The 57,671-nt window shown below is 36.1% G+C and carries 55 protein-coding genes, 5 tRNA genes and 1 pseudogene (2 of these 61 running past the window's edge); 20 read left to right on the top strand and 41 right to left on the bottom strand.

Translation table 11 applies throughout. From position 1 onward, the window contains the following. From rplJ to P164_RS18390, 21 genes and pseudogenes are all read right to left on the bottom strand, one after another. On the bottom strand, positions 1-182 hold the 5' end (the start) of the coding sequence (gene rplJ, locus P164_RS18490; RefSeq protein WP_028377796.1) for a 50S ribosomal protein L10. 340 nt of this gene lie to the left of the window's left edge; 182 of the gene's 522 nt are visible here — the first part of the coding sequence; it begins with the start codon at positions 180-182; the stop codon falls past the left edge of the window. Positions 183-192: 10 nt separating this feature from the next. After that, the gene (gene rplA / locus P164_RS18485; protein ID WP_028377795.1) at positions 193-891 is read right to left on the bottom strand and encodes a 50S ribosomal protein L1; all 699 of its coding nucleotides are present in this window, start codon (positions 889-891) and stop codon (positions 193-195) included. Positions 892-912: 21 nt separating this feature from the next. After that, positions 913-1,350, bottom strand: a complete 438-nt coding sequence (gene rplK / locus P164_RS18480; RefSeq protein WP_028377794.1) for a 50S ribosomal protein L11 — start codon at positions 1,348-1,350, stop codon at positions 913-915. Positions 1,351-1,419: 69 nt separating this feature from the next. Further along, positions 1,420-1,980, bottom strand: a complete 561-nt coding sequence (nusG, locus tag P164_RS18475) for a transcription termination/antitermination protein NusG (protein WP_028377793.1) — start codon at positions 1,978-1,980, stop codon at positions 1,420-1,422. 10 nt (positions 1,981-1,990) lie between these two features. Next, positions 1,991-2,188, bottom strand: coding sequence for a preprotein translocase subunit SecE (secE, locus tag P164_RS18470; protein ID WP_028377792.1), 198 nt, complete (start codon positions 2,186-2,188; stop codon positions 1,991-1,993). 109 nt (positions 2,189-2,297) lie between these two features. Then, positions 2,298-2,370: transfer RNA gene (locus P164_RS18465), tRNA-Trp, on the bottom strand. 96 nt (positions 2,371-2,466) lie between these two features. Then, positions 2,467-3,651, bottom strand: a complete 1,185-nt coding sequence (gene tuf / locus P164_RS18460) for an elongation factor Tu (RefSeq protein WP_028377791.1) — start codon at positions 3,649-3,651, stop codon at positions 2,467-2,469. A 138-nt stretch (positions 3,652-3,789) separates the two neighbouring features. After that, positions 3,790-3,861 (bottom strand) — tRNA-Thr (locus P164_RS18455). A gap of 178 nt (positions 3,862-4,039) precedes the next feature. Next, a tRNA-Gly gene (locus tag P164_RS18450) sits at positions 4,040-4,112 on the bottom strand. A 38-nt stretch (positions 4,113-4,150) separates the two neighbouring features. Beyond that, positions 4,151-4,233, bottom strand: a tRNA-Tyr gene (locus P164_RS18445). A 94-nt stretch (positions 4,234-4,327) separates the two neighbouring features. Beyond that, positions 4,328-4,401: transfer RNA gene (locus P164_RS18440), tRNA-Thr, on the bottom strand. A 97-nt stretch (positions 4,402-4,498) separates the two neighbouring features. Beyond that, positions 4,499-4,801: an HPF/RaiA family ribosome-associated protein gene (locus P164_RS18435; protein WP_028377790.1), complete on the bottom strand. Its 303-nt coding sequence runs from the start codon at positions 4,799-4,801 to the stop codon at positions 4,499-4,501. 36 nt (positions 4,802-4,837) lie between these two features. Further along, on the bottom strand, positions 4,838-5,734 hold the full coding sequence (locus P164_RS18430; protein WP_028377789.1) for a tyrosine-type recombinase/integrase: 897 nt from the start codon (positions 5,732-5,734) through the stop codon (positions 4,838-4,840). Positions 5,735-5,874: 140 nt separating this feature from the next. Beyond that, positions 5,875-6,069, bottom strand: a complete 195-nt coding sequence (rpsU, locus tag P164_RS18425; protein WP_028377788.1) for a 30S ribosomal protein S21 — start codon at positions 6,067-6,069, stop codon at positions 5,875-5,877. 103 nt (positions 6,070-6,172) lie between these two features. After that, on the bottom strand, positions 6,173-7,342 hold the full coding sequence (locus tag P164_RS18420) for an acyl-CoA dehydrogenase family protein (protein ID WP_028377787.1): 1,170 nt from the start codon (positions 7,340-7,342) through the stop codon (positions 6,173-6,175). An 84-nt stretch (positions 7,343-7,426) separates the two neighbouring features. Continuing rightward, positions 7,427-8,293: a helix-hairpin-helix domain-containing protein gene (locus P164_RS18415; RefSeq protein ID WP_028377786.1), complete on the bottom strand. Its 867-nt coding sequence runs from the start codon at positions 8,291-8,293 to the stop codon at positions 7,427-7,429. A gap of 17 nt (positions 8,294-8,310) precedes the next feature. Further along, positions 8,311-10,389 carry an amino acid carrier protein gene (locus P164_RS18410; RefSeq protein WP_028377785.1) on the bottom strand — a complete coding sequence of 693 codons (2,079 nt, stop codon included), beginning with the start codon at positions 10,387-10,389 and terminating at the stop codon, positions 8,311-8,313. Between the two features lie 219 nt (positions 10,390-10,608). Then, positions 10,609-12,293 (bottom strand): annotated as a pseudogene (locus P164_RS18405) (alanine/glycine:cation symporter family protein). Between the two features lie 91 nt (positions 12,294-12,384). Then, positions 12,385-13,392 carry a potassium channel family protein gene (locus tag P164_RS18400; protein ID WP_028377784.1) on the bottom strand — a complete coding sequence of 336 codons (1,008 nt, stop codon included), beginning with the start codon at positions 13,390-13,392 and terminating at the stop codon, positions 12,385-12,387. Positions 13,393-13,394: 2 nt separating this feature from the next. Beyond that, the gene (locus P164_RS18395) at positions 13,395-13,622 is read right to left on the bottom strand and encodes a PspC family transcriptional regulator (protein WP_028377783.1); all 228 of its coding nucleotides are present in this window, start codon (positions 13,620-13,622) and stop codon (positions 13,395-13,397) included. A gap of 54 nt (positions 13,623-13,676) precedes the next feature. Further along, positions 13,677-14,969, bottom strand: a complete 1,293-nt coding sequence (locus P164_RS18390) for a DUF2851 family protein (RefSeq protein WP_028377782.1) — start codon at positions 14,967-14,969, stop codon at positions 13,677-13,679. Positions 14,970-15,060: 91 nt separating this feature from the next. Here P164_RS18390 and P164_RS18385 point away from each other — a divergent pair, with 91 nt between their 5' ends. Then, positions 15,061-15,588 (top strand): hypothetical protein, encoded by a 528-nt coding sequence (locus P164_RS18385; protein ID WP_028377781.1) that lies wholly within the window; start codon positions 15,061-15,063, stop codon positions 15,586-15,588. Here P164_RS18385 and P164_RS18380 read toward each other — a convergent pair. From P164_RS18380 to P164_RS18370, 3 genes are all read right to left on the bottom strand, one after another. Then, entirely contained in the window at positions 15,585-16,565 is a 981-nt protein-coding gene (locus tag P164_RS18380) for a PLP-dependent cysteine synthase family protein (RefSeq protein ID WP_028377780.1), read from the bottom strand. The genes P164_RS18385 and P164_RS18380 overlap by 4 nt on opposite strands. Positions 16,566-16,740: 175 nt before the next feature. Continuing rightward, complete coding sequence (locus tag P164_RS18375; protein ID WP_028377779.1) at positions 16,741-17,388, bottom strand: hypothetical protein; 648 nt, start codon at positions 17,386-17,388, stop codon at positions 16,741-16,743. 141 nt (positions 17,389-17,529) lie between these two features. Continuing rightward, positions 17,530-18,759: an ABC transporter permease gene (locus tag P164_RS18370; RefSeq protein WP_028377778.1), complete on the bottom strand. Its 1,230-nt coding sequence runs from the start codon at positions 18,757-18,759 to the stop codon at positions 17,530-17,532. A gap of 4 nt (positions 18,760-18,763) precedes the next feature. Between P164_RS18370 and P164_RS18365 the strand changes: the two genes are divergently transcribed. From P164_RS18365 to P164_RS18350, 4 genes are all read left to right on the top strand, one after another. Further along, the gene (locus tag P164_RS18365) at positions 18,764-20,047 is read left to right on the top strand and encodes an exo-beta-N-acetylmuramidase NamZ domain-containing protein (RefSeq protein WP_028377777.1); all 1,284 of its coding nucleotides are present in this window, start codon (positions 18,764-18,766) and stop codon (positions 20,045-20,047) included. A gap of 152 nt (positions 20,048-20,199) precedes the next feature. Then, positions 20,200-20,574 (top strand): carboxypeptidase-like regulatory domain-containing protein, encoded by a 375-nt coding sequence (locus P164_RS18360; protein WP_028377776.1) that lies wholly within the window; start codon positions 20,200-20,202, stop codon positions 20,572-20,574. 43 nt (positions 20,575-20,617) lie between these two features. Continuing rightward, positions 20,618-21,904, top strand: coding sequence for a serine hydrolase domain-containing protein (locus P164_RS18355; RefSeq protein WP_051621403.1), 1,287 nt, complete (start codon positions 20,618-20,620; stop codon positions 21,902-21,904). A gap of 108 nt (positions 21,905-22,012) precedes the next feature. Beyond that, positions 22,013-23,563, top strand: a complete 1,551-nt coding sequence (locus P164_RS18350) for a M20/M25/M40 family metallo-hydrolase (RefSeq protein ID WP_028377774.1) — start codon at positions 22,013-22,015, stop codon at positions 23,561-23,563. Positions 23,564-23,677: 114 nt separating this feature from the next. On the opposite strand, the gene P164_RS18345 is transcribed toward P164_RS18350, so the two are convergent. Both P164_RS18345 and P164_RS18340 read right to left on the bottom strand, forming a co-directional pair. Then, positions 23,678-24,664: a DUF1028 domain-containing protein gene (locus P164_RS18345; protein WP_028377773.1), complete on the bottom strand. Its 987-nt coding sequence runs from the start codon at positions 24,662-24,664 to the stop codon at positions 23,678-23,680. An 11-nt stretch (positions 24,665-24,675) separates the two neighbouring features. After that, positions 24,676-25,173: a YkgJ family cysteine cluster protein gene (locus tag P164_RS18340; RefSeq protein ID WP_028377772.1), complete on the bottom strand. Its 498-nt coding sequence runs from the start codon at positions 25,171-25,173 to the stop codon at positions 24,676-24,678. A gap of 34 nt (positions 25,174-25,207) precedes the next feature. Here P164_RS18340 and P164_RS18335 point away from each other — a divergent pair, with 34 nt between their 5' ends. Together P164_RS18335 and P164_RS18330 are read left to right on the top strand one after the other, a co-directional pair. Further along, positions 25,208-25,933: a class I SAM-dependent methyltransferase gene (locus P164_RS18335; RefSeq protein WP_028377771.1), complete on the top strand. Its 726-nt coding sequence runs from the start codon at positions 25,208-25,210 to the stop codon at positions 25,931-25,933. Between the two features lie 144 nt (positions 25,934-26,077). Beyond that, complete coding sequence (locus tag P164_RS18330) at positions 26,078-26,869, top strand: hypothetical protein (protein ID WP_028377770.1); 792 nt, start codon at positions 26,078-26,080, stop codon at positions 26,867-26,869. A 78-nt stretch (positions 26,870-26,947) separates the two neighbouring features. Here P164_RS18330 and P164_RS18325 read toward each other — a convergent pair whose 3' ends face one another. Both P164_RS18325 and P164_RS18320 read right to left on the bottom strand, forming a co-directional pair. After that, positions 26,948-27,832 (bottom strand): hypothetical protein, encoded by an 885-nt coding sequence (locus P164_RS18325; RefSeq protein ID WP_028377769.1) that lies wholly within the window; start codon positions 27,830-27,832, stop codon positions 26,948-26,950. Positions 27,833-28,234: 402 nt separating this feature from the next. After that, on the bottom strand, positions 28,235-28,927 hold the full coding sequence (locus P164_RS18320; protein ID WP_028377768.1) for an HAD family hydrolase: 693 nt from the start codon (positions 28,925-28,927) through the stop codon (positions 28,235-28,237). A 174-nt stretch (positions 28,928-29,101) separates the two neighbouring features. Between P164_RS18320 and P164_RS18315 the strand changes: the two genes are divergently transcribed. Continuing rightward, positions 29,102-29,266 carry a Lacal_2735 family protein gene (locus P164_RS18315; protein ID WP_035899996.1) on the top strand — a complete coding sequence of 55 codons (165 nt, stop codon included), beginning with the start codon at positions 29,102-29,104 and terminating at the stop codon, positions 29,264-29,266. A gap of 72 nt (positions 29,267-29,338) precedes the next feature. Here the strand turns inward: P164_RS18315 and P164_RS18310 are convergent, their stop codons facing one another. From P164_RS18310 to ettA, 3 genes are all read right to left on the bottom strand, one after another. Next, positions 29,339-30,775, bottom strand: coding sequence for a peroxidase family protein (locus P164_RS18310; RefSeq protein WP_028377767.1), 1,437 nt, complete (start codon positions 30,773-30,775; stop codon positions 29,339-29,341). 122 nt (positions 30,776-30,897) lie between these two features. After that, positions 30,898-32,022 (bottom strand): PepSY-associated TM helix domain-containing protein, encoded by a 1,125-nt coding sequence (locus tag P164_RS18305; protein WP_028377766.1) that lies wholly within the window; start codon positions 32,020-32,022, stop codon positions 30,898-30,900. A gap of 263 nt (positions 32,023-32,285) precedes the next feature. After that, positions 32,286-33,977, bottom strand: coding sequence for an energy-dependent translational throttle protein EttA (gene ettA, locus P164_RS18300; RefSeq protein ID WP_028377765.1), 1,692 nt, complete (start codon positions 33,975-33,977; stop codon positions 32,286-32,288). Between the two features lie 311 nt (positions 33,978-34,288). On the opposite strand from ettA, the gene P164_RS18295 reads away from it, so the two are divergent. From P164_RS18295 to P164_RS18285, 3 genes are read left to right on the top strand one after another with little or no spacing between them, the layout of a single operon-like run. After that, on the top strand, positions 34,289-35,089 hold the full coding sequence (locus P164_RS18295; RefSeq protein WP_028377764.1) for a 2Fe-2S iron-sulfur cluster-binding protein: 801 nt from the start codon (positions 34,289-34,291) through the stop codon (positions 35,087-35,089). Positions 35,090-35,105: 16 nt separating this feature from the next. Further along, positions 35,106-36,095, top strand: coding sequence for an FAD binding domain-containing protein (locus P164_RS18290; protein WP_028377763.1), 990 nt, complete (start codon positions 35,106-35,108; stop codon positions 36,093-36,095). A 10-nt stretch (positions 36,096-36,105) separates the two neighbouring features. After that, positions 36,106-38,283 carry a xanthine dehydrogenase family protein molybdopterin-binding subunit gene (locus P164_RS18285; protein ID WP_028377762.1) on the top strand — a complete coding sequence of 726 codons (2,178 nt, stop codon included), beginning with the start codon at positions 36,106-36,108 and terminating at the stop codon, positions 38,281-38,283. 4 nt (positions 38,284-38,287) lie between these two features. Here P164_RS18285 and P164_RS18280 read toward each other — a convergent pair whose 3' ends face one another. Together P164_RS18280 and P164_RS18600 are read right to left on the bottom strand one after the other, a co-directional pair. Then, positions 38,288-38,758 carry a DinB family protein gene (locus tag P164_RS18280; protein WP_028377761.1) on the bottom strand — a complete coding sequence of 157 codons (471 nt, stop codon included), beginning with the start codon at positions 38,756-38,758 and terminating at the stop codon, positions 38,288-38,290. Beyond that, on the bottom strand, positions 38,758-38,934 hold the full coding sequence (locus tag P164_RS18600; protein ID WP_234405886.1) for a CAL67264 family membrane protein: 177 nt from the start codon (positions 38,932-38,934) through the stop codon (positions 38,758-38,760). The genes P164_RS18280 and P164_RS18600 overlap by 1 nt, the downstream gene beginning before the upstream one ends. Before the next feature lie 312 nt (positions 38,935-39,246). On the opposite strand from P164_RS18600, the gene P164_RS18275 reads away from it, so the two are divergent. The 6 genes from P164_RS18275 (at position 39,247) to P164_RS18250 (ending at position 46,389) form a co-directional block, all read left to right on the top strand. Further along, positions 39,247-40,875: an acyl-CoA carboxylase subunit beta gene (locus P164_RS18275; RefSeq protein ID WP_028377760.1), complete on the top strand. Its 1,629-nt coding sequence runs from the start codon at positions 39,247-39,249 to the stop codon at positions 40,873-40,875. Between the two features lie 11 nt (positions 40,876-40,886). Then, positions 40,887-41,315 (top strand): hypothetical protein, encoded by a 429-nt coding sequence (locus P164_RS18270; protein WP_028377759.1) that lies wholly within the window; start codon positions 40,887-40,889, stop codon positions 41,313-41,315. A gap of 3 nt (positions 41,316-41,318) precedes the next feature. Then, positions 41,319-42,425 carry a PAS domain-containing sensor histidine kinase gene (locus tag P164_RS18265; protein ID WP_051621402.1) on the top strand — a complete coding sequence of 369 codons (1,107 nt, stop codon included), beginning with the start codon at positions 41,319-41,321 and terminating at the stop codon, positions 42,423-42,425. 162 nt (positions 42,426-42,587) lie between these two features. After that, positions 42,588-43,763: an MFS transporter gene (locus tag P164_RS18260; protein WP_035899993.1), complete on the top strand. Its 1,176-nt coding sequence runs from the start codon at positions 42,588-42,590 to the stop codon at positions 43,761-43,763. A gap of 591 nt (positions 43,764-44,354) precedes the next feature. Further along, positions 44,355-45,695 (top strand): hypothetical protein, encoded by a 1,341-nt coding sequence (locus tag P164_RS18255; protein WP_028377757.1) that lies wholly within the window; start codon positions 44,355-44,357, stop codon positions 45,693-45,695. Further along, on the top strand, positions 45,682-46,389 hold the full coding sequence (locus P164_RS18250; RefSeq protein ID WP_028377756.1) for a hypothetical protein: 708 nt from the start codon (positions 45,682-45,684) through the stop codon (positions 46,387-46,389). Before P164_RS18255 ends, P164_RS18250 begins: the two co-directional genes overlap by 14 nt. Here P164_RS18250 and P164_RS18245 read toward each other — a convergent pair. From P164_RS18245 to menA, 8 genes are all read right to left on the bottom strand, one after another. Further along, positions 46,386-47,705, bottom strand: coding sequence for a M24 family metallopeptidase (locus P164_RS18245; RefSeq protein ID WP_028377755.1), 1,320 nt, complete (start codon positions 47,703-47,705; stop codon positions 46,386-46,388). The genes P164_RS18250 and P164_RS18245 overlap by 4 nt on opposite strands. Before the next feature lie 76 nt (positions 47,706-47,781). Next, positions 47,782-48,249 carry a hypothetical protein gene (locus P164_RS18240; protein ID WP_028377754.1) on the bottom strand — a complete coding sequence of 156 codons (468 nt, stop codon included), beginning with the start codon at positions 48,247-48,249 and terminating at the stop codon, positions 47,782-47,784. A 37-nt stretch (positions 48,250-48,286) separates the two neighbouring features. Continuing rightward, positions 48,287-50,110: a vWA domain-containing protein gene (locus tag P164_RS18235; RefSeq protein WP_028377753.1), complete on the bottom strand. Its 1,824-nt coding sequence runs from the start codon at positions 50,108-50,110 to the stop codon at positions 48,287-48,289. Positions 50,111-50,181: 71 nt separating this feature from the next. After that, positions 50,182-51,258, bottom strand: a complete 1,077-nt coding sequence (locus P164_RS18230) for an AMP-binding protein (protein ID WP_035899992.1) — start codon at positions 51,256-51,258, stop codon at positions 50,182-50,184. An 11-nt stretch (positions 51,259-51,269) separates the two neighbouring features. Next, on the bottom strand, positions 51,270-52,253 hold the full coding sequence (locus P164_RS18225; RefSeq protein WP_028377752.1) for a CPBP family intramembrane glutamic endopeptidase: 984 nt from the start codon (positions 52,251-52,253) through the stop codon (positions 51,270-51,272). 3 nt (positions 52,254-52,256) lie between these two features. Continuing rightward, positions 52,257-53,291: an o-succinylbenzoate synthase gene (locus P164_RS18220; protein ID WP_028377751.1), complete on the bottom strand. Its 1,035-nt coding sequence runs from the start codon at positions 53,289-53,291 to the stop codon at positions 52,257-52,259. Between the two features lie 10 nt (positions 53,292-53,301). After that, on the bottom strand, positions 53,302-53,982 hold the full coding sequence (locus P164_RS18215) for a metal-dependent hydrolase (protein WP_028377750.1): 681 nt from the start codon (positions 53,980-53,982) through the stop codon (positions 53,302-53,304). Positions 53,983-54,064: 82 nt separating this feature from the next. Next, positions 54,065-54,967, bottom strand: coding sequence for a 1,4-dihydroxy-2-naphthoate octaprenyltransferase (gene menA / locus P164_RS18210; RefSeq protein WP_028377749.1), 903 nt, complete (start codon positions 54,965-54,967; stop codon positions 54,065-54,067). Between the two features lie 159 nt (positions 54,968-55,126). On the opposite strand from menA, the gene P164_RS18205 reads away from it, so the two are divergent. The 3 genes from P164_RS18205 to P164_RS18195 all read left to right on the top strand — a co-directional run. After that, positions 55,127-56,797 carry an alpha-amylase family glycosyl hydrolase gene (locus P164_RS18205; protein ID WP_028377748.1) on the top strand — a complete coding sequence of 557 codons (1,671 nt, stop codon included), beginning with the start codon at positions 55,127-55,129 and terminating at the stop codon, positions 56,795-56,797. Between the two features lie 174 nt (positions 56,798-56,971). Then, positions 56,972-57,463 (top strand): CIA30 family protein, encoded by a 492-nt coding sequence (locus tag P164_RS18200; protein ID WP_035899990.1) that lies wholly within the window; start codon positions 56,972-56,974, stop codon positions 57,461-57,463. A 121-nt stretch (positions 57,464-57,584) separates the two neighbouring features. Further along, positions 57,585-57,671 carry the 5' portion of a type 1 glutamine amidotransferase domain-containing protein gene (locus P164_RS18195; RefSeq protein WP_028377746.1) on the top strand. 594 nt of this gene lie beyond the right edge of the window, so only the first 87 of its 681 coding nucleotides appear in the window; its start codon is at positions 57,585-57,587; its stop codon lies off the right edge, out of view.

Below are 57,671 nucleotides of genomic sequence, written 5' to 3'. Positions count from 1 at the left end.
GCCTTTGCAAGCAATGTATTTTTAACCACGGCTAGCTTAACGTTTGCTTTAAAGCAAGCTCTTCTTAATCTAGAAGTACTTTCTGCATTTAAGCCAGAAATATCTGCTAAATATATATGAGCACTATCAGCTAACTGCGCAGTCAAATCTTCTATTACTTGTGATTTTTCTTCTCTTGTCATAATTTAACTTTTACTGCTCAGCAAAACGTTTTGAATCTACTTGAACGCTAGGACTCATAGTACTAGACATAAAGATGCTTTTTATATAAACACCTTTTGCTGCAGTAGGTTTCAATTTTACTAATGTGGTTATCAATTCTCTTGCATTATCAGCTATTTTTTCAGCATCAAAAGATGCCTTACCTATAGCAGCATGTACAATACCAGTCTTATCAACCTTAAAATCTATTTTACCAGCTTTCACATCAGATACAGCTTTTGCTACATCCATAGTTACAGTACCAGTTTTTGGGTTAGGCATTAAACCACGAGGACCTAATACACGTCCTAATGGACCTAATTTACCCATAACACTTGGCATAGTGATGATAACATCAACATCTGTCCAACCGTTTTTAATTTTCTCAAGATATTCATCAAGACCTACAAAGTCAGCTCCAGCTTCTTTAGCTTCTGCTTCTTTATCTGGAGTTACCAGAGCAAGAACCTTAACATCTTTACCAGTTCCATGAGGAAGCGTTACCACACCACGAACCATTTGGTTCGCTTTACGTGGATCTACGTTAAGACGTACAGCCAAATCAACAGAAGGATCAAAATTAACTTTGCTTACTTCTTTTATTAAAGCAGATGCTTCGGCTAATGTATAAGTAGAACTACTGTCTACTTTAGCGCGAGCCTCTTTTTGCTTTTTTGTTACTTTTGCCATTTTAAATTGCTTTTTTGGATGTTAAAAAGGAGCTTGTCCTTTTACAGTTATTCCCATAGACCTTGCAGTACCTGCAACCATCTTCATTGCGCTTTCAATTGTAAAAGCGTTTAAGTCTGGCATCTTGTCTTCTGAGATAGCTTTAATTTGATCCCATGTTACGCTAGCAACTTTTTTACGGTTAGGCTCACCAGAACCTCCTTTGATCTTAGCTGCTTCCATTAATTGGATGGCAGCTGGTGGTGTTTTTACCACAAAGTCAAAAGACTTATCACCGTAAACAGTGATAGCTACAGGCAATATTTTACCGGCCTTATCTTGTGTTCTAGCATTAAACTGCTTACAGAACTCCATGATGTTAACTCCGGCAGCACCTAAAGCTGGTCCAACAGGTGGGGAAGGGTTTGCAGCACCTCCCTTAACTTGCAACTTAACAACCTTACTTATTTCTTTTGCCATTTTTAAAAATTTAGTTTGATACGTTCTTTAGTGGAAGCAGTAGAACAATATCTAATATATGTGTAACACTTATACTTTCTCAACTTGCATGTAACTCAATTCTAATGGTGTTTTTCTTCCGAAAATCTTAACCATAACTTCAAGCTTACGTTTTTCTTCATTCACTTTCTCAACAGTACCATTGAAGCCATTAAAAGGACCATCAATTACTTTTACCGTTTCTCCTATTACAAAAGGAATAGCTACACTGTCAGATTTAACAGATAACTCATCTACTTTACCTAGCATTCTATTAACCTCAGAAATTCTAAGTGGCACAGGATCTCCTCCTTTAGTCTCACCCAGAAAGCCGATAACTCCATTTATAGATTTTATCATGTGAGTCACCTCACCACCAAGATTTGCGTGAATCATTATGTAACCAGGAAAATAAACACGCTCCTTATTAATTTTCTTTCCGTTACGAATTTGAATTACTTTCTCTGTAGGAACGAGTACTTGCTCAATGTAATCTTCAAGGTTGAATCTAGAAATTTCCTGTTCTATATAACCCTTTACTTTATTTTCTTGACCACTTACGGCCCTTACCACGTACCAGTCTTTATCTTTGGTATTGTTTGCTATAGCCATTGTGATTGTTTTAAGCTCCTACCAGATTAAAATATGCCTTGATAGCTCTACTAAAAACAGTATCAACACCCCAAATCGCTAACGAAAAAACTATTGTAAAAACAGCAACCACAACAGTTAAACGTTGTGCCTCAGAAAGTGGAGTCCAGGTTACGTGATTTTTCAATTCGTTATAAGACTCTTGAATGTAATTAATTAATCCAGCCATATTATTATTTGTGATTTATAAGGCTTTATACCTTTTAAACTAACTACCGCTATTATATTACGATAGCTTAAATTTCATTAAAAAATGCTCTAAATTTCTAATGATTTTGCACGGGCTGAGAGGCTCGAACTCCCGACACCTGGTTTTGGAGACCAGTGCTCTACCAACTGAGCTAAGCCCGTATTTAAAAGAATAAAATCAACTCCTATCCTCTTAATAAAAATCAAGGCATCCGTAGAAACGGACGCCTTAATCTTATAAATTATAATCCGTAATTACTATAATATTTCAGTTACCTGACCAGCACCTACAGTTCTACCACCTTCACGGATAGCGAAACGTAGACCTACACTCATAGCGATTGGCTGAATTAACTCTACAGTAATTGTTAAGTTATCTCCTGGCATTACCATCTCTACTCCTTCTGGAAGAGCAATGTTACCAGTTACATCAGTAGTACGAACGTAGAACTGTGGACGGTAGTTATTATGGAATGGAGTGTGACGACCACCTTCTTCTTTTTTCAAGATATAAACCTCTGCCTTAAACTTAGCGTGTGGCTTAACAGAACCTGGCTTCACAATAACCATACCTCTAGTTATTTGTGATTTTTCAATACCTCTTAAAAGGATACCTACGTTATCACCAGCTTCACCTCTATCTAATATTTTACGGAACATTTCAACCCCAGTAATAGTAGAAGTAAGTTTTTCAGCACCCATACCAATAATCTCAACAGGATCTCCAGTATTAGCTACACCTGTTTCAATACGACCAGTTGCAACAGTACCACGACCAGTAATAGAGAATACATCTTCGATAGGCATTAAGAAAGGCTTATCAACATCACGAGCAGGAAGTTCGATCCAGCTATCTACAGCTTCCATAAGCTCCATAACTTTATCAACCCATACTTGCTCACCATTTAAAGCACCTAAAGCAGAACCTTGTACAACAGGACCATTATCACCATCATAGTCATAGAAACTAAGAAGATCTCTTACTTCCATTTCTACTAATTCAAGTAATTCTTCATCATCAACCATATCCACTTTATTCATGAATACAACGATACGAGGAATACCTACCTGACGACCTAAAAGGATGTGCTCACGAGTTTGTGGCATAGGACCATCTGTTGCAGCAACAACAAGAATAGCACCATCCATTTGAGCAGCACCAGTTACCATGTTCTTAACATAATCCGCGTGACCTGGACAGTCAACGTGAGCATAGTGACGGTTAGCTGTAGAATATTCTACGTGTGAAGTGTTAATAGTAATACCTCTTTCTTTTTCCTCAGGAGCGTTGTCAATAGAGTCAAAACTTCTCATTTCAGAAAGACCTGCGTTAGCAAGTACAGTAGTAATAGCAGCAGTTAAGGTAGTTTTACCGTGGTCAACGTGCCCTATAGTACCAATATTTAAGTGAGGTTTGGAACGATCAAATGTTGCCTTTGCCATGATTTAAATAATTTTAATCTTAGTTATTATTAGTGTTTAATTTTTAAACTTACCTGACACGCTGATTATAGATTCTTTACTAAACGCAAAAAACCGAGCGTAAAAATACACTCGTTTAATTAGCAGCGACTGCTATTGAGCCAACGACGGGATTTGAACCCGTGGCCTCTTCCTTACCAAGGAAACGCTCTACCCCTGAGCTACGTCGGCTTAGAATATACCCTATAAACAAGACCGAAGTCTGAATTACCCAGGGCTGACCTTCTCAGCTAAAGGGCTCATAAAAGCCATAAATGACTACAACCAAAGCCTATCAGATTTGGTTTAATAAAAATTGAAAAATATTCTTCAATTTTAATTGTGATTAATTTAATCAATCACAACTTAGAGCGGGAGACCGGGTTCGAACCGGCGACATTCAGCTTGGAAGGCTGACGCTCTACCAACTGAGCTACTCCCGCATAAACTTTTAAATAAATTAAAAGTTTTGCATTAAATGTGGGGAGAGCAGGATTCGAACCTGCGAAGTCGTAAAACAACAGAGTTACAGTCTGTCCTCGTTGGCCGCTTGAGTATCTCCCCAATATTGGTAAATCAATATTTCAAAAAACGCTTTTACCGCGCTTAGCGCAAGTTTAATAAATCCTAAGAGAATTAAAAAACTTAGTTTTAAAAGAGCCGATGGAGGGACTCGAACCCACGACCTGCTGATTACAAATCAGCTGCTCTAGCCAGCTGAGCTACATCGGCTTTTATTACTTTTTCAAGTGTAAAAAACTCCGCTATTTCTAACGGAGTGCAAATGTAAAACAAATTTTAGATTGACAAAACCTTTTTTCATTTTTTTTTACGCAACTGCTCTATTTTTTTCCTTATTTCTAATTAATAAACGCTCTAAAGAGCTCGCACAATTATAAGCACCTTCCTCGAAAGACTTAGCTTGTTTTTTAACAATCAACTCGTTACCGGGAATACTCAGTAAAATTTCTACAATTTTGTTATCCCTACCACTAGTTTTCTGAACTTTTAAAAAAATATCAGCATAAATTATCTGATCGTGAAATTGTTCGAGCTTATCCATCTTCTTTTGAATAAAATTGATCAATTTTTGATCTGCTACAAAGTTTGGGGTTTGAACATTTACTTTCATAGGTTTGGGTTTAAAAGTTACTTATTTAGAAATAAATTACTGCTTTTTAATATTGCGAGGATGTGCATTTTTATAAACCTTACCTAGTTCTGCAATACTTGAGTGTGTATAAACTTGAGTTGCAGCCAGACTAGAATGCCCTAACAATTCTTTTACAGCATTTAAATCTGCGCCATTATTAAGCAAATGAGTTGCAAATGTATGCCTAAGCATATGAGGACTCGTTTTTGTTTTTTTAGACGCTTCACTAAAGTAGCGATTTATAATTCGGTAAACAAAGGTTTCATACAATTTATCGCCCTTATCTGTAAGTAACAAATAAGGCAAATCAACTGAACCCCAGCTTACTAACCTTACACTTAAATATTTTTTTAAAATATTCTCCAGCCAATTTATTAAAGGTATTAATCGCTCTTTATTTCTTTTACCAAGTACTTTAATTGTGCCCGTTGAAAAATCTATATCAGAAAGTTTCAAATTTATTAATTCACTTCTACGCATTCCAGTAGCATAAAAGAGCGTTATTATTGTAAAATCTCTGATTGATTTAAAATCATCTGCTTCACCTAAACCCTGGAGAACAGCATTAACTTCACTTTGAGAAAACGGAATCTGAATCTCTTTTTTTATTTTTAAAGATTTATGTTTTGCCAATGGCGAAATTTCAACATCACCTATTTTTTGTAGAAATTTAAAATACGCCTTTAACGAGGCTATTTTTCTATTAATACTCCTGTGAGTTAAATCCCTTTCCGAAAGATGCGCGACATAGGCTCTAACATAAGAATAAACAACATCTTTAGCATCTTCAACACCATATTGAATGGCTATAAATTGAAAGAAATCATTTATATCGCCACTATAAGCCAAGATTGTATGCGAACTGTAATTACACTCAAATTCTAAATAATCTAAAAAGGCTTTTGTGTTCATGATATACTTAAGGAGAGAAAGATACTAAAACAAGAAAAATCCGCTAAGATAAATCTTAACGGATTTTTTATTTTGTGAAAGAGGGTTAGTCTCTCTGTTAATAATCCTATGTAAGAATAAAATCTTACAGACGGAAATTATTAAATATTCTCTTGATCGCGAAGTCCTTGAATATAAGAAGCTTTTTGAATCTCACGTCTTCTAGAAACAGAAGGCTTAGTGAAAGCTTGACGATCACGCAGCTTACGCATTGTTCCCGTTCTATCAAATTTTCTTTTAAAACGCTTCAGCGCTCTATCGATATTTTCTCCGTCTTTTACTGGTATAATTAACATAGTGGTACCTCCTTTCTTTAAAATTCTTTTCAGTTTACAGGCTGCAAATATAATCTAAACTTTAAAACTAACAAGCCTGTTTTTATTTAAATATTATAACAACCTATTTTGCTGCCGGCTTGTATTCTTTTTTATCGATAATCATCTTAGCTATTATCTCTTTTAATATCTCAGATGTACCCCCTCCTATAGGCCCTAGCCTACTATCTCTAAACATTCTTGCTAATGGATATTCTTCCATATAACCATAACCTCCCAACATTTGAAGACATTTATAAATAACTTCATCTGCTATTTTAGTAGAAAGCAATTTAGACATACTTGCCTCTTTAACCACATATTCACCTGTATTCAGACTATTAGCAATAGTGTAATTAAAAGATTTTACCATTTCAATCTCACTTGCCATTTCTGCTACTGAATGTCTAAGCGCTTGAAATTTATCTATGGTTTTCCCAAAAGCTGTACGCTCTGCCATATAACCCATTGTATAGTCTAATGCATACTCTGCACGAGCATGTGCATTAACCCCCATTATAAGGCGCTCTAAAGCAAAATGCTGCATTATATATGAGAATCCTTTGTTCTCTTCTCCCATAAGATTTTCTTTTGGGATTTTTACATCACTAAAAGCAATCTCACCGGTATCTGACGCTCGCCATCCTAATTTGTCAAGTTTTGTAGCACTAATACCTGGTGTGTCTCTATCTACTATAAAAATACTAAGACCTTTATTACCTTTTTCAGGATCTGTTTTAGCAGCTACTATTAAATAATCTGAATAAACGCCATTAGTAATAAAAGTTTTGGATCCGTTTAAAATATAATGATCTCCATTAAGAATAGCGGTACTTCGCATCCCAGCAACATCAGATCCTCCAAATGGTTCTGTAATACACAGACACCCTATTAATTCTCCGGTTACACTTGATGTTAAATATTTTTCTTTAATAGCTGGTGAACCTTCAGCTTTTAAGTGCGTCATCGCTAAATACGCGTGAGCCCACATTGCTGCAGCAAAACCGCCACTGTTTACACGTTGCAATTCTTCAAGAAAAATTACCGTATAAAAAATATCAAGATCCAGGCCGCCATATTCTTCAGGAGAGGCTAAGCCAAAATAACCCATCTCTCCCATTTTTGTCCAGATAAAACGCTCTATCTGGCCTGTCTTCTCCCATTTCTCAATATGAGGAACAACTTCCTTTTGTAGAAATTCTCTAAGACTTTCTCTAAAGAGCTCATGCTCTTCTGAAAAGTTTACATTTTTCATTTATTAAGCTTTATATTGTTAATAGGTCATTGGAAAGGAAGTTTTGCAAGGAGAAATTGCATTATTCTCAAATAAACCTATGTATTACTGGCTGGTTGACAAATATAATTTAATTCGATCTAATTTGTAAGGGGTTATGCCTTCAATTTTAAGAAGTTCATCAAGATTTTTAATTCCCTCATTAAGTATTCGGTAGTCTATAATTGATCGCGCTATATCAAATGTCAAAAAAGGCACCGTTGCGAGGTCTGAAGCATTAGCCTTGTTGACGTTTATCAAAACAATAACCGGTTTCGATTTAACTGTGAATTCTTTTTTTACTTCAATAACTTGATTGCGCTTAACATTATATATATCGTATAACTGATTGTCTTCTATAAAACCTCCTATTTTCTTTCTGTATGCTAAAATAAGCCTTGCACTCTCTTCAGTCATTTCTGGCAAATTTATTAAGTTTTCAAATGTGGCTTTATTTAAATCTTTCTGATCATTAAACGATTTAAACGCATTGTAGGATTCTTTTTTAATTGTCTTCTTGGGATTATTAACCCAATCTGGAAATTTAAAATATGGAGAGATCGCCGCAAGTAAAGAATCTGAAACACCAGTAACTTTTTGAAAATCTTCAGAAGAGTTAATCCACTTACCTTCTTTACGAAAACTGAAAAGTTTATCGAGTTCTTGTGTACTCAATCCCAATGTATATCCTTTGTAATCTGTTATGAAGTTAGGATTGAAAGGATATATTTTTGGTGTGCTTTTTAAAGTTTCTATTTCTTTTAAAGAATCTATGCGCGCCTGATAAATTGCAATATCATCAATAGATTCTAACGAATTTTCTTTTTGAATAGTCCAAAAATAAAAAATCCAACAGGCACTAAGAATTATAACTAAAAGTAAAATCCCACTGCGCTTTTTAGAATCAAGCATCAAGTGGGATTTTAGTTTCATAAATATTTACTATTCGATTAACTTTTCTGTTTAGCTACACGTTGCTTTTTAAACAACTCGTTTGCTTTTAATTTCCTGAAGTACTCCCGTAAATCACTTCTAACCTCTCCACTAAGTATGTACAATCCTATAATATTAGGAAAAGACATAGCTAATATCATCATATCAGAGAAGTCGAGCACTGCACCTAAACTTACAGAAGCTCCTACAACTACGAAGAATAAAAATAATACTTTATATAATAATTCCATCTTTTTGCTTTTACCAAAAAGATAAGTCCATGCACGCATCCCATAATACGACCAGGAAATCATCGTAGAGAATGCAAATAAAAATACAGCCGCAGCAAGAACATATGGAAACCACGATATCACACTACCAAATGCATCTGAAGTTAGATCTGCACCTGCAACACCTGTCACCTCATGCATACCTGTAAATATTAGAACTAGTGCTGTTAATGTACACACCACAACTGTATCAATAAAAGGCTCTAAAAGTGCAACAAAACCTTCTGAAGGAGGATGGTTTGTCTTTGCCACACTATGTGCTATAGCTGCAGAACCCACACCTGCCTCATTAGAAAATGCAGCTCGTTGAAATCCTACAATTAAAACTCCCAGTATACCACCTTTTAAAGCACTTGGACTAAATGCACCATCAATAATTGCGGTAAATGCCGGTCCAATATTTTCAATGTTTATAAAAATAACCGTAAGAGCTCCTAAAACATAAATACCTGCCATAAACGGTACAATTTTTCCCGTAACCTTAGCGATACTATTTATACCTCCTATAATAACGATACCTACAAGCACAGCTACTATAACTCCAAACCAAAATCCGTTTCCTTCTAATCCTGGAAATTGACCACTTAATATTTCAAAAGACTGGTTTGCCTGAAACATATTTCCACCTCCAAAAGAAGCCCCAATCGCTAATACGGCAAATGCTGTCGCCAATACTTTTCCAAAACCGCCCATATTGCGTTTTTCGAGACCGTAACGTAAATAATTCATAGGCCCTCCAAAGACACGACCATCAGGTAAAATATCACGGTATTTTACCCCTAAAGTACATTCCACAAATTTTGAAGACATCCCTAGTAAACCTGCAACAATCATCCAGAACGTAGCACCTGCACCACCTAATGATACTGCTACTGCCACACCTGCTATATTTCCTAAACCTACGGTAGCTGATACTGCAGTTGCCAATGCTTGAAAGTGTGTAATACTACCTGGAGCATTAGGGTCGTCGTACTTTCCTTTTGCTAATTCTAAACTATGTTTGAAGCCTCTAAAGTTGATAAAGCCCATACGCACAGTAAAAAATGCAGCTCCAAAAATTAGCCACACCACTATAAATGGGATACTATTTGTTTGTTTATCACCATTAGCATAAACTAATGGTACCGGATCATCATATATTATTTCTGCAAAAACATCTGCATTAGTTTCAATTAAATGCTTTTGATTATTGGGATTATATATGATCCCGCCTTCTTCTTCTAAGTGTTTAATTTCACCATTTGCATCGGCGATAATTTTAATTTCAGTACCGTTGCTTTCTGAAATTATGGCAATTTCCTGACCTTTTTTAACTTTTGCACCGTCTTCGACAAGCCATCTTTCTAACGTGAAAATATCTTCAGTATCTGCAGTCCATCCCGGTATAGACACCATTTTTAAATCTGCATAAATTACAGGATCATACAAATTTAAAGCTGCAAAAGGGTCCCAAAATAAAACAGAGCCCATAGCTGCCACAGCAGGAGTCATCGTACCATTAAAAATTTCGGTTATAGACTCTGCTTCTATTTTAAATTCCTTTGTAATAGAAGTTCCTGCAGCATCAGTCACCATTACTTGATGGGTAACACCTTCGGTAAGAGATTCTGCAGTGTTTGAAGTAAGCGATGTACTTTGATCACTCCACTTATAACTATAAGGCGACTGGCCTCCAGAAACTACTATTTTAGCAACACCATCATTAATTTTTGAAGTAGGGTTAAGGATTTCTGCTGTTACTTTTAGATCCTGCGCAAATACCATAACAGGCAATACGAAGACTAAAAAAAATAATTTTTCTTTCATAGCTTTTATTAAGTTCATATAGATTTAGTCAGAAGTTGCAAGATGCTAAAAAAATAGTCTATTACAAAGGCTACAGCCGTTAAAACTGTTGATGTTTCTACATTCTACAAAGAATACTTCAAACAAATCTCTTAGTTATTAAGGATTTATTCAATAAAAAACACCCTCTTTAAAATTAATTAAAGAGGGTGTTTTTACAGATACTTCAATCTATTTTTTCTAACTAATGGCTTCCTTTTTTAATTTAATAGCGGCTAAATAACGGTTGAGTTGCTTTTTAACAACCGGGAATAAAAAGAATAAACCTACCATATTCGGAAAAATCATTGCAAAAATCATAGCATCTGAAAATTGCCAAATAGAGCCCATATTTGCTGCAGCACCTATTACAATAAAGCTTAAGAATAACATTTTATAGACTATATCTGCTACTTTCCCTCTTCCGAAGAGAAACTTCCAGGATTGTAAGCCGTAGTACGACCATGAGATCATCGTTGAAACTGCAAATAACACTACAGCAATAGTTAAAAAGATATTTGAAAAAGGAATATATTCATGAAATGCCTTTGAAGTGATACCTGCACCTTCATAGGAAAGACCATCAATAATAACAGCCCCTGATCCATCACCCCCATACTCAAAATAGCCTCCAAAATTAAAAATTATAATAACTAAAGCAGTCATTGTGCAAATAATCACTGTATCAATAAATGGCTCTAATAAAGCTACCAAACCTTCACTTGCAGAATATTTTGTACGTACGGCCGAGTGAGCAATAGAAGCAGAACCTGCTCCTGCTTCATTAGAAAATGCAGCCCTTTTAAAACCCACTAATAAAACCCCAATAACACTACCTACTCCAATCGCGGTAGGATTAAAAGCTTCCTGAATAATTAAGGCGATAGCGTCATCTAAAAGTGAAAAATTTGAACCAATAATATATAGACACGCTACTAAGTACATAATGGCCATAAATGGCACAACCTTTTCAGTAACTTGAGCAATTCGCTTAATACCTCCTATGATTATAACACCTACAAGAATTGCAATTACAATACCTATTGTGAATCCTGCACCTGTACTTTCTAAATTAAAAAGTTCTTTTAAAACTATTGTTGCCTGATTGCTCTGAGCAGCGTTACCCCACCAAAAGAACCACCTACACAAAAAATAGCAAATATTACTGCTGCTATCTTTCCTAAAGTTGCAAAGCCCTTTTCTTTCAAACCTTTAGTCAGATAGTACATTGGACCACCGTAAACGGTACCATCTTCACCTACATCTCTGTACTGAACACCTAAGGTACATTCAACAAATTTTGTTGACATACCCAGAAGACCGCAAACAACCATCCAGAAAGTTGCACCGGGACCACCTAAAGCAATTGCTAATGCCACACCGGCAATATTACCGTTACCTACGGTACCTGAGACCGCAGTTGCTAAAGCCTGAAAATGACTTACTTCACCAGCGGAAGATTCGTCGCGAATAGTATCTACGATATCACCGTCTATAGCTAGATCGCCGTCCAGATTTTCTATATGCTCCTCAAGATTAACTTTATTTAAGTCAACCCCGTTTGCTATACCATCTTCACCATAGAGTAATTTAGCCCCGTGATTTTCAATATCTTCATACTTACCACGTACAGTTTGTATGGCTCTCCAAAAGTATCTGAAATTTGGAAAACCAAAATATAATGTAAAGAATACTGCACTAAATACTAAAAGAATAAGTACAAAAGGAATCCCAAAAACATTGAAGAAAATGATATTGAAGAAAAAATCTGATATGGGTGCAAATGCCTGATCAATTTGCTGGTCTATACCTACTTCGGTTACTTCTTGAGCAGACATGTTAAATGCAGATAAAAGCAAGAAACTTGCTATGGAAAGGTGTTTCATAAATTGGAAAAAACATTAAATTAAAAATAGAGTACTATCAAGTATTTGACAGGTTTATCTAATTACTCTTCACGATTTAGTAAACATACTACTAAATCGCAAATTCTTTATGTAAATTTTCAATCTGTTCAGGTCTTCCAATTACAATTAATTTTGAATCTTTTTCTAAAAGCATAGAAGCTTCAGGATTGATAACATAATCTCCCTGAGGAGATTTATAGCCTATAATTGAGCATCCAGTCCTATTTCTCAGGTCAATGTCTCTAATGGTACGCGTTACGTGGTCTGGGCAAACAGCTTCATAGGTTATCTCCTGAACATTGACTCTCCCAGCGGTTGTTACCTGTAAATTATCTAAGAATTCAACTAAATCTGGCACAACCACTAAAGATGCCATGTGGTCACCGCCTATTTTATCGGGCATAATAACATTATCGGCTCCGGCAAACTTTAGTTTTCGATATGTGGTTTCTTCAGAAGCACGACTAATAATTTTCATAGCGGTATTCATTTGACGCGCAGAAAGCACCACAAATAAATTATCAGAATCATCTGGCAATGCAGATATCAATGTAGAAGCACGCTTAACCCCTGCTTCTATAAGCACCTCATCTTCATTAGCATTTCCTAAAATAAACGGCATTTCTTCAGATTGAAATCTGTTAACGATCTCTTCATCCCGCTCTATTACGACAAAAGATCTTTTATAGGTTGTAAGTTTTTGAACAGCTTGTTTACCATTACGACCATAACCTACTACTATAACATGATCTTTCAAATTATCTATTATCTTTTGCACCCTGCGTTTTTTTAATAATTCTACATTACTACGTTTTAAAATATATTCTGTAATTACCGAAATGGCATAACCCAGTACTACTACACTTACTAAAATTAAAACTACCGTAAATAATTTTGCCGTATCATTTAAGGGTTGCACTTCTCCAAATCCTACTGTACTTATGGTTATTATAGTCATATAAACCGCATCTACCCAAGTGTAAAGCGCTAAAAACCGGAAGCCCAATATTCCTAAACACAGCGTACCTATAACCAGTAATATAGCTACGTAAAATCTATTTTTTAATATACTTCCCATTCTTATAAGTCAAACACAGAAGTGCGTTTTGTATAGACGAGATCTTTTAATTTTAACCAGAAAGCTAAAACTAAATACACAGCAAATCCTAAACCTGCTGTGGCAAATGATAAATAGATGAAAAACAAACGCACATTTTTTGCTCTAATACCCATTCGATCTGCGAGACGAGATGAAACATAAAACCCGTTGCGTTCAAAAAAGTGCCTAATATTAAATATTAACTTCATTTTAAAAGTTCTGTAGTACGTGCAAATTACTAAAATTAACCGTGTAAGATTAGCTTATCCTCTGTTGAGTATAGAATTCCCTATTTGGCACGAAAGACATCTGTTGAGGTTACAGTAATTTTTCTTGAGTTCAATAAATGCCTGAGTGTTCAACGCATTATGCTTTAGAGGCTTTAAACTATGAAAACCTGAGACAATTGAATTTTTCTCACTAGGAATTGCCGTAATTAATTCTAAAAGGTTCTCTTCAATTGCAATTCCCTGAGCTTTTGCAAAAGCAAATTTGACGGGTATAATAGAATTTATAATTAATAAATCTACAAAAGCCGGCGTTAATTTTTTAATACGTTTTTTATGTGTTTTATTGAAATTGTAATGCGTTTGCCAATATGTTGAAGTTTCAATAGTGAATAGAGACTGAAATTCCTTACGGGTTTTAGCTGCATTTATCTGAGCAAAAATAGTAGTATGTTTCTCATACAATTGCGCAAGTTGTGATAAGCGTATTGTAGGAAAATTAGGAGGTCTCAACTTAAAAAACTGAATTGCATGGTGTAACGAATCTTTTAAATCAAACTTACTTTTATTAAATTCAAAATCATTAAGCCAGCTTTCTGTCTGCGCATCGCGTTCACCGGGAGTGTTTAAAAGACCACATATACCTAAAAATACAGCTTCTAACTGATTGTTAGCGACAGCCAATTTACGTATTGTTTTAAACGGAATTATCAATGCGATTTCCTCAAAAGCATCCGCATTTACAACAGTCCCAAAATTGCGGGCGAGCATAGCAAAAAGAACAGCTTCCCAATCACCCTTTTGAAGCATTAATAACCGCTCTACCTCTAAAACTTTTCGTTCTAACCGTTCAAAATATATTCGCTCGAGCCAATTCTGTACTAGGAGGTCAGAAACCTCAGCAAAGTCTGCTTCGCAGTTAATAAACTTATAATTCTTAGTCTCTAAAAGTTTTTGATAATTTAATAGTATCTGCTTGTCTATAATATTATTCAGCTCTAACGTAGGTATGGGTTGATTAGAAACATCATAAACTTCACAGTCTGCCTCCCAGACAACATGCAAAATCACATTATTATAGGCAGAATCTTGCTCATGATTGTGCAGAAACCAATCTGAACAGCGTACATGAATTTCAATATTACCTGCCCAATGCTGATTATTAATACGTATTTGAGCATTAAAGAAATCTGGACCAGAAAGCTGATTGTGGGTTCCGGGATTTATAATTTCAATACTCTCATTAGAAGTTGTAAAAAGAGATTGCGACGTTGCGGCATTACCCAACTTTCTAAATTTCCATAAGTAATGAAGTAATGCTTCTTTCATTCTTATAAATGTAATTAAAATTTAGCATAACCTTAATAACATCAACCGCTCGTGCTTCTTAATTTTAAAAAAAAATCAAAGAAACAATACTATGAAAAAATCAATTTTTATACTTAGTCTGGCTACAACATTAGTTATTTCATCTTGTGTAAACCGAAAAACAAATAGCGATGAAATGAGGCTTGAAGACAAAACCGAAAAAATAGCTGAAGACGGCACCACCCAGGTTGAACTAAGTGATGTGTCAACTAATCAAAAAGACCTCGCTGAAATAAATAGCGCTAAAAATCAGATAAATAAATACTTTGATGCCTTAAATGAAGGAGATGATATGAAAGCTTATGAAGCAATGTCAATCACTAGTGATCGAGGTACTAGAAGTGATTTTTCAGATAAGCATGCTAATATTGAGACCGTAACGGTAACTTTTACAGAAACCGAAAAAGCCACAGTTACAACTCAAGATAATGGTACAAACATCAAGTTGCCGCTACGGTATACAATTAAAACTAAAGATGGTAATTCTGAAACCTATAATGGCTATGCAACCATCTCTAAAAATGGAGAAGATGAAGATTATAAAATAGAACGTTTAAACGCATCTAAAGAAGATATTTAATCAATAAATCCTTTTTCACGCATCCAGTCGTCATTATACATTTTACCAACATAGCGGCTACCGTGATCGTGAAAAAGGACTACTACCACGTCATCTTTTGTAAAATGCTCTTTCAGTTGAAGCAATCCTTTTATAGCTGCACCGGCAGAATTACCTAAAAAGAAACCTTCTTCTTTAGATAAGCGTTGTGTGTAAACTGCAGCATCTTTATCTGTGACTTTTGTGAAACCGTCAATAACATTAAAATTCACATTTAGCGGCAGAATATCTTCGCCTATCCCTTCCGTAATGTAAGGGTAGATCTCATTTTTATCAAATATTCCGGTTTCGTGGTATTTCTTAAAAACGGAGCCATAAGTATCAACACCCCAAACTTTTACGTTTGGGTTTTTCATTTTTAGATAAGATCCTACACCAGAAATGGTACCACCTGTACCTACTCCTACTACAAAATGAGTGATTTTACCAGCAGTTTGCTCCCATATCTCGGGTCCTGTAGATTCAAAATGCGCTTTACAATTGCTGGGATTGTCATATTGATTTACGTACCAGGAATTGGGTGTTTCCTCGGCAAGACGTTTTGAAGTACTGTAGTAAGACCTGGGATCATCTGGCTCTACATCTGTAGGGCAAACAATTACCTCACTCCCTACAGCTTTTAAAATATCTACTTTCTCTTTACTTTGTTTATCTGAGATTACGCAAATCATTTTATAGCCTTTTACAATAGCTACAAGCGCAAGCCCCATTCCTGTATTGCCAGAAGTACCTTCAATAATTGTACCTCCCGGTTTTAAAATCCCGGCTGCTTCTGCATCTTCAACCATTTTAAGAGCCATTCTATCTTTTACAGAATTCCCGGGGTTAAAAGTCTCGTATTTGGCTAAAACCAAACAGGGGAGTTCTGCAGTAAGTTTATTGAGTTTTACAAGCGGTGTATTACCTATTGTTTCAAGAATATTCTGGGCGTATTGCATAAAAATCTACTTAGGGTCGCAAGTTATAATTTTAATAAATTTCTACATATTACTCACTCACACTATTTATTCCGAAAAAAATAAAGAGAGAAAATCATTTAAAATGAGAATTTACAAGACTTTTTAACTACTAAATTTTGAGCTTTTAGGATTGTAATTCTTTGAGGCGACTAAGTTATTTTATTGTTAAGACCTTCTTTTTCTTAGTTTTACGTATCCAATATAGAATACTAAACGTTCCTAATACTGAAGGTAAAACCCATACCGCAACACCGGGAATACTTAAACCGGCAACTAGAAATGCCGTTACTGAAGCGATGTAAGCTCCCATTATTTTTCCTATATGTTGCACAAGCCAGGCAGTTTTGGTCTTTCTTGGATTTTTTAAAAAACGGATATCTGTAGTACATATTATTAGCCCTATTATACCAAAATAGACATATAAAAAGGAAACCTCAGCAAATGCTAAACTCCCATAAACCATCATAAAAAGCGAAATTAAAATCATAAGACCCGTAATTAGCCAGTCTACCTTAGACACCTCAACTTTAATTGATTTGAATCTTAATGCCCGTTTACCTACGATTACCATATAAATAGTAAACAAACCTATTAAAAACAAAAATTGATTTTTATGACCCGGCATACACGCTACAGGCAATGATATTCCTGAACTCACAAGCATTCCTATCGCAAACCAGTTGCCTGCTTTTTTGTGAAGTTTACTTCCTTTCTTAACCACAAAACTTAGCGTCCCGGCGATTAAACCTATAGCTCCGAAAAAAGCGTGAATGTAAATAGCGATTGTAATTGTAGTTTCCAATTTTATAAATGTATTGATTAGCGTGTCAAAGATGTATCACTAATCACAGTTTGAAAATTAGAAATTACTCAGTTGTCAAAAACAACCACCCGATTGTAATATCTCTAGAAAATTTCCGCGAATGCGAAAGTAAAAAAGGTCTTAATTAAATTTTATAGTCTTTACAGGAGAAATACGTGTGATTACATAAGATGGTACCAGAAGCATTACAGCACATAAAATAAACGTGCCCACGTTAAGAAGAACAATATAGTACCAGTCTATATAAACAGGAGCTTCACTCACATAATATGTTTCGGGATTTAATGTTATAATACCCAAATATTTTTGAAGCAGTAGTAAACCTATACCAATAATGTTACCCCAGAATAAACCTATACCTACCAAATAAAGTGCATTGTACATAAATATTTTACGTATGCTCCAATTGCTGGCTCCTAAAGCTTTAAGAATACCTACCATAGGTGTTCGCTCTAAGATAAGTACGAGTAAAGCGACTATCATATTAATACCGGCCACAATAATCATCACTACGATAATAAGTGCGATATTAAAATCAAATAACGATAACCATTCAAAAATAGAATAGTACTTTTTTGTGATTGTCATAGAATTTAAGAACGAACCCGTATTCTCAAACACCTCGTTTCCTATAGCATCAAGACGATCAAAATCTGAAACAAATACTTCAAATGCTCCCACTTGGTTGTCATCCCATTTATTTAGTTTTTGAACGTGTCGTATATCTGCAAACAAGAAACTCTCATCAAATTCCTGAAAACCGCTATCGTAGATTCCTACTATATCAAAACGTCGATTTAAAAATCCGCCATCTTCTTTTAAGAAAAACACGATTACTTTATCTCCATTTTTAAACCCTAAACGTTTAGCCTGGTAATTACTTACTAAAATCTCTGTGTTTAGCCCTGCATTATAATCTGGTATTCGCCCTTCTATAAGAAAATCTTTCATATAATCCCAGCGATAATCTGCTCCTACGCCTTTTACGATTATTCCTTCAAAATCTGTAGGAGTTCGTATTACCCCTGCTTTTGTTGCTGTAGCCTGAATGTGGCTTACGTCGGGCACGGCTGTAAATTGAGGATAGAAAGGTTGATCTTTAGGTATAGGATTTAAAGTAATATCACTGTTATTACCATCAAACTGAGAGATGATAATATCACCATTAAAGGCCGAAACTTTTTCTCGTATCTTTTGTTGCAGACCTACTCCGGTAGCGATGGTTATCATCATCATCACCATCCCCAAAATAATTGCAATTATGGCGATTTTTATAATAGGAGTTGAAGCAGTACTTTTATACTTCTTTGCGCCAATTATGCGTTTAGCTGTAAAATATTCAAAATTCAATCGTATGGCGTTTTATTCGCTCAAAAGTACCCTTTTTTTAGTTTTTGTGTTTGCAATTTCCTGTGGAAACGGTCAACAATCAAAAACAAACACAACCCCATTAGAATTAAAAAATACGTCAGCGCCTGCTTTGACTACCCTCACTCCTACCGAAACATCAAAACTTGTTTTAGGAGCTAATCGTACAGAAGCTTATCTGCCACTCCTTAAAAACAAACGAATTGCCATAGTGGGGAATCCAAGCTCACTTATCTTAAAAGGAGAACAACAGGATGGTACTCAAGTCTATACACATCTTGTTGATTCACTACTAAGTCTTAATCAACATATTATAAAAGTATTTTCTCCAGAACATGGTTTTAGAGGTACCGCAGACGCCGGTGAAGCAGTTAAAAATGGAAGAGATCCTAAAACAGGTCTTGAGGTTATTTCATTATATGGAAACCATAAAAAGCCAAAACCAGAACAGTTAGCGGGTATAGACATTCTTGTTTTTGATATTCAGGATGTGGGTGTTCGTTTTTATACCTATATAGCCACATTGCATTATGTTTTAGAAGCTGCTGCAGATGCGGGTATTGAGGTATTGGTTTTAGACCGGCCTAATCCTAACGGAAGTTATGTAGATGGCCCTGTTATGGAAGCGGCGCACACCAGTTTTCTGGGTATGCACGCAGGAGTACCATTAGTACACGGCATGACCATAGGTGAGTATGCCACGATGATGACTCAAGAAGGTTGGTTAAAAACCACCAAACCAGTAAAACTCACCGTTATTCCCATGCAAGATTACAGTCATAGCTTGCCGTATTCATTACCAGTACGACCATCACCTAATTTACCTAACGATCAATCTGTTATGTTGTACCCCAGCCTTGGTTTATGTGAGGGTACTGCACTCAATGCGGGTCGTGGCACCGAAATGCAATTTCAAATTATAGGTTCACCGTATTTACCTGCTTCAAAATACAAGCTGAGCTATAAGCCTGCACCTAACTTTGGCTCTAAAAGCCCAAAATTTAATGGTGAGGTTTGTAATGGTTTAGACCTAAGAGAAATTTCTAATTTACGCGAGGTAAACCTTACTTATATTATTGACGCGTATGCAAATTACTCAAAGAAAGATGCATTCTTTAACACAGCCAATTTCACTGCCCACGCAGGTACCGCAAAACTTCAGAAGCAAATAGAAAGCGGCGTTTCATTTAGTGAAATTAAAGCCGGGTGGTCACAAGATTTAGAACATTTCAAACAAATACGTTCTAAATATTTGCTTTACAAAGAGTAAATTTTGAACTTTTAATTTTAAAATTCAATCCTATTTTAACTTAATTATTTTCAATATTAATTACGCAAACGATATATATTTCTGTATTTTTAATATCTAATTTTTTAAAAGCTTCTTAATGAAGCACATTTAAGTTTAAAAGTAAAGCAGAAATGAAATCGTTTATAGTCATTATTTGTTTAGTATTTACGTCTACATTTTATGGACAACGTTTGTATGGCACCATAACAGATCTTAAAACAGAAAAACCCATCGCAGGGGTAAATGTTTTTATAAAATCTATTAAGAAAGGTGTTACCTCAAAAAATAACGGAGTATTCTATTTTGAGCAAGCAAATGGGGTTAAGCAGGAAGACACAATTCTTTTTAATATGGTAGGATATCAAACATTGAGTCTTACATTGAGAGAATATCAATCCCAAAATAATGAGATAAAATTATCTCAAGAAAAAATAAACACTAAAAATTCAAGCTCTTCAGGAAAAATAATAACCTTAGGCGCATCATCGCACAAAACCTCTAAATAAAACTTATTTTTCGACTTAATAGTAATGCTTTCAATTATATAATATGAAATTTAAAATACACAAATACGCCTTTTATGGGGCGTTATTTTTTTGCCTTAATCTGGCAGCTCAACAAAATCAGATCCTCTTACCTACTGCCAACCCCGACAAAGAAGGGATGAGTGCACAACATTTATCTTATATAGATTCTATGGCTGTTTCTGCTATTAAGAATAATAAAATACCTGGAATTGTAGCTCTGGTTGCTAGAAATGGTAAGCTTGTTTATCACAAAGCCTTCGGTACTTCAACATCAGATAATAAAGAACTTAAGAAAGACGCCATTTTTAGAATTGCCTCACAGACTAAAGCAATCACTTCTACAGGAGCAATGATTTTATGGGAACGTGGTAAATTTCAATTAGACGACCCTATAAGCAAATACATTCCAGAATTTAAAGATGCTCAGGTATTAGATAGTTTATTACCAGATGGCAGCTATACCACATATCCTGCTTCAAATCCCATTACAATAAGACATTTATTAACCCATACTTCGGGCATAGGTTATGGCAGTATAGACAGTGACCCCAGATTTAGAAAAATTTATGCAGATGCAGGTATTATAGATGGTTTTACTACAAAACCGGTAACACTTGCAGAAAACGAACCAAAATTGGCAAAACTACCCTTGCATCATAATCCCGGTGAAAACTGGGTATACAGCGAAGGCGTTGATGTTGTAGGTTATTTGATTGAACTATTAAGCGGCCAGCCCTTAGATGAGTTTTTAAGAAAAGAAGTTCTAGACCCTTTAGGTATGCACGACACCTGGTTCTATTTACCAAAAGCCAAACAAGATCGTCTCGTTGCAATACAATCTCTTGACGAGAATAACAATTGGGTAGACGCTAAGGCTACAGATTTTTTTGAACCAGATTACCCTATAAAAGGTGCTAAGACTTTCTTTGCGGGTGGAGCAGGACTTTCAAGTACTATAACAGACTATGCACAATTTTTACAAATGTATCTCAACGGCGGAACTTTAAACGGAAAACGCATTCTAAGCCCTTCTACAGTAGCTGTTATCTTAAGTAATCAAATGGGTGATATCTGGGCAGATCAGGGAGCGGGTCACGGCCTGGCTTTTAAAGTAATTGAAGAAGCCGGTTCTAAAAAAGGTGGTCAGGGAAGTGCCGGGACTTTTGAATGGGGCGGCTATTTTAACACACAATATTTTGCAGATCCTGTAGAGAATATAATTGGTATTATAATGAAGCAAACCGTAAATGCTAAAGATGAAACCCCGTGGAAGTTTAGAAACATTGTATTCTCCTCAATAGCAAATTAAGTTTGTAAATCTGTTAAAGAACAACCGTTCTTGATAAAACCTTAGCTGCTAAGTGTTTTATTAAAAACGGTTGTTTTATTTTTAAGACATAACTAACACACTATTTTAATGAAAAAAAACTTTTATCTACCAGTTTTAGGTCTAATGATGAGTACAGGTATTTTTGCTCAAAATCAGCAGGAAATTGTAAAAAGTATTGTAGATGAAGCTACAACAAACTCGCAACTCAAATTACTAGCCCATCAATTACTTGATGTGGTAGGACCGCGACTTGTAGGTTCTCCAGAAATGAAACAAGCTCACGACTGGGCAGTAAAGACCTATACAGATTGGGGCATCCCTGCAGAAAATGAGCAATGGGGAGTATGGAAAGGCTGGGACCGCGGTATCACACATATAGATTTAGTAAGCCCGCGTAGCGTAAGTCTCGAAGGTATGCAACTTGCGTGGAGTCCTTCGACATCGTCAAAAGGTGTAGAAGCCGAAGTCGTAATACTTCCAGAGGCAAAAGACTCGATTAGTTTTCAAAATATGCTTTCTCAGGTAAAAGGAAAATTTGTCTTAATTTCTATGCCACAGCCTACCGGAAGACCAGATGATAACTGGGAAAAATGGGCAACACCAGAATCATTTGAAAAAATGAAAAAAGATAGAGAAGCTCAAAACGATGCGTGGAATACACGTATTAAAACAACCGGATATTCTTCTCGCGAACTACCTAAAATACTTGAGAAAGCAGGGGCTGTAGGTGTAATTACAAGCAACTGGTCTAGAGGTTTTGGTGTAAACAAAGTATTTTCTGCTTATACTGATAAAATACCTATGGTTGATATCGCATTAGAAGATTATGGCCTATTGTACCGTCTTGCAGATTATGGTGACAAACCTACTATAAAGGTGATAGCAGAATCCAAGAATATGGGAGAAGCGCCTACTTTTAATACAATTGCTCAAATTAAAGGAACTGAAAAACCAGAGGAATATGTAATTCTATCAGCACATTTTGATTCTTGGGATGGAGCCCAGGGAGCCACAGATAATGGAACCGGTACACTTGTTATGATGGAAGCTATGCGTATTCTTAAAAAAGTATACCCTAACCCAAAACGTACTATACTCGTAGGACATTGGGGAAGCGAAGAACAAGGTCTTAACGGCTCTCGTTCATTTGTAAAAGACCACCCAGAGATTGTTGAAGGTGTACAAGCCGTATTTAATCAGGATAACGGGACTGGTCGTGTTGCAACGATTTCAGGCAACGGTTTTTTAAACGCTTATGATTATTTGGGAAGCTGGTTAAATGCAGTACCTGATGAAGTTGCGAGTATAGAAACTAATTTTCCTGGAGCTCCGGGGCGTGGAGGTTCTGACTACGCTTCCTTTGTAGCTGCTGGCGCACCGGCATTTAATCTAAGCTCGCTAAGCTGGGATTACTGGAATTATACGTGGCACACTAACCGTGACACCTATGACAAAATCGTTTGGGACGATGTGCAAAATAATGTAATCCTTACTGCAGTTTTAGCCTATATGGCAAGTGAAGATGAAGATAAGACTTCCCGTGAACAAATTGTTTTGCCTATAAACAAAAGAACCGGAGAGCAAATGACCTGGCCTGAGGCTAGAGATAGTACACGCCGTGGCGGACTAGATGATTAAGTTCTAAATCAAAGACCTATTTTTTTATAATAAAATCCCCGAAGAGAATTCTCCGGGGATTTTTAATTTAATTATCTACTAATTTTTTTTCAGTTGAACATTAATGTATTTAATCTACAGGTTTTGAATTTCCTTAACCTGTTCTTCACTCACCGTTAGCAGTCCCGGTTTAACTAAACGGCCTATCATCTCCCTCCAGTTTTCATTTTGCTCAAAAATACCTTTGAATATAGGCTTAGATTCTTCTAACTGACCGTCATTTGCCATAGCAACTGCTTTCCAGAATTTCATTTCAAGATTATCAGGAAACAAGGTTTCAGCAGTACCGTATTGTTTCAACGCTTCGGGCATATCGCCTGCTTCAACGGCCAGATCTCCATTATTCATATACTCATAAGCACGAGCCACTTTCAGTAAACGATCTAGTTCTTCAATAGGATTCTCGTGATCATCTACACGTAAATTAATCTTATATTCTTCCCACGGGTTTTCAACTAAATCAGGACCCACTACGATTAATGCTGCACTTTGCTTTCCGCGGATATCCCCACCGGCCTGCTCTGCCGCTTTTAAAACCGCAACCATACGTTCTGCCAGCGGCAGAGTTTCATTTTCTTTAAAGGCTTTTTCCATCGCAGGAACCGTTTTATCGGTCAACATCATATTTGCCTGTACCGAAAAATTATCACCGGTAATCTGATCTGCATACATCACACATTTTGCACCGGTGTATGCTGATGCTGTTCCGTTTACATCTAGAAAAGCCACCTGGCGGTAGGCTTTGCCTTCATCTTCGGCAATAAGTTGCTCTAGTGCTTTTTCTGCAGACAGGCCATCCTGCATTAACTTTAATCCTTTAGGCCCATATGCAGGATTTACAAAAGACTGGGTCGCTACTACGCCAACCCCACTCTTTCCCCAGGAGACTAAAGAGCCTACACTAAACCAGTGGCTTTGCACAGCAACTGCCATCTCACCGGTTTTTGCATCTCTGGCTACTATTGAAAAGGTGTGCGCAAATGCACTTTTATCTGCTGGAATATTTTGACTATACCCAACTGCTGTTAGTAGTAAAATTAAAAAGGTAAATACTGTTTTCATAGCTTCTATTTTTATTTCAATTTAATGCGTTCTTTCATTTTCTCGACAATATTATAGGCTGCGGGACATACCGGAATATTCTTAAGTGTGATATTTGTAATCTGTTGAAATTTCTTTCGATCTGTATGCGGGAATTCGGCACAGGCTTTTGGCCGAACATCGTAAATCATACAGTAATTATCTGCACCTAAAAAGGTACACGGCACGCTTTGTAAGACATAATCTTTGTCTTCGTCTATGCGCAAATAGGTATCTATAAACTGCACATCTTTCATTCTAAAATGTTTTGCAATGCGGCTTATGTCTCTATCTGTAAAAAGCGGACCGGTAGTTTTGCAGCAGTTTGCACATTCAAGACAATCTGTTTGCTTAAATTCCTCTTCGTGCAATTCCTGCATTTGATAATCTAAATCCTTTGGCGGCTTACGCTTCAGTTTTTTAAAATAGGCAGCATTTTCTTTATGCTTATCTTTGGCAAGATTGGGTAACTGCTCAATAAATTCATCCATACCACAAAAATAAGTAAATAAACGGCCTCATTATATGCTGAAAAAAGATTCTGAAAACCCTGATATATTTGGCAGGGCGCTACTTGATTTTTACAATAATAACTATACAGAAGACATCACAGTAATTTCTTCATTAACCGAAGATGACGTGATACCTGTACCCTATCTTTTTAGATCGTATGCAGAAATGCCCGAACTCGAACAAAAGGCATTAGATCTGACTACAGGAAAAACTCTTGATATAGGCTCCTGTGCAGGGAGTCACGCGCTATACTTACAGGAGAAAGGTATTGATGTAATAGCGCTAGATCAATCTACAGGAGCTATTGAAGTATGTAAGAAAAGGGGCATACATAAAACAATACAGGCCGATATACGTAACTATTCTGAAGAAAAATTTGACACGCTGCTCTTAATGATGAATGGTACCGGTATTTTTCAGCGGTTAGAATTTGTACAGGACTATCTCAAACATTTGGAGCTTCTTTTAAATGATTCTGGCCAAATTCTGGTAGATTCTTCAGACATCGCTTTTATGTATGAAGAGGAAGACGGGAGTTACTGGCGCGATGCAACTCGGGATTACTATGGCGAAGTAACTTTTAAAATATCTTATAAAAATAAAACCTCTAAATCATTTGACTGGCTCTATCTTGATTTTGAAACCTTAAAAAAAGAAGCTTTATCAATAGGTTTAGTATGTGAGAAAATTGCAGACGGGCCACATTTTGAATACCTCGCGAAGCTTACGAAACCTTAAATAGAATAGTTACGTAAATTATTTGAAGAAGATTACAATTACAAAACCTTAATATTCAAAAGTGCTAAAACTGTATTAAACCCAATACAACAAGAGCTAATAAATCTACGTTTAGTTACTTTTAGCACCTTTTAAAACAAAAAAATGAACTTAAAATCAATTACCCCCTACTTAATACTAGTATTCGTATTCCTTACTATATCCTGTTCTAGCGACAGTGGCAATGAAGTCACGGTAGATCCTAAAGCAGCAAATAATAAAAGCCTAGGAACAGCTGCACGAGACTTTTTGAGCGCTGAAAGTTTTACTGGATTGCACGTTGAGATCGCTTATGTTAACGGTTTCAAACCATCTGCAACTACAATTAATAACTTGAGAGCCTTCTTTAACGCACGCCTTAATAAACCAGATGGCATCACCATCACCGAAACAGTTGTACCCGCCACAACAGTAGGTAGTTTAAGTAGAGAAGAGTATGTAAAGATTGAGAAAGATAACAGAACTATTTTTAATGCGGGAGATGAGCTTGCTGTCTGGATTTTTTTTGCTGACCAAAACTCAGAGAGTGATGAGGGAAATAGTCGTATTCTAGGTACCGCATACCTAAACACGTCGTGTATTATTTTTGAAAAAACTCTAAAAGAATTTAGCAATCGTATAGGAGGTGCTAATCTAACCCTACTCGAAAGCATTACAACTCAGCACGAATTTGGACACCTTTTTGGCCTGGTTAATTTAGGTACAGCTATGGTAACCCCACATGAAGATGAGCAACCTGATGATGCCGGCGTAGACAAATTAAACAAACATTGTAATCAAGAAGATTGTTTAATGTACTTTCAGACAGTAGGCAATGCGGTAGGTGGTGTTATGAATAGCCTGCCTACTTTTGACGAATTCTGTCTCGCAGATTTACAAGCCAATGGCGGAAAATAAATTTCATTGTACTACATAAAAAAAGCGACCGTTTTAGAAATCTAAAACGGTCGCTTTTTTTTAGAGAAGTTTGATAACTTAATCTAAAACCAGACTGGTTGTAGCAATTACCTTACCACCATCAAAAACATTGATTTTGTATAATCCTTTAGGAAAATCTCTTCCTTTAGGAGCAATATTTTCACAGATATCAAGAGCTGTATTCTCATAGTAGAACTTAGAAATTGTGCTATATGTAATACTTGTTGTATTATCTATAGTAACAGTTTTATTATCTCCTAGAATATTATTCTGAGGATCTAAAACCTGCACATAAAGTTCTTTATCACCTGCTTCAGCAATTCTGTTTTGAGGTACTGTGTAACAAGCTCTAATACGATCTACACGACGTGCATTATCATTTTCTACAAGTTTACCACTGTTTCTTACGATGACACCGGTACCTACCAGTTTATTTGCTGCAAGAGTAGAACCTAAAGCAACTTTTTCAGCAAGAGCGTCTTTTGCTAAAGTAAGACTATCACGCTTCATCTGTGATACCTCTAACTCATAAGTAGTACTATCTACTCGCATAGCTAAAACACGATTCATACCTTTTAAACTGTCGTTCTGAGCAAATAAATAATCGCGTTCTTTTTTAAGCTTATAAACCTCATCGCGGTATTTGCGTAAAACAGAAACATTAGCTTCCATTTTTTGTACAGAATCAATTAAAGTTTGAATACGATCTCTAGCCTGGTTAAGCTCTGTATCTTTAAGATTGTTTTCTTCAATAACAGCATCATACTTGGTAACCATTTGTTTAAGGTCATTAAGTACAAGCTCTTTTTCTTCAGTTAATTCTGCTTTTGTGTTTTTTTCCTGGTTGTACAGTTTAATTGCAAAAGCACCGGCTATGATAAGAAGAACGGCTAGAATACCCGTTATGATCTTAATACCGTTGTTTTTATTCTCATTTTCCATAAAATTCTAAATTTGATTAGTGTTAAGCTTATCTGGCTAATTTACTGTTAACGCTTTTCAAGATTCAAAAGTGTGTAACCGTTAATAAAACAGCGACTTTAATTTACTGTTTTTAAATGAAACCACTAGATTTCTGCCCTTAAAAAGCGAGCAAACTTACAAAAAAGAAAAACACGTTTGTTTATTATTATTAAAATGAATTAAGTAATATTCTGCATATATGTATCTTTGTTTTTATGAAGGAAGAACATAAACGTGCAATCATTCTTTTTGGAGCTCTCGCCATAATTGCTATCATCACATGGCTGTTTAATGCCAGCTTTGGTAAAGGTCTATTACTAGGCTTAGGTATCGCTGCTCTAATATATATTCTGCGTAGTTTTTTACCTAAAAGACAGTGATTTAAAGCAATTCTAATAATTCTTTAGCACTTTTAAGGGCTTTAAATTTTGAGTGATTAATATCTTCATCTACCTGTTCATGCGACCACGTAGTATGAAATGGAATATGAACTGCATATCCTCCCATCGCAAGCACAGGAATAACATCTGACTTTAGCGAGTTTCCAATCATCAAAAATTCATCAGCATTTATATCTAAGTGCCTCACCAGCTTTTTATACTGGGTTTCCTTTTTGTCTGAAACAATTTCTACATGATGGAAGTAGTCTATAAGTCCGCTTTTAATAAGCTTTCGCTCCTGATCGAGTAAATCTCCTTTAGTAGCAACGACCAGTTTATATTTTTTTGAAAGCTGCGCTAAAACCTCTTCAATATGCGGCAATACTTCTACCGGTTCGGCAAGCATTTGCTTTCCTTTTTCAAGAATAAATGCAGTAATTTCAGAATTCATACGGTCTCCCATAAGCTGGTGAGCGGTTTCTAGCATAGATAAGGTAAAACCTTTAATTCCATAACCATAGGTATCCAAATTTTTAATTTCGGTATCTAAAAGCATTCTTACAATATCATCTTCCTCACCATAATCTAACAGTTGTTTTGCAAAAGCGATTTCGGCATCTCTAAAGAAAGTCTCATTGACCCAAAGCGTATCATCTGCATCAAATGCGATGACTTTTATCTGATTTAAATTCAAAATAGAATACAATTTAAGTTTGAAAACAAAAGTACTCAAACTAACAGCCGCTTAAAAGTATAATTCAAGTACACCAGGCTGCTTAGTAATAACAATACTTTACACCTTAATACCTAGCCTTACCCTTTTTCTTTAGTAACTTTAAGAAAAAATTGCTCACTTAAATTAAGAACCATGTTTGGATTATTTAAAAAGAAAACTGAAAAAGAGAAATTACAACAGCAGTATGAAAAGCTTATGAAAGAAGCTTTTCATCTTTCTACAAGTAACCGCTCTGCCAGTGATGATAAGTATGCTGAAGCTGATATAATCATGAAAAAAATTGAAAAATTACCTTAAACACGGCATCATTAAAAACAAAAGGCATCTTCAAGAATATTTGAAGATGCCTTTATCCGTTCAGCTTTTATTTTAAATACCGTTTTTTGATATCGTAAGTAAATCTTTGATTGTGAATTTTCCGCCGGTTCCTAGAGTGGGTTGCCAGTTGCGATCACTTCCCATAAATGAATTTGCATCGAGCTCCATCAAACCAATTATAACTTCTGCCGTTATTGTTCCTCCTACGGGTCCCATACCTTCTCCCAGTTTAAAACCATCTTTATCGTGACGCCCTATATCTGCTGCTTCGGCAAGAACGTATGCCCACAATGGGCTTCCCGCATCAAAATCAATATCGTGACCGTTAATTGTGTTTAAAATATGACTGCGTACATCTGCAATTTCTGAAGCCTCTCTTCCCATACATTCTGCTATCACTTCTCCCGAAGGCATAAAGAATGATTGCCCTCTCAATAAATTACGTGTTGCTAGTGAACTTAGATGCGAAACAGGCTGCACAAAGGGAAGCTCTAATAATGTACTTGCTAATTTCATATCTAATTTTGCAGCACGTTGATAGCTACCGTCAAAATCGAAAAAACATTCCCAATCAATTACCTGATTGAGACTCGTAATTTTACTGAAGCCTCCGCCTATATTATTAGAAAATAAATCAAACGTAGAACCTCCTTGTTTCAATTTTACTTTTTGAGTAATCATAGAATGTCCAAATCGATACGTACCTATTGAAAATTCTACGGGAATAAACGCCCGCTCATAGGGTTTGTAATATTGACGCCCTCTACCCAAAACTTTATCTACAATAACTTCCCCACACATCGTAGGCAAAAATTCATAAATAACAATCCATTGATAGTGCCAGGTTGTTAGTTTACGAGCTTCCTCATAAATATGTTTCGCTTCTGCAGTAGGATTATGAGACTCTATATCTGTGTAAATCGCATTGTAAAAACGTATAAAAGCAAGTTGTAGCTGTGATATTATTCGGTTTTCATCATTGCGAGGATCTCCTATAATTGCTTTTCCCTGACCATTACGCGCCAGATCTTCACTTTCTAAACTAACCCCCTGACCAATATTATTATTCGTTTTTCCGGTTAAGAGACGTAAACTATTAGATTCATATAAAAATGGCTCATCTTCAGGACCTTCTCCAAAAATGCAATCAAGATCTAAAGCCGGTGTTCTAAAGTTTTCTATCTCTGTCGCTTCATTAGCTGTATTAAAAGAAGAAGTCGTGTCTAAGGTTATATCGTGATCAATAAATTGCCCCAGATAAACCATACCCAAAGGAACATTTTGAGTAAGATCATCAGAAGTTCCACCATCCATAGGTCCTCCTTTTTTACCCATTTCTATTAATGATGAAGGATTTAGCATCATTGCAGGATGGTCTTGAAAGATACGTCCAAAACGACCTATGCGCTCTTCGTGTATAGATTGATGCGAGCACATATAGCGCAATTGCGGCATTTCCTTAAGCCCGTGATGGTTTAGTGGTTTCATAATAATAAAAGATTTTAAGTTGAATCTAAAATTATAAGAAACTGAATATTAAATAATTACGTAAAACACCCTTTCTGCATTATGAACTAAGGGAAAAAACCCCTTTTCTTAAACTGAGAAAACTATTTTTTCTTTTTCTTCATTTTATTAAGCCAGATCAACGTTCCCGTAACCGGAAGACTTGTAGCGATAAGGCACGCTATAAAATAAATAAGCTTTGAAAAAAAGCCATACACTTCTCCTGTATGTATAGGCCTAATGAGAGATGCTACCTGCACATTGAATGGTTTTTCACTAAATTTTTCTACTCCTAAAACAGCACCTGCTTTAGATATATAAACCGCATCATAGGTTACCGGTGAAAAATTAGAAGCATTATATTTTCTAATACTGTAATAGGCAGAACGCTCGCCAGGTAAATTAACAGATAATTCTCCGGGATAATCAAGAGTTGCATTGACAGTGGTTATAACTTCTGCTAAACTAGCAGTGATATCGTTAGTGTTTTCTTCATAATCAAACTTTGGCGATGACCTATTAAATATTTCTGCACCTATTAAATCGCTCAATCCGTTTTTATAACTCTCAAATGACCAGCATAAGCCAGTTATGCCCATTATAACTATAAAAATTAATGCATAAAAGCCAAGAGTATTATGCAAATCATGGTTAACACGTTTCCAATTTGCTTTAGTTTTTATTTTGAAACCCGATTTTAAATTTTTCCATTTTAACTTCTTCGGAAACCACAGTACTAATCCGGTTATGGAGAGAATTAAAAATAAAATTGTCGCTACACCTACAATAGGCCTTCCTATTGCAGAGTCTAAAAGTAACCAACGGTGCATTTTAAAAAAGAAAAAGCAGAATGCATCAGCAGGATTTGCTTCAGGAATTAAGGTTTCAGCTGTATAAGGATTAACCTGAAGATTTGTACCGCGACGTTCTCTAGGATTTTCTTTAATCGTAAATGTATAAGGCTCATTTGATTTTTCAGGTATCGTTATACTTGTAAGAATACCTTTATGCGTTTTAGCAAGTGTAGTCTTTAGTTCTTCTATATTTAGTTTCTCCCCGCTAGGCTCTACAACTAAATTCTGTGAAAAGGCAGCTTTAATCTCGTGTTCAAAAGCCAGTATTGTACCGCTTAGACATACTAAAAATAAAATAATGCCACTTCCCAAACCCAACCAGAGGTGAACGTCATTTATTAACTTTCTAAGGGTATACTTCTTTTTTTTCTTCATTTTATGTAATCAAAGGGTTATATCTAAAAATTAATCAGCAGGATTTATAAAATTTAATTCTCTTTATTTAGACTGCTTTTAAATTGAGTGCAAATATAAAAATCCAAATGATTTTACTCTATTTAGAATTAATAAAAATAGAATTATTTTATTAGCAATTTTGAAGGGCTACACTAAATCAATTGTTCTATAACGTATAAAGAGAAAAGCCTCTTAATTCTTTACAGAATTAAGAGGCTTTAAAAGATTTTGATTAGTTGTAGTTAGCGAACTAATTTTTTATACTTAATACGCTTGGGCATTAAATCCCCACCTAAACGTTTTTTCTTATTTTCTTCATATTCAGAGAAACCACCTTCAAAAAAGTAAACCTGGCTATCCCCTTCAAATGCTAAAATATGTGTGCAGATACGGTCTAAGAACCAGCGGTCGTGAGAAATAACCACAGCACAACCTGCAAAATTCTCAAGCCCTTCTTCAAGCGCTCTTAATGTATTAACGTCAAGGTCGTTTGTAGGCTCATCAAGCAGCAGTACGTTACCTTCTTCTCTTAAAGTCATGGCAAGGTGTAGACGATTGCGCTCTCCTCCAGAAAGTGTAGATACTTTTTTGTTTTGCTCGCTTCCGCTAAAGTTAAAACGACTTAAATATGCTCTAGAGTTTACCTCTTTACCTCCCATTAAAATAAGCTCCTGCTCGTCTGAGAAGTTCTGCCAAATTGTTTTTTCGGGATCTATATTGCTATGGCTCTGATCTACGTAAGCAATCTGCGCTGTATCTCCTACCACAAACTCCCCTTTATCTGCCTGCAATTCACCCATAATCATTTTGAAAATGGTTGTTTTACCAGCACCGTTAGGCCCTATAATACCTACTATACCTGCCTGAGGAAGATTGAAGTTTAAATCTTCATACAATAACTTATCTCCAAAAGCTTTACTTACTCCTTTAGCCTCAATTACATTAGTACCTAAACGAGGTCCATTAGGTATGTAAATCTCAAGTTTCTCATCAACCTGTTTCTGATCCTGACTCATCATTTTGTCATAGTTCTGTAAACGGGCTTTTTGTTTTGTCTGGCGACCTTTAGCTCCCTGACGCACCCACTCCAACTCACGCTCAAGCGTCTTTTGGCGTTTAGAAGCCGTTTTACTTTCCTGAGCCATTCGCTTAGATTTTTGATCTAGCCAGGATGAGTAATTTCCTTTCCAGGGGATACCTTCGCCGCGATCTAATTCAAGAATCCATCCTGCGACATTATCTAAGAAATAACGGTCGTGAGTTACAGCGATAACAGTACCCTTATATTGAGCTAAATGATGTTCTAACCAGTGTACAGATTCTGCATCTAAGTGGTTAGTAGGCTCATCAAGAAGCAATACATCTGGCTCCTGTAATAGCAGACGACACAAAGCAACACGTCTCTTTTCACCACCAGAAAGTACTCCTATCTTTTGATCTGCCGGTGGCGTGCGTAATGCGTCCATAGCAACTTCAAGTTTGTTATCTAGCTCCCACGCACCACGTGCATCTATCTCATCTTGTAAAACAGCCTGACGAGCCATAAGCTTATCCATCTTATCTGCATCAGAATACACTTCTTCAAGACCAAAAGAATCATTTATTTTATTATACTCATCAAGTATTGCTACGGTTTCCGCAGCTCCTTCTTTTACGATTTCAAGAACGGTTTTCTCAGGATCAAGTTTAGGCTCTTGCTCTAAGTAGCCTACCGAAAATTCTTTATCTGAAGTTACATCTCCCTGAAAATTAGTATCTAAACCTGCAATAATTTTCATCAAGGTAGATTTACCAGATCCGTTAAGACCTAGAATACCAATTTTTGCTCCGTAGAAAAAGCTCAGGTATATCTTTTTTAATACTGGAGTATTTGCACCGGGATAGGTTTTACTCACCCCAGACATTGAAAAAATTATTTTGTTATCGTCGCTCATATGCGTTTCTCTTTTAAATTAATGCTTTAAGACCTTTAATAGGTTGTCGTATAGCCGTGCAAAGGTATTGAAAAGGCTTGTGTTAGAAAACACCTAATTAACCTGAATTCCGTGTATTTAAAAATAGCCGATTTCCCATATTTAAGTTATTTGGCAAAAATATAACAAGCCGAAAAACAACACTTTTAAAAATATTATTCAATTTTATAAAAATGCCAAGAAACAAAGCCGAATAGTGTTCTCTGATTTTTGTAACTACAAGATTTAGAACTATTCACAATACTAGTAGCTAATCAATAAAACGATTGTAGATGGATGATTCAAAAAACAGTTCTGGCGACTATGCCAATAAACGAATGCACGAAGATGAAGAAAAAATACTTGACGAATTAGGAATTTTTGGTAACGCACGCCGTTCTTTTTTAGGTCAAATGTCTGCAGCAGGAATTAGCCTTATGGCGCTTCCGCATTTTACATCAGATTTATTCGCTCAAAAAACTAAAAACTTAGCACCATTGGATTCAAAAGCTTTAATAAACGCTATTGAAGTTAATCTTCAAATTAACGGTGACATCCATCCGCTGATGGTTGATTCCCGAATGACATTACTTGATGCGCTACGCGAACGATTAGATTTAACCGGTTCTAAAAAAGGTTGCGATCACGGTCAATGCGGCGCCTGTACTGTGATTATTGACGGTGAGCGTAAACTTTCATGCTTAACGCTTTCTGCTACATGTAAAGACAAAAAGATTACCACGGTAGAAGGTCTTGCTCAAAACAATAAAATGCATCCCATACAGGAAGCCTTTTTAAAACACGATGGTTTTCAATGTGGTTACTGCACACCAGGGCAAATTTGCTCTGCTGTTGCCCTTTTAGATGAAGCAAAACGCGGCGAAGTAAGTTATGTCACTCCTAATGTACAGGATAAGATAACCACGCTTTCTGATGAAGAAATACGTGAGCGTATGTCTGGTAACATTTGTAGATGCGGGGCCTATAACAATATTGTTGAAGCTATTAAAGAAGTGCATCTAGGAGAAGGTAAAGACCCTAGCTGGAGCTTTGCTACCCAAGAAGAACTTAACAGCAGTAGATCTGCAGACTAATTAAAGAACTAACACAATGAGACCTTTTCAATTTCACAGTCCGCAATCTGCTTCAGAAGCTGTATCACAACACAAGCAGAATAAAAAAACGCATTATCTAGGTGGCGGTACTAATCTTCTTGATTTAATGAAAGAAGATGTAGAACGCCCAGATCATATCGTAGAAGTTGCAGATCTTCCTTTTAAAGAGATTCAAAAAAATGCTTCGGGAGGCCTTTCGCTAGGAGCTATGGTAAGTAACACCCATACCGCAAATAATCCTTTAGTAAAAGAAAATTATCCCCTGCTATCAATGGCTATTCTTGCCGCTGCAACAGAGCAAATACGCAATATGGCTACAAATGGCGGCAATCTTTTACAGCGCACACGATGTCCTTATTTTTATGAGACTTCAATGCCTTGTAATAAAAGAGAGCCCGGCACCGGGTGTGGAGCACTTAACGGTATTAATAGTAAACATGCAATCTTTGGGTGGAGTGAATCATGCGTTGCAACGCATCCTTCAGATATGAGTGTGGCGCTTGCCGCTCTTGATGCGACAGTCACTGTTCAAAATCAGGAAGGAAAAACCCGTACCATTCCATTTTCAGAATTTCACAGATTACCGGGAGATCAACCGGAAAAAGACACCAATTTAAATACTGGTGAGTTAATCACAGCTATAGATTTACCTAAATCTGCTTATCCTAAACATTATTATTATTTAAAAGTAAGAGAACGCTCAAGCTATGCATTTGCATTAGTATCTGCAGCAGTGGGTTTACAAATTGAAAATAATACCATCACAAAAGCCGGTTTAGCATTAGGTAAGGTTGCTCACAAACCTTGGAAATTAGACAAAGTCGAAAAATTTCTAATTGGCAAAAAAGCAACAAAAGAAACTTTTGAAGCAGCGGCAGATCTTGCGCTTCAAGATGCAAAACCGTTAGACCAGAACGAATATAAAATTGAATTAGCTAAGAAAACACTCGTAAGAGCTCTTCTTCAAGCAACTTCCAGAAGTTAAAACAACCCTCATGAAAGATCAAAAAAAATCAGGAACAGGCAATGCTATAAGTCGCTTGGAAGGGACTTTAAAAGTAATGGGGAAAGCAAAATATTCTTCAGAATTTGCCATAGATAATTTGGCATTTGCTCAGGGAATACAAAGTACTATTGCAGCAGGTAAAATACTTAGTATAGATACTACTGAAGCCGAAAAGCAAGAAGGCGTTCTCAAAATTATTACGCATGAAAATGCTATGAAACTTAAAGGGTATGGCGGTCGCTTCGAATCTCCAGATACAAAAAGTATTTCTCCCAGTTTACAAACAACAGATGTTCATTATTATGGTGAGTACATAGGTGTTGTAGTAGCAGAAACCTTTGAGCAGGCACGTTATGCAGCAAATCTTGTTAAAGTTACATACGATCAGGAGAACCCTAAAATAGATTTTGATAAGCATACAGACGAACTCTACATGCCCAAAAAAATTAATGGGGATTCTCATACAAATACGCAATGGGGAGATGTTGAAAAAGGTATGAACGAAGCCTTTAAAACAGTAGATGTCACCTATAACACACCTATAGAACATCACCACCCTATGGAGTTGCACAATATAATTGCAACCTGGGAAGGTGACAAAGTAACTGCCTATGCATCTACTCAAATTGTTGCGCACGCAGTAAAAACCATTGCAGATACCTTTCAGATTTCTGAAGATAATGTACGTGTAATTACTCCTTATGTTGGAGGAGGATTTGGTTCTAAACTACAGCTTAGAGAGCACGGTATTTTAGGAATCATGGCAGCAAAAATGACCGGCAGACCGGTGCAGCTTACCGTAACCCGTCATGAAATGTTTACTGCTGTAGGTTTTAGACAACACAACCGCCAGCATATGCGATTGGGTGCAGACAAAGAGGGTAAACTTACCGCCGTAGCTCACGAAACTACTGCAGCAACTTCTGTTTATGAAGAATTTCAGGAACAATGTGGCGCGATGACGCGTATGTTATACAACACACCCAATTCGCTAGTTACGCATAAATTAATGAAGCTTAACTTACCGTCACCACGATGGATGCGTGCACCGGGTGAAGCGCCGGGTAGCTTTGCTTTAGAATCTGCCATGGATGAGCTTGCATTTAAATTGCAAATGGATCCTGCAGAACTTCGCATTAAAAATGATACACAACACGATTTGAGTGTTGACAAACCGTTTTCTTCAAGACAACTCGTAGAATGTATACGCATAGGTGCAAAAAAGTTTGATTGGAAAAATAAATGGAATCCAAATCCCGGTCATACCAAAAAGGAAAACTGGCTGGTAGGTTACGGCATGAGCGCATCATCACGACAGGCTCCATATATGGAAAGTTCGGCTAAAATTAGCCTGAAACTAGAGGGAGAAAAAGTACTTGCAACCGTACAATCTGATGCTACAGATATAGGAACCGGCAGTTATACTATTATAGGACAAACGGTTGCAGAATATTTAAAAATTCCTATTGAGCAAATAAGTGTAGAATTAGGGGATTCTAAATTTCCAAAAACACCGGGTTCGGGTGGGTCATGGGGTGCAGCCTCGTATACAAATGGCGCTAAAGCTGCTTGCGATAATGCTTTTACCTCCTTAAAAACCCTGGCAAATACCAGCGAAGATTTAAGTATTGCAGAGCTTATGAAAAAAGCAAAACTTAAAGAATTTGAAGCCGAAGGTACAGCAGGACCTACTGCTGAATTTGATAAATACTCGGTATATTCTTTTGGTGCAAACTTTTGTGAGGTATGGGTAGATAAATATAGCGGGATGATACGTCTTAAGCATTTTGTAAATGTGGGCTCTGCTGGTAAAATTTTAAATCCAAAAACAGCTTACGGGCAAATAATAGGCGGTATTACCTGGGGAATAGGTCAGGCTTTAACAGAGCACTCGCAAATAGAGCCTAATCACGGTAATTTTATAACACGTTCATTTGCAGATTATCATGTACCTGTAAATCTAGATTTAGGTAAAATAGATGTTATTTTTCTACCCGAGGAGGATTATATCGCTAACCCGATGGGTGTGAAAGGTATAGGAGAATTAGGAATTACAAGTATTGCAGCAGCGATCTCTAATGCTGTGTTTAATGCAACCGGTAAGCGTGTACGCGATTTGCCTATCACTCCTGAAAAAATAATTACTACACCAGTTGAAGTCGCTTAATACTTTAATGTAAACCTAAAAGTCGTAAAATAATGGCGAGCTGCCCTGTATGATAGGCATTGTGTTCAATAACGAGCATTAATTCCCGCAATACAGATTGCTTCTCGCCATGTTTTGCTACAGCCATTAAATCTGTTTCCTCATTCTCGATAAAACTTGTTAATAGCATTCTGTCTGTAAAAAAATGCTCTTTAAGAAGTTTCCATTCTTTTTTAGTTTCAGCTGTTTTCTCTAATGGCCAGTAATCTGCAGGCCAGTTAGGTAATGTATAATGCTCTGAAGTGCAAAAGTCTAAAATGTCTTTCTGAGCATAATTTATATGATAAAAAATCTCATAAAAAGAATAAGGCAATCCTACGGGGCGATCCCCTATATTTTTAAAACTAATTTTGTCAAGCAAATCATCTATAGGCATAAATGCCTCCCCACCTTTTAAGTGTCTTAATAAATGAGATTTAAGTTGTGCTTTAGACATTAGACACGACCCTTTAATGCATTAAATACCCAGGCAATTGCAAAAAAACCAACTCCCACTGCGGCAAAACCGTAACCGGCGATTTCGTTATATCTAAAAGCACCTAATGCTATAAGTGCCAGACCTACAACAATCATAATAAAGGTTGCCCAGCTTAGTACTGTATTTTTATTCATCATTGGTTTTTAGATTTAGGGCGTAACTCTATTAGTAAAAACTAATAGAGTCGGGCTATTCGCTATATCTGCTCTTTCGTTTAAGTTTCAGAGCAGGATGCCGCTGCTATCCCTTACGCAAGTAATGTAAAAAACAAATATCGTTTTTTTCATATAAATATAACTGAAGATTACGATGTCGATTTCGTATTTTCGTTACAATTCAATCCTGCGTTAGGGATCAAAGCAGTTACCCCGCCAAAGCCAACGGCTGGCGTGTAGCGCTGCGAGCCCGCCCCACACCTTAGTGTGGGGAACGCCCAAACATTGCATATGGACATCAAATTCAACAAAAACGAAGATCACAATAAACTACTTACCTCAGACCTTAAACAACGTTTTGCTAAAGTTAAGCTGGGAGGTGGTGAGCAACGTATCGCTAAACAACACGCTGCAGGTAAACTTACTGCACGTGAACGCATAAATTTTCTACTTGACAAACCCGAAAAGGCTATCGAAATAGCTGCATTTGCCGGTGACGGTATGTATGAAGAACACGGCGGTTGCCCAAGTGGCGGTGTAGTTGTTAAAATAGGAAAGGTAAGCGGTAAACTTTGCGTTGTGGTTGCGAATGACGCCACTGTAAAAGCCGGAGCGTGGTTTCCTATTACAGGTAAGAAAAATTTAAGAGCTCAAGAAATAAGCATTGAGAACAGACTGCCTATCATTTATCTAGTTGACAGTGCCGGAGTTTATTTACCTATGCAGGATGAGATTTTCCCAGACAAAGAACATTTTGGACGCATTTTTAGAAACAATGCGGTAATGAGTAGTATGGGCATTACTCAAATTAGTGCTATAATGGGAAGTTGTGTTGCCGGTGGTGCCTACCTGCCCATTATGAGTGATGAGGCAATGATTGTAGATAAAACAGGTAGTATTTTTCTTGCCGGCAGTTATTTGGTCAAAGCTGCTATAGGTGAAAGTGTAGATAATGAGACGCTGGGTGGCGCTACAACACATTGTGAAATAAGTGGCGTAACAGATTACAAAGCTACAGACGATAAAGATGCACTTACCAGAATAAAGAATATAATGGGCAAAATAGGTGATTTTGATAAGGCAGGTTTTAACCGAATTGCCGCTTCAAAACCTACCGAAGACCCTAAAGATATATTTGGGATTTTACCTGCCAAGCGCAGTGATCAATATGACATGAAAGATATCATCAAACGTCTTGTTGATAATTCTGAATTTGAAGAATATAAAGAGGGCTACGGGCAGACACTTATTACAGCATACGCACGTATAGATGGCTGGGCAGTAGGTATTGTTGCTAACCAGCGAAAAATTGTAAAAACTAAGAATGGCGAAATGCAGTTTGGTGGTGTGATCTATAGCGACAGTGCAGATAAAGCCACACGTTTTATTGCTAACTGTAATCAGAAAAAAATTCCTCTGGTTTTTTTACAAGATGTTACCGGTTTTATGGTAGGAAGCAAAAGTGAACATGGTGGTATTATTAAAGATGGTGCAAAGATGGTAAATGCCGTTAGTAATTCGGTAGTGCCAAAATTTACCATTGTAATAGGTAACTCTTATGGTGCCGGTAATTATGCTATGTGCGGAAAAGCATATGACCCACGCCTAATAGTCGCCTGGCCGTCTGCAGAGCTTGCTGTTATGAGTGGTAATAGTGCTGCAAAAGTTTTATTACAAATAGAAACTGCTTCACTTAAAAAACAAGGTAAAGAGATTACTGAAGAAGTTGAAAAAGAGCTGTACGACCGTATAAAAGCTCGTTATGATGAGCAGGTTTCACCGTATTATGCTGCATCACGTATTTGGACAGATGCTATTATAGACCCCTTAGAAACACGCAATTGGATTTCTACAGGTATTGAAGCTGCTAACCACGCACCTATTGAAAAGAAGTTTAATTTAGGAATAATACAGGTTTAGTTTTCTAACTTATGAATACTAAGGTCTCTAAGCTTATTCTTACTGCAATTGTATTTTTAGTTACAGCGGCGCTATCTTATTATGCTGTTCACTATTTCTTTTTTAAAAAAGATAATGTATATAGTATATTAAAAAAAGAAGCTATTAAAATCAATAAGCAAACTCCCATTAAATTAGATGAAGAGACCACTTTAGATAGCGCTGTGGCTCGTGGTGAAAAAAGTTTTGATTACTATTACACACTTATATATAAAGCCGATTCTGTAAATAAAGATACCGTAGCTAAATATGTAAAACCTACAATAATAGCCCGTTTAAAAAGTAATCCTGAAATGGATTATTTTAGAGATAATGATGTAACCCTTTACTACCATTACTTAGGATATGATGGTTTGCCAGCGGCAACCTTAAAGATAACACCAGAACTTTATAAAAATTAGACTATGCTATCTAATGAGCACAATATAGCGTCTGAAATCTACAATCTAGATTTCTTTTTTGAGCTATCTCCAGATTTAATGTGCGTAGCGGGTTTTGACGGTTATTTTAAAAAGGTAAATCCGGCATTTATAAATACATTAGGCTATACTGAAACAGAGTTATTTTCTAAACCTATTTCAGAATTCATTTTTGAAGAAGATAGAGTTCTCACTAGAAATAAACGAAAAAACCTATTACAAAGCACTCTCTTAACTCAATTTGAAAATCGCTATGTTCATAAAAACGGAAGTACCGTATGGTTGAGTTGGTCTTCAATAGCCTTAAAAGAAGAACAAATAGTTTATGCAATTGCAAAAGATATAACCGCTAAGAAAAATATTGAAATTGAGCGTAATCACCTTTTGCAAAATTTAAATGAAAGTAATAAGGACCTTAAGTTTTTTAATTACTCAAGTTCTCACGATTTAAGATCACCGCTGAGTAACCTTATGGCTTTACATCAATTGTTAGAAACTACAAATATTGATAACCCCGAAGCTGCAGAATATATACGCTTACTTAAAATTGCTACCGAAAATCTCAATGAGGTCATTAACTCCTACATGAATAACTGGATCAAAAAAGACCGGTTAGCATTACAACTAAAAGAAGTTGATTTTGAAACTGTATTGAATGAAGCAAAAGCATCTATTCACCAACTCATACTACGAGATAACGTAAAGTTTAAAACGAATTTTGAGAAAGCTCCTTCAGTTGTTTTCTCTCCCAATTATCTTACGAGTGTTTTTCTAAATTTGATTACCAACTCTATCAAGTATTCAAAACCAAACCAAACTCCCGAAATACAAATTCATACAGAGCAAATGCGCGGTACTGTACAGCTTATCTATAAGGATAACGGTATAGGAATAGATATGGATAAAGCAGGAGATTCCATTTTTAAACTGCATCAGCGCTTTCACAACACGTCTCAAAAAGATAGCAATGGTATAGGCTTATATCTCGTTTATAATCATATTACAAGTCTGGGCGGAACAATAGAAGTAACGAGTACCCCTAATGCGGGTACAACATTTATAATAACTTTTAAGAAAACAACTTCTCACTAAATCTTAAAAAGATCATCTCCTTATAAGATTACTAATATTATATTCCCTCAATTCAATAACTAAATCGGTTAAGTAAACATTACAGTAGTACATCTATCTATCCTATCTTTGCGCGAAATTATCGTTTAAGCATATTTAAATGGTAATTCAAAACACTATTTTATGTTTAAGAAGAGTCTAATTGCCTTAGCTATAGGTGGTTTTGGAATAGGAATGACCGAGTTTGTGATGATGGGAATATTACCTGATGTCGCTAAAGATCTCAATATAAGTATACCGCAGGCGGGGCATTTTATCTCGGCTTATGCCTTGGGAGTAGTTATAGGTGCTCCCATTTTAGTGGCTATTGCAGGAAACTATTCACCTAAAAAAATACTATTAGCCTTGATGCTGGCATTTACCGCATTTAACGCTCTTTCTATATTTGCCACAAGTTACAACCTCATGTTTATATCTCGGTTACTTTCTGGCTTACCACATGGTGCCTTTTTTGGTGTAGGTGCTGTAGTAGCAAGTAGGTTAGTTCCTAAAGAAAAAGCTGCAAGCGCTGTGGCTATGATGTTTAGCGGTTTAACAGTGGCTAATATTATAGGTATTCCTTTAGGTACATATGTAGGACATAACATCTCCTGGAGGTACACTTTTATGATTGTCGTAGCAGTGGGTTTACTTACTCTTTTAGCAATTACATTCTGGTTACCAAAAATTGAAAAAAACAAACCTATCCCCATAAAAGATGCTCTTAAAATCTTTAAGCGTACCGAACTTTGGCTTATTCTGGGAATTACCGCAATAGGGACCGGTGGCTTCTTTGCCTGGTATAGTTATATCACTCCCCTACTTACTGAAGTAAGCGGGTTTGACAACAAGATGGTTATCTTCATTTTAATGCTAGCTGGTTTAGGTATGACGTTTGGAAATGTTTTAGGAGGAAAATTAGCAGATAAATTTTCGCCTATCAAAGCGACTGCAATACTTCTGGGAGCAATGACCATTTGTTTAATCACCATATCTTTTATAGCACCTATACAATGGATGATGCTTATCATGGTTTTTGTAACTGGAGCTTTTGCCTTTTCTACGGCTCCATCTATACAGATGTTAATGATAAAATCTGCTAAAGAGTCTGAAATGCTAGCCTCTTCTGTAAATCAGGCTGCTTTTAATGTTGCTAATGCGATTGGCGCATTTTTAGGCGGACTTCCTATAGCAGCAGGTTACGGCTATACTTCACCAGAACTAGTAGGTGCAGTTTTAGCATTTTGTGGTGTAGGCTTATCTATAAGCGTAATATATTACCGAAAAAGGCAACAGAAAAAACTCTTAAAAGGAGCTTAGTTATCTTCAGATTTAATAAATTATTACTTATCAATATTTTATAGTAAAGAGTTTTATTGTATAATTGAATTTTAAATAATTTAATCATACACTATCAGAGCAAATAACTACAAAAGGAATATATTATTTACATACATTCTATTAATACTTTCTTGTAATTCATGTTCCTATGAATTTGGCGAGGATTATTTTATAGAATTAGAACAAATAGAACCTTCAGCTACTTTTGATTTAAGTTTAACTTCAAATGAGGTTCTTAGAAAATCTAAAAATATTGAGTTTGTATTTAATTCTAATAATATTCATCGCCTCTTTGGGATTCAAATACTCGTTGATGGAAACCAAATACACTTTTCCAATGAACCTACAGGTACCTTTCTTCTAAACATAGACGAACTGCAAGGTGACCAACATAGTTTAAAAGTTATATTTCAATTTTCATCAGGTACGGGTAGTATTGCTGATGCAAATAACCTTGAAGTTTATCAAGCCGAACGAGAATATACATTTACGACAGATAAATCTTTACCAAAAAACATTACGCTTTCATCAATTGAAATAAATGATGGAAAACCGGTTTTAAAATGGGAGTTGTCTAAAGATGCTAATTTTGAAACAGGCTATTTAACTATTTATACGCACGGGTATTTTTCAGAAAAACTAGCTTTAACCCGGGAAGAAATAGAATCATTATCCTTTATAGATAAACAAACCACAACATTAGATTTTTCTTACACGATTACACTTTCTAATAATTACGGAGAGACTACCAGTAATACCCTAGGCAAAACATTACCACCCCCTAAAATTTCTGTTGATATAATCAATGAGAACAGTTACCAGTTTACATATACCCAACACCCACTATATGGGAACTTTGATGAACTAAGCTTTAATATTAATAGTAGGTTTGATGATAAATTCAACAAAAATGGCGGATCTTTTATTGTAAATGAATCACTTATTTTTGGACAAAAAAATTACATTCAAATCTCATTATACAAGAACGATTCTGATGCCTGGATTGATAATTTAGAAGTAAAATATTTCCTTGGTAAGGAGATGTCTTTAAAGCAAATAAACAGTATTACATTTGATAAAGTATCTAATGCATACTATGCACTTCAATTAATAGGAGATAGTTATTACAATGCTTCATTAGACCTCATCATCTATAAATTAGATCCCGAAGATTTTTCAATTATTAGCTCAAATAAATTAAAAACCGTAAGAAATACTACTGGCGATTTAATTGTTCAGAAAAATCAATTAGTAGTTAGTACAAACTCAGAGATACTATTTGTTGATTTAAACAATTTAACAATTACTGAAACTTTAAAAATTCCGGTTTCTGAAACTATATACCAAGGTTATAGATCATATTACCGCAATGGCACAATTATAAGGTATCTAAGCCGGGGATTAATTGAAATATATGATGCTGAAAACAGCACACTTATAAAGAGCTTTACAACAGATTATCGCTTCTTTTTTTCTGATGATGGTAAAAACTTCATCAATGGAGACAAACTATATAGTTTAATAAATCAAAAAGTAGAATTTGTTGAATCTTTAAATAACGGGGCTCAGCTGCATTATGTCGATTTTATACCTGAAAGAAATGAAGTTATTTATGGTGATTTCTATTCAGACAAACGATCAATTGTTTACAACGTAGATAGCGGTACTAGAAGTTATTTCGACCTCGCCACAGAAATAAGCTATATTAATTACGACTCAGGTAGTAATAAAGTATATGTGCATCAAAACGATAACTCGCAAGACTACCCTGAAAAAATAATTGTCTATGATTTTAACACTTCAACAAAAAAATCACTCAACTGCGCTGAAACGCATCACGGAAGATCATTTGAGTTTATAAACGATGTAATAATTTCAAATAACGGTATTTATCTAGATGGCTATTTTTAAAAAGATATACAAGATAATCTCCTATATAGTTGTATTGGGGTGCAGTCAACACGCATACTTACAGGAAAGTAAGCTATTTTTAGATATTGACTACAATACATTTAGCCATTCAAAGTTAAAACAGTTTCAAGAGGAATTTGTACAGGATTTAGAACCCGTTAATGTTAAAACTGTAGATAACTTCCCCGCAAATGTAGGATTTACGTTAGGCTATGAATTTGTGAATATAAAAACTGCGATTTATTTTAGCTATAACACTACAGGAGGAAAGATTTCATACGGTGATTACTCTGGACAAATACGAATTTTACAACCTGTAACAGGTTATTCTATTGGTGGGATTTACCATATTGATTTAATTAAAGAATCTCCTAGTAAATTAAAACTAGGTTTAAAATCTATAAATACATTCTCATTCTTTGAGATTGACAACTATTCAAAATTTAATAATACGACAACCGAAGAATCTTATAAATTCTCTTCAAGAGATATTGGTTTAGGAAGTTTTTTACTCTTTGAACAACCAGTTTCAATATTTAGTTTGAGAATTAAAGCAGGTTATGACTATGTGTTTGGCGGTAAGCTTATTTTTTCTGAAAATAAGGAAGCCTATTTAGAAAACAATAGAGGTTCTGCTGTTCGAACAAATTGGTCAGGTATTAGAACGGGATTAGGTATAGCCTACACGTTTTAATCTATCAATATTAACTCTTGCTGGCGCTTATTAACATAGCTAAAGCCTTTAGAAGTCCATAAACCGGCTTCTTCAAGCATTATTCGTATGTCTTTATTCCATTCTGGTAAATTTACTGTTGTATTTAATTCTATTGCATAAACTGTATTGGGAAACAGTTTGTAAACACCAGACCCTTCAACACCGTCCTGTGCATCCCACATACCTATTGTGGTACCTGCAGAGTGGCCGTATAAACCTAGCGGATGGGTGTAAATTGAAGGTATTAAACCTGCTGCTTTCGCCTCGGTAAGAGATTCCTTTAGGATTGTATTTCCGGTTTTCCCGGTTTCAAATTTTGAAGTAAGAATGTCTTGAAGTTGGTTTCCTTTAGCAAATGCATCTACTAAAAACTGAGGAGCTGTCATTTCCCCGTCCTTTAAAATATAGGCATGCTGCTGGCAATCTGTATTGAGACGTAAATAAGATATACCAAAATCACAGTGAATTAAATCACCGGGTAAAATTACCTGTGCCTCATTATGGTTTGTGAAAGCAGTAAGGTGACTTTCTAACTTTTCATTTGCCCGCTGTATATCTACTGTAGGGTGAAACCAGGTCTCCAGCCCTAAATCTGTAACTTTTTGTCTTAAAAACCAGACTACATCTTCTGTCGTGGTTTTTCCCGGCTTTATAAAGCTACTACTAAATGCTTCTCTAATGATATTGTGCGTGATGCCTACAAGCTCTTGAAAAAGTTGAAGTTCTAACGGACTTCTCGTTTCTACCCAGCCTACAGCTAATGGTTCTGCCGATACTACTTTAGATTTATACGTTTCTGGTAAAACATTCATAAATGCCTCGTAATCTGTTTTTACAAGACCATCTGCAATACCATAATCATTAGAATAATTAAGCGCTATTTTATTAGGATTACGCTCTTCTATGATTTTAATTAAGGCTTTCCACTGGTCTGGCTCCTGCTCCTTATCCCAGGCAGATGTTATACTATCACCTATATTGTATCTGGCAACGGCAAGTTTCTCTAGCTTATTTTTAGACTCATTCCAATAAAACACTAAAATCGTGCGTCTGCGTGCATTTAGCCAAGTAGCCGGCAACATCGTTCGCATTACAGGATCTTCATTATATTCTCTTGAAATGAGCACCCACATGTCTATACCGGTGCGGTACATAAGATTAGGCAGTACATTTTCAAAACGATCGGCAAGTATTCTATCTACTAAAACAGCGCGGTCGCGCTCTGGTAAAATTTGCGACTGAGCAGTATTGTAAAAACAAAATAAAGAAATGGAGAAGAGTATTAAATAACGCATAAAAAAGAATAAAATTGATAGTCGAAAATACGCATTAACCCCCAATAAAAAAAGGTGCTCAAGGCACCTTTTAAAACTAATTCTCTCTGTTTTTCTTTCGCTTACGCACTGCGGAGGATGTAAAATCCATGGTGATAAATTTTTCTATTTCTTCTTCAGAAAGAATAGACTTCAAGTTGGTTTTAAATTCAGTTTGCATACGTTCAAAATCTTTGCGCATGGTTTCTGCATCTTTAGTTTTGTCTTTTTGAAGCCCCATTACATTGTCAAAATGCGTTTCTAGATACGTACGCAATACTTCAGTCTCAAAAGGATCTAACTCAAACTCTGTTACATATTCATCTATGCGCTCATCAACAAGTTCTGCTGAAGTTTTAGGCTCTTCTTTAGGCCCCTGTTGTGTAGCACCCGCTCCCATCATACTACTTCCCATACGACTGCGGCCGTAACCATTACCACCATACCCACCACCGTAACCATACTGTGCTGATGCATCATAAACTCCCATTAAAACCACTGTAGCAATGAAAAAAATATATTTCATAATTCTTAATTTGTGTTACAAAGGAATAAAAATAATATTAATTAGCGGCCTTAACCAGCCTTATAAATTCTGCTCTAAATCCTTCCTTGTCTTTTCCGCGACCACGTTCAGCAAGACTCAGTGTCATAGACTTAGACGCATCACCTTTAAATGGTGAGTCTCTTAGTTGCATACCGAATAGCGCCAAACTTGCTATAAAATTAAAATCTTCTGAAGCGTTACTTATATTCATCGAGTCTGATTTAACAATCTGTTGAATGAGCTTACTCACATCACTATTAGGCTCTTTATATCTAATTTTAACCGTCACTAACTCATTAGATTTATTTGTAGTACTAGTTGTTGTCGTATTTGTATACTTTAATTCGTCTACAGCCTTTAAAAATAGAGAATCTTTACCTACCGGTAAAATTTCGTAAAGCGCAGTAACGGTATGCCCACTTCCTATTTCGCCTGCATCTTTAGTGTCATCATTAAAATCTTCATCATTTAACAAGCGGTTTTCGTAGCCTATAAGACGATACCCTTTTACCAAAGCTGGATTAAATTCTACCTGTATTTTAACGTCTTTTGCTATGGTATATAAAGTACCACCAAACTCGGTACCCAATACTTTCCGGGCTTCCTGCATCGTATCTATATAGGCATAATTACCATTGCCTTTATCTGCCAGTGTTTCTAGTTTTGAATCTTTATAATTACCCATCCCAAAACCTAATGCCGTGAGAAAGATACCCGAAGCTCTTTTTTCTTCGATTAAATCTTCCATCTCGCGATCACTACTTAGACCTACATTAAAATCCCCGTCTGTCGCTAATATAATGCGGTTATTTCCGCCATCTATAAAGTGTTTTTCAGCTAAAGAATACGCAAGCTTAAGACCCGCGCCACCTGCTGTGCTTCCGCCTGCTTCAAGCTTATCTAGGGCATTTAAAATTTCTGTTTTATTAGACCCGTTTGTAGGTTCTAATACCGTGCCTGCTGCACCGGCATAAACAACAATAGCCACTTTATCCTGTTCCCTTAGTTGATTTACCAGTATTTTAAACGCTGCTTTTAAAAGGGGTAATTTATTAGGATTATTCATAGACCCGGATACATCTAAAAGAAAAACAAGATTCGAACTTGGTAAATCACCTAACGGAATTTCTTTTCCCTTAATTCCTATTTTAATCAATTGGGTAACACTATTCCAGGGAGTGTTAGCAACCTCAGCATTCATCATAAAAGGATCTGCGTTTTTAGGTTGCTCATAGTCATAGTTAAAATAATTGATCATTTCTTCAATACGCACAGCATCTGCCGGGATATCCTGACCATTATTAATCATTCTACGTATGTTACTATAGGCGGCACGATCTACATCTATTGAAAATGTAGAAAGCGGACTCGTACTTACATGCTTAAATTGATTTTCGTCTATTCTGGCGTAGCTTTCGGAATTATTTTGATGGTTGTAAATACCATGAGCAGGAGCGATTTTTGAGTGAAAGCCTTGCGAGTAACTTATAAAAGCAATTTCTTCTACAGGTTCATTCTCACGTACAATAACTTTCTCTAAAGCCTCAGAAGATTCTAAAACGACATTTAAAAATTGGGTGTTTTTAACTGTTATAGTTTTCGTAGTATACCCAATAAACTTAAAAGTCAGGACATCACCTATCTGTGTTTTAATGGTAAAATTTCCATTAAAATCTGTGATACTTTTGTGACCACCTATCTTACTTAAGACACGAACACCGGCAAGTGGTTGACCTTCGCCTGTTACCTGACCAGATAACATAATTTTATTTTGTGCTGAAACTTCAAGACTTGCTCCTGTTATAAAAAGGAGCATAATTAAGAGTGTAATTTTTTTCATCAGAGGTGAGCTTTAGAATTTGATAAATGAAATATCAAGTTCCCTGCCAAGAATCTGATTCAACCCTTAATTTAAATTTTGTATTCTGGTTTTAAGCCCGTTATAATTTCACTACGCTTGATTTTTCCATTAGGAGTACGTGCAAATTTAGGAACACAGTATAACTCTTTAGGAACCTCATACTTTTCTAAAACTTCAAAATTGAGTTTTGAAGCATCAAAACTGTCACATTCCATAATAAGAATTAAACGCTCTCCCAGCTTATCATCAGGGATACCCGCGACAAGAAAATTTACATCTATCTGAAGCGTAAGTTTTTTCTCAATACTCTCTGGATACAATTTAATACCACCACTGTTTACAACATTGTCTATGCGACCTAGCCAGTGAAATTTTTTATAGGAGACGAGATCAACCAAATCGTTTGTAACAATAGGATCTGTTGTAACCTTAGGCGCTTTTATAATGAGGCAACCGCGGTCATCCTGGCTTACGGTAACTTTATTTAACGTTTTAAAAGGAGGCTCTGCATCTTTGGCTTTTTTAGAATTGACCCTACGCACTGCTATATGTGTAATGGTTTCTGTCATCCCGTAAGTCTCATAGATTTTTGCGGGACTGTCTTTTACTAAGTTTTTAAGCGTTTCAGAAAATACCCCACCACCTATTATAAGCTTGCTTAATAAATGTAAACGTGCAATACTGTTATCAAGCTGAAATGGCGTCATCGCAGAAAAATCGTAACGCTTAAAAACCTGATCAAGCGGATTAGATTTAGGAGGAACCACATCTAATTTCCAACCTAAAATAACTGCACGTACAAACATCATTTTACCGGCAATGAACCGGGTAGGCAAACAATGCAAAGCAGAAGTACCTGCGTCTAACTTAAACTGTTTACCGGTGGCTTTTGCACTATTAATCATGTGCTTTTTAAGAAGCTTTATGCTTTTAGGAACACCTGTAGATCCCGAGGTATTTACAAATACATAATCTTTATCATTAAGCCAGTCAAGAATAAATGAAGCAAGCTCCTGCTCATACAATTCGCCACTGTCAATTAAATCTGCAGCGAGTACTTTTAAACCTGCTGCCTTTAGCGGCTTACCGTTGAGTTTAAATTCAGGATGTACTTCATATTTAGACATCGTAAGCTGTTTTAATCTGCTACAAAATGGTCTTCTAATTTAGGACTTTCCGGTTCATTTACAGCTCCAAATAGCTTTTCTTTCCATCCGGTCCATTTGTATTTATAGGCTAATATTCCTAAAAAGATAGGATAAATTATAAATACCGGTAGTACATCAACAATTCCTGCTGTAGGATCTGAAATATCCTTGAAAATTGAATCGGTCTGAAAGGCAGTCCAATCTGCGGTTACTAATAGAGCAGTTATAAGATTGTTTGCTGCGTGGTATCCCAAGGCAAGCTCCATGCCTTCATCCATCAAAGTCATAATACCTAGAATAAGACCGGTACCAAAATAAAAGACCATTACGATATCTCCCATCGCACTTATCTCAGGGTTGAAATAATGCAAGCCACCAAATATAAAAGAAGTCATAAGCAGCGGAAACCATCTGTTTTTAGCCAGTACTCCAAAACCCTGCATTAAATAGCCTCTAAAAACTAATTCTTCTACACTTGTTTGTATGGGCACAAAAAGAATTGCAATAACCGCCAGTATTAAAAATGGTACAAGATTAAAGGAAACTAACAGTTCTTCAGGAGCATAAAAATAGCTGATTAGTGTCGCCGTGACGGTATAGATCGCAATCATACCAAAAGCAAACCAAACTCTTCCCCAATCAAATTTTGCTCGTGTAGTAACCAGATCTTTGAGCTTTTGCTGATGTAAAAATTTAATAACAAACAATAATCCGCCAAGGGCGAAAACAAAAGAGATAAGTATAAGAAAGAAAGTAAGGTTCTTATCGAGAACGCCCATTATTGCATTTTGATCTAGATTTTCCATAGAACTTTGCAGCTCTTCAGGATTGTCCATATTAGAAACCCCCAACTTAAATAATACTGCAATTGTAAGCGGTAATTGCCCTATCACTGATGCAAAAATAACAAGTACAGAACCTAAGAGGTACCTCCAGAAATTATGCAGCGACTTGTAAGCTAATTCTATAAACATAAATTAAAATTGAAAGCTCCAGCTTTGATGTTGAGAATACCACAACTGCCCTTGCTTTATTTCTAACGGGGAAGATACATTATTTGTGTATAAACCGCCAGTACCTAAGCCTTGAGGAATTGTTGTACTTTTTGAAAATGTATATTGTGCAATTGCATTTAAACCTATATTACTTTCTAAAGCTGATGTAATCCACCAGCCTATGCCTTGCTCCTCTGCAAGCTGAATCCAGGTATCGCAACCTCTAAAACCTCCTACAAGACTGGGTTTTAAAATAATGTATTGCGGTTTAATTTGTTGAAGTAATTCTTTTTGACGCTTATAGCCAAACACACCTATCAATTCTTCATCAAGAGCAATAGGCAGCGGTGTTTTCTCACACAATATTGCCATCTCTTTTACTTGGTGTTGTTTTATAGGCTGTTCTATGGAGTGAAGCTCTAAAGCTGCAAGCCGTTCTAATTTTTGTAATGCTTCGGTAGGTTTAAAAGCCCCGTTCGCATCAACTCTCAGAGTTATTTGTTCTGCGGAAAACTGCTCTCTTATTCCTTCTAAAAGTTTTATTTCGGCATCAAAATCAATAGCCCCAATTTTCATTTTTATACAATCAAAACCGGAAGCTAGTTTTTCGGCTATTTGATCCTGCATAAACTGAGGCGTCCCCATCCAGATGAGTCCGTTGATTGCTATCGCATCTTTACCTTGCGTAAATGCAGAAGGAAAAAGCTCAAAAGTGTTTGCAGCATTAAATGATTGAAAAGCCATCTCAACTCCAAACTGTATGCTAGGAAAATCTACTAATCTGTCGTAAAGGGTTTGCTCGCCCAGATGAATATTTTCACAAGCCCACTTTAGGTTTTCTTCATAATCAGGACGGTCGTCTATACTTAAACCACGCAGAATACCACACTCACCAATTCCTATCTTTTGTTCTTCTTCAATTTTTATAAACCAGGTTTCCTTTTGATTAAGAACGCCCCGAGATGTTCCACTGGGGCGTTTAAAGTCTAGAATATATTTTTTATATGTTGCTTTCAAAAATGGCTTATTATAATTCTATTGATTCTCCTATTTTAAGTAATGTAAGTTTCTTTTCTACAGAACTAAATGCTTTTTTGGCGCCATCGTGATCAATTTCTATAAAACCGAACGTATCGTAGTGACAACCTATAATATTATTACATTCTATAAAATCACTTGCACGTACTGCATCGCCTATTCCCATTGTAAAATTATCTCCAATAGGTAAAATAGCCACATCAAGATCAAACTCTAACGGAATCAACTTCATATCCATCGTTAGCGCGGTATCGCCGGCCATATAGATAGTCTTACCATCTATACTAAAAACAAAACCACCGGGTTGACCGCCGTAACTTCCATCTGGGAAGGAGCTGGTGTGTATTGCATTTACATATTTAGCTTTACCAAATGAAAATTCCCAACTACCGCCGTGGTTCATGGGGTGTGTTTTCAAATCTTTTGCAGCATAATGATTTGCAATCTCATAATTGCTTACAATCGTTGCGCCAGATTGTTTCGCTATAGCTTCAGCATCTAAGGTGTGATCTTGATGTGCATGCGTTAAGAATATAAAATCTGGATTTAAATCTTTAATATCAATTTTGTCCTTTGCGAGGTCGTTTCCGGTTATAAAAGGATCTGTAAGAAGTGTTGCTTTTTCAGTTTCAAAACCAAAGCAATTTTGGCCGTAATAGGTGATTTTCATAGTATTTTCAATTTCATTTTTCTATCTCTGAAATTTACGAAAACACGCATACCACACTAGCTCCTTACCTTATAAGGTTCTGTTAAAATAGAAAACCCAGTGTAAAAAGTATCGAAAAGAAAAATGTCGCCAGGGCAACTTTTTTAAGTTGAGGATCTAAAAGCGCCGGGCTGTGATTTTCTTTAACGACCTTAATGTGTTTTGCTAACGGAATAAAAACCACAAATGCTATAGCAGAATATTTAAACGTATTTGTGAGTTGAAAGAAAATTAGAGTCGCTAAAAAAGCACCGCCTATTAAACTATAATGATAAATTTTTGCCTTTTTCTCGCCTAAAATAACCGCAAGCGTATTCTTATTTACGCGTGAGTCTGACAGGCGATCACGCATATTATTAAGATTAAGAACCGCCATACTTAGAAAGCCTATTGTTAAAGCAGGTAAAAAAACTACCCTACGTAATTCTAAGGTGTACATATAATAAGTACCTACGACTGCAACCAATCCAAAAAATATAAAGACAAAAAAATCACCTAACCCTCTATAACCATAAGCCCCACGCCCTACAGTATATTTAACTGCAGCAAGTATGGCAGACAGACCTAATAGAAAGAAGATTAAAGATTGTACAAACTTATCAGAGCCAAAAGCTGTGTAAATAAGCGCCAGACTTAATAAACTGGTTAATACTGCTGTAAAAACAATACCTCTTTTGAGTTGATTAGCAGTCAATAAACCACTTTGCATAGCACGAGCAGGACCTATACGTTCATGATTGTCTGTGCCTTTTACACCATCACCATAATCATTAGCAAAGTTTGAAAGAATTTGAAAACCCAGAGTTGCCAGTAAAGCCAGGATAAAAATGCTCCATCTAAAAGCCCCTGTATTATAAGCCAGTGCGCTACCTACAAGTATCCCTGAAACAGATAAGGGCAGCGTACGCAACCGTGCGGCAGAAATCCAAGCTTTAACTCGTGTCATAGATTTTATAATTTAATCGCAAAAGTAGACTTATCTAGCGGTATTTAAAAATAGCTCTACAAGTTGTAGGAAATCACAGGATACTTTTAAAATCAATATCGAAAGCGTTATAGTTAACGCTTTAATTCCTATTTTTCGGTTTTAAAAATTGATTGAAAAATGAAACACACACTACTCTACTTCTTTTTAGGTTGTTCTCTTCTAAGTTGTAAATCAAAAACAGAAAATACAGCAGAAATTTCTGAAACCATAGTAACAGAAGCTAAAAAACCTTTTGCCTGGGAAGCTGCCAATGTTTACTTTCTGCTTACAGATCGTTTCAATAATGGCAACACAAATAACGATATCAATTTTGGACGCGATAAAGAAACGGCTGTTTTACGTGGATTTAAAGGTGGTGATATTGCAGGTATTACGCAAAAGATTGAAGATGGCTATTTTACAAACTTAGGTATTAATGCAATTTGGTTTACTCCGGTTGTTGAGCAAGTACATGGTGCAGTTGATGAAGGTACAGGCGTAACCTATGGGTATCATGGGTATTGGACTAAAGACTGGACTGCTCTTGATCCTAACTTTGGTACTTATGAAGAATTACAAAAGCTTGTTACTACAGCGCATCAAAATGGAATACGCATCGTGATGGATGTTGTACTTAACCACACAGGACCAGTTACTGATACTGATGTTTTTTGGGGTGAAGATTGGGCACGGCAACAACCCCAGTGTACCTATGATGGCTATGACGCTACAACTCTATGTACGCTGGTAGCAAACCTACCCGATATAAAAACCGAAAGCGAAAAAGAAGTTGAATTACCTGCTTTTTTAATAGAAAAATGGAAAAAAGAAGGGCGTTACGATGCAGAATTAGAAGAGTTAAACTCGTTTTTTGCAACTAGTGAGCTTGCTAAAACTCCGCGGAATTACATTATAAAATGGCTTACAGATTACATTCGTGATTTAGGCATAGACGCTTTTAGGGTAGATACTGTAAAGCATGTTGATGAGGCAGCGTGGTCTGTTATGAGAACACAGGCAGACCTGGCATTTGCCAGCTGGAAAAACACAAATCCTGATTTAGTCTTAGACGATAATGCATTTTTTATGTTAGGAGAAGTCTATAATTATAACATTGGCGGTGGTAGAGATTATGATTTTGGAGATCAGAAAGTAGATTATTTTGCTCACGGTTTTGACAACCTAATCAATTTTCAATTTAAGTATGATGCCACGGGAGATTATGAGCAGATGTTCTCCAGCTATGACTCTATACTACACACTGCTTTAAAGAGTAAAAGTGTACTTAATTATGCGACGTCGCACGACGACGGTCAACCTTTTGATAAAGACCGAAGTAAAGCCTACGAAACCGGAACTAAATTATTACTTACACCCGGTTTGTCACAGGTTTATTACGGTGATGAGATTGCCCGCAATCTAACGATTCCCGGTGCAGACGGTGATGCTACATTACGTGGAATGATGCCGTGGTCACAACTAGATTCTACCGAAACTAAAGCCATCCTAAATCACTGGCAAAAACTGGGAACTTTTAGAAGAGATCATCTTTCTGTAGGTGCCGGGCGCCATAAAATGCTTCAGGAAAAGCCGTACGTGTTTTCAAGAACTTATTCTAAAAATGAAATCAATGATGCAGTTGTTGTAGGCTTAGATTTACCAGAAGGTGAAAAAGAAATTCCGGTTACTCCTGTTTTCAAAGATGGTGAGACTATTACAGATAGATATTCCGGGAATACTGCTACAGTTAAAAATGGTAAAATATACTTAAACACCGCATTTACAATTGTATTACTTGAAAAGATTTAAAATGTCTATAGTATTGACTTTAGGCTATCACCTTTATTGAGCGATTTACTTTAAATATTTATTCAAAACTGATCTGAATACGGTGGCTATAACACGATTTAGATCAGATTTTTTTTTATGAATTAAGACCTAACTCCCATGAAATGGTTCGTCATTATACTAATAATTCAACTTATGAACACCACGCTATTCAATTTTAAAAAAGATGCAGACATTAGTAAATGGCAAGTAGTTGACGACGTTGTAATGGGAGGTAGATCGTCGGGTACATTTAAACTCAATGAGGATGGCTATGGAGAATTTTCAGGGCATATATCTTTAGAAAATAATGGTGGCTTTTCATCCCTGCAATACCCGTTTTCTACTATTTCTGTAAATCCTAAACAGGTTATTGAACTCTATTTAAAAGGTGATGGTAAAGATTATCAGTTTAGAGTAAAAGACAAAATCTCAAATTCACACTCTTATGTATATCCCTTTAAAACAACCGGAGATTGGGAAGTTATACGTATTCAACTAAGTCAAATGACTCCACAATTTAGAGGTCGCAAATTACAGATGAAAGCGTTTGATCAAAATCAGATAGAGCAACTTACTTTTTTAATAGGAAATAAAAAACAAGAAGATTTTAAACTTGAGCTCGATAAAATTGTTTTAGTACATTAATATCAACTTTTATTTAACACACCCTCTTAGCATAGATCAATTTTTTTAAAGAGTTGCGCCAGTACCTTTGTTTCAAATAATTATAAACTAGCGGCACGTGCTGCAATTAAAATATAAGATTATGAAAAAGGTATTATTTGTACTTACAAGTCACGATAAATTAGGAGATACGGGAGAGAAAACAGGATTCTGGATTGAAGAATTTGCT

The sequence above is a fragment of the Leeuwenhoekiella sp. MAR_2009_132 genome (assembly GCF_000687915.1).
Lineage (GTDB): Bacteria > Bacteroidota > Bacteroidia > Flavobacteriales > Flavobacteriaceae > Leeuwenhoekiella.
The sequence above is the reverse complement of the archived record's forward strand: the minus strand, read 5'-3'. Positions and strand labels throughout refer to the sequence as shown.

What these genes read in the sequence shown, in the direction of transcription:
- rplA (WP_028377795.1), bottom strand. Translation starts at nt 891, where the DNA reads ATGGCAAAAGTAACAAAAAAGCAAAAAGAGGCTCGCGCTAAAGTAGAC.
- rplK (WP_028377794.1), bottom strand. Translation starts at nt 1,350, where the DNA reads ATGGCAAAAGAAATAAGTAAGGTTGTTAAGTTGCAAGTTAAGGGAGGT.
- nusG (WP_028377793.1), bottom strand. Translation starts at nt 1,980, where the DNA reads ATGGCTATAGCAAACAATACCAAAGATAAAGACTGGTACGTGGTAAGG.
- secE (WP_028377792.1), bottom strand. Translation starts at nt 2,188, where the DNA reads ATGGCTGGATTAATTAATTACATTCAAGAGTCTTATAACGAATTGAAA.
- tuf (WP_028377791.1), bottom strand. Translation starts at nt 3,651, where the DNA reads ATGGCAAAGGCAACATTTGATCGTTCCAAACCTCACTTAAATATTGGT.
- P164_RS18435 (WP_028377790.1), bottom strand. Translation starts at nt 4,801, where the DNA reads ATGAAAGTAAATGTTCAAACCCCAAACTTTGTAGCAGATCAAAAATTG.
- P164_RS18430 (WP_028377789.1), bottom strand. Translation starts at nt 5,734, where the DNA reads ATGAACACAAAAGCCTTTTTAGATTATTTAGAATTTGAGTGTAATTAC.
- rpsU (WP_028377788.1), bottom strand. Translation starts at nt 6,069, where the DNA reads ATGTTAATTATACCAGTAAAAGACGGAGAAAATATCGATAGAGCGCTG.
- P164_RS18420 (WP_028377787.1), bottom strand. Translation starts at nt 7,342, where the DNA reads ATGAAAAATGTAAACTTTTCAGAAGAGCATGAGCTCTTTAGAGAAAGT.
- P164_RS18415 (WP_028377786.1), bottom strand. Translation starts at nt 8,293, where the DNA reads ATGAAACTAAAATCCCACTTGATGCTTGATTCTAAAAAGCGCAGTGGG.
- P164_RS18410 (WP_028377785.1), bottom strand. Translation starts at nt 10,389, where the DNA reads ATGAAAGAAAAATTATTTTTTTTAGTCTTCGTATTGCCTGTTATGGTA.
- P164_RS18400 (WP_028377784.1), bottom strand. Translation starts at nt 13,392, where the DNA reads ATGGGAAGTATATTAAAAAATAGATTTTACGTAGCTATATTACTGGTT.
- P164_RS18395 (WP_028377783.1), bottom strand. Translation starts at nt 13,622, where the DNA reads ATGAAGTTAATATTTAATATTAGGCACTTTTTTGAACGCAACGGGTTT.
- P164_RS18390 (WP_028377782.1), bottom strand. Translation starts at nt 14,969, where the DNA reads ATGAAAGAAGCATTACTTCATTACTTATGGAAATTTAGAAAGTTGGGT.
- P164_RS18385 (WP_028377781.1), top strand. Translation starts at nt 15,061, where the DNA reads ATGAAAAAATCAATTTTTATACTTAGTCTGGCTACAACATTAGTTATT.
- P164_RS18380 (WP_028377780.1), bottom strand. Translation starts at nt 16,565, where the DNA reads ATGCAATACGCCCAGAATATTCTTGAAACAATAGGTAATACACCGCTT.
- P164_RS18365 (WP_028377777.1), top strand. Translation starts at nt 18,764, where the DNA reads ATGGCGTTTTATTCGCTCAAAAGTACCCTTTTTTTAGTTTTTGTGTTT.
- P164_RS18360 (WP_028377776.1), top strand. Translation starts at nt 20,200, where the DNA reads ATGAAATCGTTTATAGTCATTATTTGTTTAGTATTTACGTCTACATTT.
- P164_RS18355 (WP_051621403.1), top strand. Translation starts at nt 20,618, where the DNA reads ATGAAATTTAAAATACACAAATACGCCTTTTATGGGGCGTTATTTTTT.
- P164_RS18350 (WP_028377774.1), top strand. Translation starts at nt 22,013, where the DNA reads ATGAAAAAAAACTTTTATCTACCAGTTTTAGGTCTAATGATGAGTACA.
- P164_RS18345 (WP_028377773.1), bottom strand. Translation starts at nt 24,664, where the DNA reads ATGAAAACAGTATTTACCTTTTTAATTTTACTACTAACAGCAGTTGGG.
- P164_RS18340 (WP_028377772.1), bottom strand. Translation starts at nt 25,173, where the DNA reads ATGGATGAATTTATTGAGCAGTTACCCAATCTTGCCAAAGATAAGCAT.
- P164_RS18335 (WP_028377771.1), top strand. Translation starts at nt 25,208, where the DNA reads ATGCTGAAAAAAGATTCTGAAAACCCTGATATATTTGGCAGGGCGCTA.
- P164_RS18330 (WP_028377770.1), top strand. Translation starts at nt 26,078, where the DNA reads ATGAACTTAAAATCAATTACCCCCTACTTAATACTAGTATTCGTATTC.
- P164_RS18325 (WP_028377769.1), bottom strand. Translation starts at nt 27,832, where the DNA reads ATGGAAAATGAGAATAAAAACAACGGTATTAAGATCATAACGGGTATT.
- P164_RS18315 (WP_035899996.1), top strand. Translation starts at nt 29,102, where the DNA reads ATGTTTGGATTATTTAAAAAGAAAACTGAAAAAGAGAAATTACAACAG.
- P164_RS18310 (WP_028377767.1), bottom strand. Translation starts at nt 30,775, where the DNA reads ATGAAACCACTAAACCATCACGGGCTTAAGGAAATGCCGCAATTGCGC.
- P164_RS18305 (WP_028377766.1), bottom strand. Translation starts at nt 32,022, where the DNA reads ATGAAGAAAAAAAAGAAGTATACCCTTAGAAAGTTAATAAATGACGTT.
- ettA (WP_028377765.1), bottom strand. Translation starts at nt 33,977, where the DNA reads ATGAGCGACGATAACAAAATAATTTTTTCAATGTCTGGGGTGAGTAAA.
- P164_RS18295 (WP_028377764.1), top strand. Translation starts at nt 34,289, where the DNA reads ATGGATGATTCAAAAAACAGTTCTGGCGACTATGCCAATAAACGAATG.
- P164_RS18290 (WP_028377763.1), top strand. Translation starts at nt 35,106, where the DNA reads ATGAGACCTTTTCAATTTCACAGTCCGCAATCTGCTTCAGAAGCTGTA.
- P164_RS18285 (WP_028377762.1), top strand. Translation starts at nt 36,106, where the DNA reads ATGAAAGATCAAAAAAAATCAGGAACAGGCAATGCTATAAGTCGCTTG.
- P164_RS18280 (WP_028377761.1), bottom strand. Translation starts at nt 38,758, where the DNA reads ATGTCTAAAGCACAACTTAAATCTCATTTATTAAGACACTTAAAAGGT.
- P164_RS18600 (WP_234405886.1), bottom strand. Translation starts at nt 38,934, where the DNA reads ATGAATAAAAATACAGTACTAAGCTGGGCAACCTTTATTATGATTGTT.
- P164_RS18275 (WP_028377760.1), top strand. Translation starts at nt 39,247, where the DNA reads ATGGACATCAAATTCAACAAAAACGAAGATCACAATAAACTACTTACC.
- P164_RS18270 (WP_028377759.1), top strand. Translation starts at nt 40,887, where the DNA reads ATGAATACTAAGGTCTCTAAGCTTATTCTTACTGCAATTGTATTTTTA.
- P164_RS18265 (WP_051621402.1), top strand. Translation starts at nt 41,319, where the DNA reads ATGCTATCTAATGAGCACAATATAGCGTCTGAAATCTACAATCTAGAT.
- P164_RS18260 (WP_035899993.1), top strand. Translation starts at nt 42,588, where the DNA reads ATGTTTAAGAAGAGTCTAATTGCCTTAGCTATAGGTGGTTTTGGAATA.
- P164_RS18250 (WP_028377756.1), top strand. Translation starts at nt 45,682, where the DNA reads ATGGCTATTTTTAAAAAGATATACAAGATAATCTCCTATATAGTTGTA.
- P164_RS18245 (WP_028377755.1), bottom strand. Translation starts at nt 47,705, where the DNA reads ATGCGTTATTTAATACTCTTCTCCATTTCTTTATTTTGTTTTTACAAT.
- P164_RS18240 (WP_028377754.1), bottom strand. Translation starts at nt 48,249, where the DNA reads ATGAAATATATTTTTTTCATTGCTACAGTGGTTTTAATGGGAGTTTAT.
- P164_RS18235 (WP_028377753.1), bottom strand. Translation starts at nt 50,110, where the DNA reads ATGAAAAAAATTACACTCTTAATTATGCTCCTTTTTATAACAGGAGCA.
- P164_RS18230 (WP_035899992.1), bottom strand. Translation starts at nt 51,258, where the DNA reads ATGTCTAAATATGAAGTACATCCTGAATTTAAACTCAACGGTAAGCCG.
- P164_RS18225 (WP_028377752.1), bottom strand. Translation starts at nt 52,253, where the DNA reads ATGTTTATAGAATTAGCTTACAAGTCGCTGCATAATTTCTGGAGGTAC.
- P164_RS18215 (WP_028377750.1), bottom strand. Translation starts at nt 53,982, where the DNA reads ATGAAAATCACCTATTACGGCCAAAATTGCTTTGGTTTTGAAACTGAA.
- menA (WP_028377749.1), bottom strand. Translation starts at nt 54,967, where the DNA reads ATGACACGAGTTAAAGCTTGGATTTCTGCCGCACGGTTGCGTACGCTG.
- P164_RS18205 (WP_028377748.1), top strand. Translation starts at nt 55,127, where the DNA reads ATGAAACACACACTACTCTACTTCTTTTTAGGTTGTTCTCTTCTAAGT.
- P164_RS18200 (WP_035899990.1), top strand. Translation starts at nt 56,972, where the DNA reads ATGAACACCACGCTATTCAATTTTAAAAAAGATGCAGACATTAGTAAA.